The sequence below is a fragment of the Pseudomonas sp. GW822-FHT02G04 genome, from assembly GCF_058802085.1.
In genome coordinates this window covers 1-56087 of record NZ_JBXANU010000003.1, presented here as the reverse complement: position 1 = coordinate 56087, position 56087 = coordinate 1, and the positions used below count along the sequence as shown (strand labels likewise).

The window sequence follows — 56087 nt, the reverse complement described above, 5'->3', positions numbered from 1 at the left end:
TGCTGGAGCAGGTGGCCGAGTTGAGCAAGCAGCCAGTTACGGTGGTCACGCCGGACCTGACAGGCACGTTGAGCGCCGTCCAGGCTTACCTTGAGCGACGCAACGTCAACGCCGAGGACTCAGTGAAACCTCTGGCCAAACCTGCCGCGAGCACTGCGCAGGAGGCCACACCATGAAGCGTCTCTATGTGATCGTGTTCGTGGTCATTGCTGCCGCCGCCGCGTTGGGGCTGGCGATTGCCGAGCATTCCGGCTACGTGCTGATCGCCTACAAGAGCTTCCGTTACGAATCGAGCTTGTGGGCAACCCTGGCCTTGGTGACCGTGCTGTGGCTGGTGTTCTGGGGCATCAAGGCGCTGGTCGAACTGGTGACGACTTCCGGTGGGGTGGTCAACCCATGGTCGCGGCGCAATCGCAGTCGACGGGTGCAAGTGGCGATCGAGCACGGTCAGCTGGATTTGGCCGAGGGCCGCTGGGCCAGTGCGCAGCGTCACCTGTATCGCGCGGCAGAAGCCGAGCGTCAGCCGCTGCTCTACTACCTGGGTGCTGCCCGCGCCGCGAACGAACAAGGTCTCTACCAAGAAAGCGATAACTTGCTGGAGCGCGCTTTGGAGCGACAGCCCCAGGCCGAGCTGGCGATTGCCTTGAGTCATGCCCAATTGCAGACCGACCGCGGCGACACCGACGGCGCCCTGGTCACCCTGCAAGCCATGCACGAGCGTCATCCTCATAACGTCCAGACCCTGCGCCAGTTGCAACGCCTGCATCAGCAGCGGGGCGACTGGTCGGCAGTGATTCGCTTGCTGCCGGAGTTACGCAAGGACAAGGTGCTGCCGCCGGCCGAGCTGGCTGAACTGGAGCAACGCGCCTGGGGTGAGAATCTTTCGTTGGCGGCGCACCGGGAAGAGGACGGAACGGTCGGTTTGCAGTCGCTCGCTCGTGCCTGGCAGCAGCTCACCGCCGCTCAGCGGCAGGAACCGCAACTGGTGCTGGCCTATACCGAGCAACTGCGGCAACTGGGAGCTCAGGTCGAGGCGGAAGAGGTTCTGCGTACGGCTCTCAAGCGCAAATACGACAGTCATCTGGCACGCCTGTACGGTCTGGTTCGCGGTAGCGATCCGGCCCGGCAGCTGCACACCGCTGAAGGGTGGCTCAAGGATCATCCGGCCGACCCGAGCCTGTTGCTGACGTTGGGCCGTTTGTGTCTGCAAAGCAGCCTGTGGGGCAAGGCCCGGGACTATCTGGAAAACAGTCTGCGTATACAGCGTAATCCTGAAGCCTGCGCCGAACTGGCGCGGTTGCTGGCGCAATTGGGTGACACCGAACGCAGTAATCAGCTGTTCCAGGAGGGCTTGGGCCTGCTGGACGAGCGCTTGCTGTCGGCTCCGCTGCCGGTGCCGGCTCATGCTTGATGCCGGCCTGTAGCCGCTGCCGAAGGCTGCGTTCGGCTCGGGCCGCGTTCGGACGAAGCTGTCGTAAAATCAGGCGCCGCAGTCGGATCAGGTGAGTCGTGTTAAACCGATTACGACTGCTGCGCAGCCGAATGCAGGCTTCGCCAGTTGCTACAGGGGGAGTCGTTCGTCAGGGCGATCCAATCGCTCCAAATCCGTCACTGTTTTTGCGTTGTAGTCCTTAGCTGGCAAAGTCCTACATTGGACTACATCTTATCCTCTCGACTCTGTCGGGAATTCCCTACACTTCTGGTGAAGTGTCCGTGATGGCCTGCCTTGAAAGGCTGCTGCGCTTTCCTCTACCGTAACCGCTTGTCTCTACAGTTACGGAAAAGCCATGTCTTTGGCCTGCTCACGCTCCTTGTTTTTCATGGTTTTCATTGCAGGTGCCCTGGCCTTGGGCGTTTCCTATTACCTGGAATATGCGGTCGGCCTCAAGCCTTGCGGGTTGTGCCTGTTGCAGCGGGTTTGCCTGGCGCTGCTCACGGGTGTCTGCCTGACGGCTTCGGTGCAGGGGGCTGGTCGTTTCGGATCATTCCTGTATTGGCTGCTGGGTCTGCTATGCAGTGTGGCGGGTACCGTCACGGCGTGGCGGCAGGTTGTGTTGCAGAGCGATCCGGTGCATCAGCTCTCGGCATGCTCGCCCAACCTGACTGATCTGTTTGCCAGTACACCCTGGTTGTGTGCCGTGCAACGGTTGTTCAAGGGAACCGCCGACTGCGCGGAAATTTCCTGGACGCTGTTCGACCTGAGCATCCCGGAATGGAGCCTGTTGTTCTTCGTTGCGATGATGATTCTGGGCGGGTATCAGTTGCTGCGCCTTGTCTGGATCGCGTGTCAGCGACCGCTCAGCGACGAGTCGTCGCACCGGGTACTGGCGGGCGATTAAACACTTGTATGAACTTTATCTCCTGCGTACCTTGAAGCCATAGGCGCGCGGGCATAATCTGGCCCGCACGTATCATTGGAATTATGTTGCTCGTTGCTGTTCTGCCTGACCCAGACCGGATGTGCCGAGTCTAGCGGCAGGCATGGGACGGCATCACCCAATAGGGAAGAGAGATCGCCATGTTAGATAGTTGTCAGAATGCTCAGGAACGCTGGGGTGGGGTTCATAAGCTCATTGACCGCTGGCTACAAGAGCGTGAAGAGTTGGTAAAGGCGTTCCACGACTTGCGAAATGCCAAACCGGCTTTCGCCGACAAGTCCTTGAACGGTCGGTTCTGCGAGATTCTTGTCGATTACGTTTCTGCCTGGCACTTCGAAGTGAGTGAGCATCTGGTCAATGAGGCCAAGGCCTTTGGCGACGATGGCGGCCTTGAACTGGTGAAGCAGATCAATCCGCGTATCGACGTGAGCACCGAGATGGCGCTGTCGTTCAATGATCATTGTCACAAGGGTGACTGCAACGACACCGAGCGTTTCGCCGAAGCGCTGGAAAAGCTGGGCAGCCAACTGCGTGAACGTTTCGAACTGGAAGATTGCCTGATCGAAGTGCTGCATACTGCCCACAAGGAAGAGAGTTCGGTTCAGGCCTGAACCCTTCCCGGCGAGAAATCCCCTCCCAGCAAGAAACCAAAAAGCGGTGCGCAATGCGCACCGTTTTTCGTTTTCGGCATTCAGCTTGTAGCACCACGCAATTCGACTTCGAATACCAGCGGCGTGAACGGCGCGATCAAGTCGCCGGCACCGTCGGCGCCATAGGCTTGCGCCGATGGAATTACCAGGCGCCATTTCGCGCCGACCGGCATGTCTTGCAATGCACTGCGCCAGCCCGCGATCACACTATCAAGATTGAACCACTGCGGTTGACTGTTCTGGTCAAACACTGTGCCGTCAGGCAAGCGTCCGATATACAGCACCTGGACCTTGCCGTTCGGACCAGCCTTGGCGCCAGTGCCCGGCGCCAGCTCCGTCAGCAATATTCCATCCGCCAATTCGCGAACCCCGGGTTTGGCTTTTTCTTCGGTGAGAAAACGCCGCTCCTTTTCGAGGGCGACTTCGCTTTGCGCAACGGCGGGTTGCTCGGCGACCTGGGCTTCGTGCTCGGCAAGAATCTGTTCGATCCGCTCGTCTTTCAGCGCCAGCGGCTTACCTTGGTAGGCTTGCTGCAAACCTTCGAGCAGTGCCTGAAGTTGCAGATCCGGAACCTCCTGGCGCAAGCGTTCGCCAAGGCTCGCACCCAGGCTGTAAGCGAGATCGTGAGCGTCATTCGTGGTGGTTTTTTCGGCGGCCTGGACCACGGAAAAAAGCATGCACAGCGATAAAAAAAGGTAGCGCGTCATGGGCACTCTCCGACCTGAGATGCGCAGGATTATGCCAGTGTGAATGCACTCGAAGGTGAACTGGTTTTGCGTCAGCGCAGAACATTTTTACTTCGTTGCAACGCAACGCTTTCGATACTGTCAACATGCCCTAGCGGCGGTTGCAGCAGAGGTCTAGTATGAGCCGCATTCACGTCAGCCAGGAGGTAAACCATGTCGGCCACCAAGAAGCCAGTAAATACTCCGTTGCACTTACTCCAACAACTCTCGGGCAGCCTGCTCGAGCATTTGGAAAACGCTTGTTCCCAAGCCTTGGCTGATGCTGAAAAACTGCTCGCCAAACTGGAGAAGCAGCGCGGAAAAGCGCAGGAAAAACTGCACAAATCCCGCACCAAATTGCAGGACGCCGCGGCGGCCGGCAAAGCCAAGGCACAAGCCAAGGCCAAAGATGCGGTGAAAGAACTTGAGGACCTGCTCGACGCCCTCAAGAATCGCCAATCCGAAACTCGCAGCTATATCCTGCAACTCAAACGCGACGCTCAAGAAAGCCTGAAACTGGCCCAGGGCGTCGGTCGTGTCCAAGAGGCTGTCGGCAAGGCGTTGTCCCTGCGTTCGGCCAAGCCAGCGGCGGCACCTGCGAAGAAAGCCGCTGCCAAACCGGCTGCTGCAAAAGCACCGGCCAAGCCTGCTGCCAAGGCTCCGGTAAAAGCCGCAGCAAAACCAGCCGCAAAACCTGCGGCGAAAAAACCAGTCGCTGCCAGCGCTGCGAAACCTGCGGCTAAACCAGCAGCTAAAACGGCAGCTGCCAAACCTGCCGCCAAGCCAGCCGCTGCCAAAACAGCTGCCGCTAAACCTGCCGCAAAAACCACGGCTGCCAAACCCACCGCGGCGAAAACTGCAGCTGCAAAACCAGCGGTTAAACCTGCTGCAAAACCAGCAGCCAAAACTGCTGCCGCGAAACCTGCTGCCAAGCCAGCCGCCAAACCTGTCGCGGCTAAAACCGCTGCAGCCAAGCCTGCTGCAAAACCGGCGGCGAAACCTGCTGCAAAAGCTGCAGCCAAACCCGCCGCGAAACCTGCTGCTGCGAAACCTGCCGTCGCTGCCAAGCCAGCCACTGCAGCGAAACCAGCTGCAGCGAAACCAGCAGCCAAACCTGCCGCTGCCAAACCGGCTGCAAAACCTGCCGCCAAGCCAGCAGCAAAACCGGCTGTGAAAAAGCCAGTCGTTGCTGCGAAGCCGACTGCCGCACCTGTTGCCAAGCCAGCAACCCCGGCCCCGGCTGCATCGGCTTCGCCGGCTCCGGTAGCCACTACCTCGACAGCTTCGCCTACGCCAACGCCAGCCGCATCGTCGAGCACCAGCACTACCCCAACCAGCGCTTCCTAAGTGCCGGTTACCGCGACGCGCAGCTGATGCAGCGCGTCGCGGCTCAGGTTGGCGGCGCCTGCTGCCACACCTTCCAGCCAAGCCGTTAGATCGGTCGCTCCACACTGCGGCCAACTCTGCGCCAAACGCTCCAGTCGCAGCAACAAATGCCTTTCGGCTTCCATCTCCAGTGTCTTCACTTGTTCGCGTAAATCATCCAGGCCGGCATCCTCGCTGGCGGCAGCTTTCCATTGCTGGCGCAAGACGCGCAACGGCTGCACGACATCCGCGTCCCAAGGCCCGGCTACATCGCGTAGCAGCTGCAAGCGTTGTTCGTTGCAGATAACGCCACGCTGTCCCAGCCACAACCCACAGAGCAGCAGGCACACGTTCACCCCCGTCGACTGCAATTGCAGGCAGGCGCCTTCAACGCCGGGGCGGGCGTAGGTGTCGAGGGAAAAGCTCCACAGGTCAGAGGACATAGTGCTACTCGCGCCAGTTGCGAGCGAAGCTGGTAGACTCCGCCGCCATTATGATTCGACTTCAGAACCTGACTTTACAGCGTGGCCCGCAACGTCTGCTAGAAGACGCCGAGCTGACTCTGCACGCCGGCCACAAAGCCGGCCTCATCGGTGCCAACGGCGCCGGCAAATCGAGCCTGTTCGCCTTGCTTCGGGGCGAACTGCATCCGGACTCGGGTGACTGCTTCCTGCCGGCCGACTGGCGCATCGCCCACATGCGCCAGGAGGTCGACACCCTCGAACGCCTGGCGGTCGACTACGTGCTCGATGGCGACCTGCGCCTGCGCCAGGTGCAACGCGACCTGGCGGCGGCCGAAGCGGCCCATGACGGTGCCGCTCAGGCCCGCCTGCACTCGGAACTCGACAGCGCCGACGGTTACACCGCCGATGCCCGGGCCCGCAAGCTGCTGGCCGGTCTTGGGTTCACCAATGAGCAAATGGACCGGCAAGTAGGAGATTTCTCCGGTGGCTGGCGGATGCGTCTGAATCTGGCGCAGGCTTTGATGTGCCCCTCGGACCTGTTGCTGCTCGACGAGCCGACCAACCACTTGGACCTCGACGCCATCATCTGGCTCGAAGAATGGCTCAAGAGCTATCCCGGCACTCTGTTGCTGATTTCCCACGACCGGGACTTCCTCGATGCCGTGGTCGATCACGTAGCCCACGTCGACCAACGCAAGATCACGCTGTATCGCGGTGGTTACACAGCGTTTGAACGCGCCCGCGCGGAGCGTCTGGCCCAGCAACAGCAGGCGTACGAGAAGCAGCAGGCGCAACGTGCGCACATGGAAAGCTACATCGCCCGCTTCAAGGCCCAGGCCACCAAGGCCCGTCAGGCCCAGAGCCGGATCAAGGCGCTGGAGCGGATGGAAGAGCTGTCCGCTGCGCACGTCGATTCGCCGTTCGATTTCGTCTTCCGCGAATCGCAGAAAATTTCCAGTCCGCTGATCGATCTATCGGACGCTCGCCTGGGTTACGGCGAAAAAACCGTGCTGGAGAAGGTCAAGCTGCAACTGACCCCTGGCGCGCGGATCGGTTTGCTCGGCCCCAACGGTGCCGGTAAATCGACCCTGATCAAAAACCTCTCCGGTGAGCTTGAGCCGTTGGCGGGCCGACTGACCCGGGGCGAGAACACCGTGGTCGGCTACTTCGCCCAGCATCAACTGGATTCCCTCGATTCCAAGGCCAGCCCGTTGCTGCACTTGCAGCGCCTGGCGCCAACCGAACGTGAGCAGACCCTGCGTGACTTCCTCGGTGGTTTCGACTTCCGGGGTGCGCGCATCGATGAACCGGTGTTGAATTTCTCCGGTGGCGAAAAAGCGCGACTGGCTCTGGCACTGATCGCCTGGGGCCGGCCGAACCTGTTGTTGCTCGACGAACCGACCAACCACCTGGATCTGGAAATGCGCCTGGCGCTGACCATGGCCTTGCAGGAATTCAGTGGCGCGGTTCTGGTGGTCTCCCACGATCGTCATTTGCTCAAAAGCACCACCGACAATTTCTATCTGGTGGCAGATGGCAAGGTCGAGGAGTTCGACGGCGATCTGGAAGACTACACCCGCTGGCTGGTGGAGTACCGTCAGCGCAACGCGCCGGTCAGCAACACCCCGGTCAACCCGGACAAGACCGACAAGAAAGCCCAGCGCCAGGCCGCTGCGGCATTGCGTCAGCAACTGGCACCGCACAAGCGCGAGGCCGACAAGCTCGAAGCCGAGTTGGGCAAGCTGCACGAGAAACTGGCGAAGATCGACGCCAGCCTCGGCGACAGCGATATTTACGAGCCGGCGCGCAAGAACGAATTGCGTGATCTGCTGGCCGAACAGGCCAGGCTGAAGGTGCGTGAAGCCGAACTGGAAGAAGCCTGGATGGAAGCACTCGAACTGCTCGAAAGCATGCAGGCGGAGCTGGAGGCGCTGTCTTGATGGAGGCCTTCAAGCTGCCGTTGCCGGCAATGTGGGTCGAGCCGATCTGGCTGGTCGTGCAAATTCTGCTGATCCTGCTGGCGGGTTATGTAGCCCAGCGCGTCGTCGCTAAAGGCCTGACTCGTTTGGGCGAGCGCTACCCGTTCCCGCCGCAGTTCTTGATGCCGCTGCGCGGTGGTTTGCGTTGGCTGATCATGGGCAGCGCGCTGATCTTCGTGCTGGAACGTCTTGGGGTGTCGGCCACGGTGCTCTGGACCGCGTTGTCCGGTTTCGTGGCGGTGGCTGCCGTGGCGTTTTTCGCCATGTGGAGCGTGCTGTCCAACCTGTTGTGCGCGATCCTGATCTTCACCGTCGGCCCATTCCGAATCGGCGATGTGGTCGAGTTGGTGGACACCACCGACAAGCCCGGCGTCAAAGGCCGGGTGGTGGCGATCAATCTGCTCTACACCACGCTGATCGAAGCCGAAGAGCTCGGTACGGGCAGCGCCATGGTGCAAGTACCCAACAGCCTGTTCTTCCAGCGCTCGGTTCGACGCTGGCGCGGCACGGATGTGTTCCCTTCGAACGGGTTCGAAAAACAGGCTCGATAGGGCCCTGCCGCCATAAAAGCTGGTCGGCAGTCGCTCTGTCCTGCAAAAAATCGGTAGTCATTGGCCCAAAGGCGCATTAGCTTAGACCTTTGTCACGAGTCTGAGTCGAGGTGTGCGATGCTGCTTCAAACATGGCTGGCGTTTTTTGCCGCCTGCTGGGTGATCAGTCTTTCCCCCGGTGCCGGCGCCATTGCGTCGATGTCCAGCGGTCTGCGCTACGGTTTCTGGCGCGGTTACTGGAACGCCCTGGGCCTGCAACTGGGCCTGGCGTTGCAGATTGCGATTGTCGCTGCCGGTGTCGGTGCGATCCTCGCGACCTCCGCCACTGCCTTTTATGTGATCAAATGGTTCGGCGTGGCCTACCTGGTCTACCTCGCGGTCAAGCAATGGCGCGCGCTGCCCAATGTGATGAACGACGACGCTGCCATTCGGCAGATCGGCAAGCCGATGGCGCTGATGTTCCGCGGCTTTCTGGTGAACGTCAGCAACCCCAAGGCCTTGGTGTTCATGCTCGCGGTGCTGCCGCAATTCATCGATCCCCACGCACCGCTGGTGGCCCAATACCTGATCCTCGGCGTGACCATGATCTGTGTCGACCTGATTGTCATGGCCGGCTACACCGGGCTGGCGGCCAAGGTCCTGCGTTTGTTGCGCACGCCCAAGCAGCAGAAACGCATGAACCGCACCTTTGCCGGGCTGTTCATCGGTGCGGCGGCATTCATGGCGACTTTGCGCAAAGCAGCGACATAAAGCTTCAGGCACAAAAAAGGCGACCTATCGAGGGTCGCCTTTTTCATTTGTGGCGAGGGGCTTTTGTGGCGAGGGAGCTTGCTCCCGCTCGGCTGCGCAGCAGTCGTAAAACCGGCTGATGCGGTTTGAATGGTTTGGGGGCCGCTGCGCGGCCCAACGGGAGCAAGTTCCCTCGCCACAGATGACCAGCCTTGGATCAGCGCAGAATCACCGGTGCCGTATCCCGCGGCAGGTTATTACGCAGTGGCGCCTGGCCTGGCTGCTCATAACCGCCACCACCGAGCTGTTGGCTCAGTTGCGAAGCCACGTCTTCACCCAACGCCTTGGACACGTCACGCACCACCCGTGGGCGGTTCAGGGAAACCCGGATGTCCCGGCCATTCACCAGTTTGGTGTCCTGACCTTCGCCCATCGCCGTGAAGGCCGAGGTGATCTCGAAGGTCTTGGTGTTGATCAGGCTGAAGTCCGCCACCAGCGTCAGCCCCAGCACCGCCGAATAGCTGTCGGTGTTGGCCAGCTCGTTCATGTCACGGGTGAAGTCGATGTCTGACACAGTGCCGAACAGCACATAGTCGGCACCCTTGAAGCTACCGGCCTTGATGCGCTTGATCACGTCATACACGTCGCCTTTGGACGATGCTGTGTAAGGCGTGCCCTGCACCAGCTGGAACATGCCGGTGCGCAGGATCTCGCCCTTGATGTCGCCGGTGAATTTGCGCAACTCGCCTTGCTCGATGTAGCTGCTGGTTGCTTCGATCTCGTTGTAGCTCGAAGAACCGCTGGCGCTGTAGTCACTCTCGCGGTGATTGCTCTGCGCCGAAACGATGTGGATGTACTGTTCCACACGCTCCTGGTACGCCAGATCGGTTACCGCGACTTTCGGGGCCGCTTGCACGCTGAACGCGCAAGCCAGAGCCATCATGCCAATCCATGCGCGCATCAATTAACGCTCCGTGGTTTTGCGAATCTCTTTTTCGTCCATCCACTCGGCCAGACCGCTTTCAACGTCGATCAATTGCAGGCTGAATTTGTAGAAGACGTCCTTGTAGTCGCTGCTGCGCTTGACGATCGAGCTGATCGAACCTTCAAGACGGTACTGGGCGGCGATCATGTTGCCGGTCTTGGCCACGGTGCTCTTCTTGTACAGGCCGCTCTGGTTTTGCAACTTGAGCTGGTCGACCTGGCTCTGCATCGCGGTGTTGTCGCTGGCGAAACGGGCGACGCCGGACTTCATCAGCTGGGTCTTGATGCTGGTGGTGATTTCGCGGGTATCGATGTACTCGCTGGTCTTGTTCTTCACGTCGTAGACCTGAACCACCGGACGGCCTTGCAGAATGCCGGACTGGGCCAGGGAGCGGGTCATGGATTCGGCGATCATCTGCAGGTCGGTGGAACCGAACTCGTTGGTCACGGTTTCCACCGCTTTGGTGTCACCGTAGCTGATGTTTTTGCTGCCCAGCGTCGGCGAAGTGTTGGCGCAACCGCTGGCCAGGAGGGCGATGACGGCGATGAACGAAAAGCGTGCAAACATGGGAATGCTCTCTAGAACTGAACGAATAGGGTGTCGGGCTTAAGGCGTTTTGATTTCGAGACGGAAATCCACGGCTTTGGCGGTTGGCGCAATAGCCTGAATGAAACTGGTCTGCTCGCCGTACATCATCTGGCTTTTCCAGGTTTCTTCTTCGGCAACCGGGAAGCCTTCAGGGCCGAGCCAGGCAAAACGGTAGTAGAAGGTCTTGTTGTTGTAGCTGGTGTTGCTCAGCTGTGCGTTGACCGTCATGAAGCCGTTTTCCCGCGCCACGCGCATGGCGCCGACCACGATGTTCTTGAGCTTGCCCATGGCCACGACCTTGCTGGCAGCGCTGCCTGGCTCCGGTGGCGGCGGGGTGGCGCAGCCGGCCAGCAAGGCCAGGGCGAGGACAGTGAGGAATTTGAAGCGCATGCAAAGACTCCGTTCTTAAGGTTGTTTGAGGCTGGCCACGGCGGTCGGGTTGGCAGTCGGGATCACATGAGCGGCCAAGCCGCTGGCGAACACCTGATTGCCCACGGCGCGCAGGCTGATGACCTGATAGCGCTGATCCACAGTGACCTTGATCACCGAGCCGCCCACGGCGCTCGGCAGGGAGACTTGGTGCTCGCCTTTCTTCAAGCGCAGACGCACCACTTGAGTGTTGTCCGGCAGGGTACGCCACGTACGGGTATCGGCACCTTCGAGCACAGCTGAAGAGATACCGACCGCCAGACCCGCCAATGGGTTGGTTTCGTTGATCTTCTTCTGCGCCACGCCTTTGGTCACGGCACGGACGGTGGTGCGCAGGATGATGCCCGGCATGTCATCACGCAGCGCGCGGCGGGACATGGCGGTGGTGCTGTTGAGTTGCGTCAGGTTCAGTTGCTGACCGTCTACGCCAATCTGGGTGAAGGGAGCAGTCGAGGTGTCCGGTTTGATGATCGGGAACGACAGCGGTGTGATCACCAACTGGTTGCTGATCGGCAATGGCAACGGAATACGAATCGAGTCGCGGGACGGCGCCAGGCCGCTTTGCACGACGATCAGGATGTCGCTGTCCTCGTCCTTGGCGGGCTTGTCCAGATTCACCAGCGCCTGTTCCAGCAACGGCGTGTTCGGGCGCAGCTCGGCGGCCTTGCGATAACCCGGCGCAGCCAGGTCTTTCTCGCCCAGGGCTTCATAGACGAAACCGGCCAGGTAATGGCTGAACGCACTCTGGTAGCTGTTTTTCAGGCTGACCACTTCCGGCGCGTCGAGGCTGGCCACCGGATACCCCTGAAGATCCTTGTATTGGGTTTTGACGCCTTCTTTCCCGGCCTGCTCTTCGCTCTTGAGGTATTCCTTGTCGCGCAGGTCGGCGATCACCGCTTCACGTTCGTGAGTTTTCTTGATCGCGGTGCGCGCGCCGTCGAAGTCATTCACCGCCAGCAAGTTGAGGGCCATCTGCGTGGTAAGCATGACTTTTTCGTAGTCGTAGCCTTCGTAGCGACGGATTTTGTCATTGATCAGGAAGCTGCCGAACTGAGCCAGGTACTTTTCGGTGTCGAGCTTGACCGAGTCTTCCCACTTGCCCACCACCTGATCGGCGCTGCTCCAGGCGTTCTGGCTGCCGGACAAGTCGCCCTTGGCGCGCAGCAGTTCACCCTTCTCGAAGTAATAGAGCAGGTCTTTGTCGGCGCCGGTGTTGTTCTTTTCCAGCAGGGTCAAGGCGGCGTCGACGTTGCCGGCAGCCAGTTGCTGGTTGGTTTGTGCCAGTTCGGAATCGTAGTTGCGAAAAGCCGAACAGCCGGAGAGCAAGGTGACAGCGCTGAGCGCGATCGAGGTAAGGGCGCGGGAGGCCATAGGGGGTACTTCTTCCCTGAGTGTAAGCAGCCGCGCGTGCTGGTCGGGCTGTTGGGACCCATCGGCAGGGAGACTGGCGTCCTGCCAATTCCTCATAAAAAGAGGAGCTTAAATGCCGTATCGAAATAACGACGGCGGGCATTATAAACAGGGATGCTGGCTATGTAATGGCTTTTTAATTGTATGTTTTCACAATGTGCCATTATTTATTTCTGGCCTGATACCACACTGCTTTCAGGCGCAACGGCAGGTTCGAAAGCCACTCCGTTGCTGTAAATCCGCTCTCCCAGCGCTCGCAGGGTTATGACCTGATGGTTCTGCTCGATGCGGACTTTCAGTGGCGCGGCGCCCGGCGCGTTGGGCAGGCTGATCAGGTGCTCGCCTTTTTTCAGGCGCAGGCGCGCCACCAGGGTGATGTTGGGCAAGGTACGCCAGGTTCGGGTGTCCGCGTGCTCAAAGCCATCGTGCTGCGTCACGTACGAGGCTTTGCTCGGGTCGCGTCGGTTGTCCGTAGCCTGAACAGAAGCGGCCAGGTAGGCACGATGGGCGGTGCGCTGAATGATGCCCGGCATATCGTCGCGCAACGTGCGTAAAGACATGTCGGTGATGCTGTTAACCAGGACCAGTTGCTGTTTGCGACCGTCGATCGTCATCTGCGTGAACGCCGGGGTCGACGTGTCGGGAACCATCACCGGAAACGACACATTGGCGACGATCACCTGATTGTCTTCCAGGCGCACCGGGTAGGGGACACGAACCGAACTGCGCGCTGGCGCCAGGCCACTTTGCACGATGATCAGCACATCACTTTCATTGGCCTTGGTGACCGGTTTGTCGAGTTCGCGCAATGCCTGTTCGAAGAAGGGCAGGTCGGGTCGCAACTCGATGGCCTGGCGATAACCCGGGGCAGCAAGATCACGCTCACCCAGCGCTTCATACGTAAACCCGGCCAGGTAGTGACTGAATGCACTCTGATAGCCGTTTTTCAGCGCGATCACGGCGGGCGCATCGAGGGTCATCACGGGGTAGCCCTGGAGATCCTTGTAGTGCACGCGAACGCCCTGGGCCTTGGCTTCTTCTTCAAGTCGCTCGTATTCCTTTTCCCGCTGACGGGCAATCAGTGCTTCACGTTCGTGGGTTTTCTTGATGTCGGTGCGAGCACCGTCGAAGTCATTCACGGCCAACTGGTTCAGGGCCATTTGCGTAGTCAGCATGACTTTTTCGTAGTCGTAGCCATCGTAGCGCCGCAGTTTGTCGTTGATGATGCTGCCCCAATGATCGCCCATCGCGGACAAGAGCTGTGTGCCGGCAGACTCGACGGTGTCCTGGCGCTGGATCACCATTTGCTCTGCACTGCGCCAGGTAACCTGGCTTTGCGGCAGCGCACCACCGGCACTCAGGACTGCACCTTTTTCGAAGTAGTAGAGCAGGTCCCGTTCTTCTGACGGATTGTGCAGCTCCAGCAGTTGGAGAGCACCCTGCGGATTTCCCGCTTTCAACTGGGCGGTTGTTTGCTCCAGTTCCAGGTCGTAGTTGCGGTAAGCGGCGCAACCAGTCAGTTGCAGGGCGAGACTCAGCAGCGAGAACAACAGGCAGGAGCGCATGGACGATGGTTCTTCCCTTATCGGATACCGAGAGGAGATGGCAATTTGCCGCCGAATGTACACGCCGTTGCGCGGGAAATACCAACAAAGCTTGAGCGAAACTCATTGGAAGTGAACAATGTGTTACTTCGTATTTCCATTTGAGATTTATTCATGACTGGCTCCTCTCGTTTTCTGGCGTGGCTCGTGCTGCCGATGATCGCGTTCTGCAGCTTCAATGCGCTGGCCGAAACCGCAGAGGGTGCGCCCAAGGCCCTGCATTTGCTCGATTACATTGCCGCCGATTACCCGGCGGCGGTCGAGGGAGGCAAGGTTATTGATGAGGCTGAGTATCTTGAACAGCAGACGTTTCTGGGTGAGCTGCAAGGGTTGATCGCCGATTTGCCGGCCAAACCCGAACGTGCCGAACTGGAGCAGGGCGTCAACGGCCTGCGCACCGCGATCGCCGCTCGCAAGGACGGCGCGGACGTCACCCGTCAGGCGCGGCAACTGGGGGCAAAACTGGCGGTGACCTATGAAGTCAGCCAGGCTCCGGTCATTACCCCGGACCCGACCCGCGGCGCGCCGCTGTATGCCCAGCAATGCTCGGTGTGCCATGGCGATACGGGCATCGGTGACGGCCCGGCAGGTGTCGGTATGACGCCACCGCCGACCAATCTGCGCGATACCGCGCGTCTGGACCGCCTGAGCCTCTATGCGCTCTACAACACGTTGGGCATGGGTGTCGAAGGCACCGACATGCCGGCCTTCGCCGATCAGCTGGATGATCGCCAGCGTTGGGACCTGGCGACCTACATTGCCAGCTTCAGCGCCGGTCCTGCTGCGGCAAAATCCGAAAAAACCTACAACATCGCCGACCTGGCACGTCAGACGCCAGCCGAAGTGCAGGCCGTCGAAGGTCCGCAAGCGGCCGCGACCTTCCGCGCGCAACGAGCGCAACCGCCGCAGGTCAAGCGTGGCCCGGGGCAATTGCTTGAATACACGGCGGCCACACTGGACAAGAGTATCGCCGCCTACCGCGCCGGGCAGCACGATCAGGCCTATGACCTGTCGGTTGCGGCGTACCTGGAAGGCTTCGAACTGGTCGAAAGCTCTCTGGACAACGTCGACGCCAACGTGCGCAAAGACACTGAAAAGTCCCTGATGGCTTACCGTCAGTCGTTGCAGGACGGCTTGCCGGTGGCCCAGGTCGAGCAACGTCTGGAAGTGGCCAAGGCCAAGCTGAAAGAATCCGCTGGCCTGCTCGGTAGCGATGGCTTGAGCTGGTCGCTGAGCTACATCTCCGGTCTGTTGATTCTGTTGCGAGAAGGTCTGGAAGCCATTCTGGTGCTCGCGGCGGTCCTCGCGTTTCTGCGCAATACCGGCCAGCAATCGGCGGTGCGCAGCGTCAACATCGGTTGGGGCCTGGCGCTGTTGGCCGGGCTGGCGACCTGGGCGGTGGCGGCGTATGTGATTGACGTCAGCGGGGCCCAGCGTGAGCTGCTGGAAGGGGCCACTGCGCTGTTTGCCAGTGTCATGGTGCTCTGGCTCGGTGTGTGGATGCACGACCGTCGCCACGCAGCGGCCTGGCAGGATTACATCAAGAGCAGCCTGGTGAGCGGCGGTGGGCGTTTCGGGTTTGCGATCCTGGCGTTCTTCTCGGTGTACCGCGAACTGTTCGAAGTGATCCTGTTTTACGAAACCCTGTGGTTGCAGGCGGGGCCTGCAGGGCATAACGCCGTAATGGCTGGCGGCGCGACGGCGCTGGTTATGCTGGTCGGTCTGGCCTGGGTGATTCTGCGCGGCTCGGCAAAACTGCCGCTGGCACTGTTCTTCGGCATCAATGCCGGTTTGCTGTGCGCGTTGTCGGTGGTGTTTGCCGGCCATGGCGTGAAGGCGTTGCAGGAAGCCGGGGTCTTCGGCACGCGGCCGGTACCGTTCTTTGACTTCGACTGGCTGGGGATCCACGCTGATGCGTATTCGCTGAGTGCCCAGGCTGTGGCGATCATTGCAATCATCGTGTTGTACAGTCGCAGCCGGATGGCCGAGAAGCGGCAGTTGCCGGCTTCTTAAAAGCATTCGCTGCGCTCATATTCGCGGGCAAGCCTCGCTCCTACAGGTGTTGTGCATATTTCTATGCCACGCTGAACTGTAGGAGCGAGGCTTGCCCGCGAAGCTTTTTAGAAGAGGTCAAAACAATGCGCGTGTGGATCGATGCCGACGCCTGCCCTCGGGCAGCCAAGGATCTGGTGGTGAAGTTCGCCCTCAAGCGCCAGTTCGAAGTGGTGCTGGTGGCCGGTCAGCCGCAGATCAAGCCGGGCCTCGCTCTGGTGAAACTGATCGTGGTACCCAGCGGCCCGGATGCCGCCGACGATTACCTGGTGGAACACGCGGTGCCGGGGGAGTTGGTGATTTGCAGCGATGTGCCGCTGGCGGATCGGCTGGTGAAGAACGGCGTTGCGGCGCTGGATCCGCGGGGCAAGGAGTTCGATGCGCAGAACATGGGCGATCGGCTGGCGGTACGTAACCTGTTTACCGACCTGCGCGAGCAGGGGCAGATGAGCGGCGGCCCGGCGCCGTTCGGCGATCGCGAGAAACAGGCGTTCGCCAATGCGCTGGACCGGATACTGACCCGGTTGTCGCGTAGGTAATGATCGCGTTCCCACGCTCTGCGTGGGAATGCAGCCCGGGACGCTCTGCGTCCCAAAGCGGACGCAGAGCGTCCATTGAGGCATTCCCACGCGGAGCGTGGGAACGATCAGGTCTCAAGCGTCGTTTTCGTGGGTCAGTTCCAGTACGCGGTCGACCAGTTTGTTGATGCCGGAAGCGGCCTCGCTGATTGATTGCGCGAGCATGTACGCCGGCGTGCTCACCAGCTTGCGCGCCTTGTCTTCAACGATGTCGGTCACTGCGCATTCGGCATGGGTGGCGCCCATCTTGTTCATCGCGGCGGCGGTATCGGCATCGTTGCCGATGGTGCAGGTCACGCCCGGACCGTAGATCTTTGCCGCCAGAGCCGGCGAGATGCAGATCAGCCCCACCGGTTTGCCAGCCTCGGCAAACGCTTCGGTCAACGCCAGGACATCAGGTTGAACGCTGCATCCAACGCCTTCGACGGCAAAGTTCGACAGGTTCTTGGCCGCCCCGAAACCGCCGGGCACGATCAGCGCATCGAAATCTTCGACGTCCGCTTCACGGATATCCTTGATGTTGCCCCGGGCGATACGCGCCGATTCCACCAGCACGTTGCGCGACTCGGGCATTTCTTCGCCAGTCAGGTGGTTGATCACATGCAATTGCGCGATGTCGGGTGCGAAGCACTGCACCTGGGCGCCACGCTGGTCCAGCCGCAGCAGGGTGATCACGCTTTCGTGGATCTCGGCGCCGTCGTACACGCCACAGCCGGAAAGGATCACTGCAATTTTTTTGCTCATGGGCTTTTCTCCAGATTCATGGCGTTAAATGTCCACTAATTTGTCACTCGTTGCCATAGGGTTAATTCGCGGCTACACCTAATCTCTGCTGAACGATTCCGATCAGGTCGCGTCATGAACTTCATTCTGTATGCGGTGCCGTTTTTCTTTGTGCTGATTGCGGTCGAGTTGCTGGCCGACCGTTGGCGCGGGGTGAGCAATTACCGCGTGGCAGACGCGATCAACAGCCTCAGCACCGGCGTATTGTCGACCACCACGGGCCTGTTGACCAAAGGCGTCGGCCTGGTGACTTATGCCTTTGCCCTGGAACATCTGGCCTTGATCGAGCTGTCGGCCGACAGTGTCTGGGTCTGGGTGTTTGCTTTCGTCTTCTACGACTTCTGCTACTACTGGCTGCACCGCATGGGTCACGAGCGCAACATCCTCTGGGCCGCGCATTCGGTGCATCACCAGAGCGAGGACTACAACCTCTCCACGGCCTTGCGCCAGACCAGCACCGGGTTTCTGCTGAGCTGGATTTTCTACCTGCCCATGGCCGTGCTCGGCGTGCCGCTGCTGGTGTTCGTCAGCGTTGCGGCGTTGAACCTGCTGTACCAGTTCTGGGTGCATACCCGGCATATTCCCAAGCTTGGCTGGTTCGAGTGGTTCTTCGTCACGCCGTCCAATCATCGGGCTCACCATGCGCAGAACGCTCTCTACATGGATCGCAACTACGGCGGGGTGTTCATTATTTGGGACCGTCTATTCGGCTCGTTCCAGGAGGAGGACGACAACGAACCAGTGATTTTCGGCGTGACCACGCCGCTGGCGAGCTGGAATCCGCTGTGGGCGAACGTGCAGTTCTACGCGCAGTTGTGGGATGACGCCCGGCGCGCCGAGCGCTGGTGGGACAAGCTGCGGATCTGGTTCATGCGCACCGGTTGGCGGCCGGCGGATGTGGCGGCCAAATACCCGATGAACAAGCCGGACTTGGCTCAGTTCCGCAAATTCGAGGTGCCGCTGGACGGACGTCAGCAGTGGTATGTGGCGCTGCAGTTCTGCGTCTACATCGCCTTGGGCAGTTACTTGATGAATTTGGAGCAGAGCCTGCCGAGCGCAGCCCTGGTGTTGGGTTGGGGCGCCGTGGCGTTGGGGTTGTTCGTGTTGGGCGCAGCCCTGGAGAATCGCCCGCAGGCACTGAAACTGGAGCTGTTGCGGCTGGCGTCGAACCTGCCGTTGGTATGGTTGGCACCGATGGTCGGGCTATGGCCGGGCAGCGCAGTGGGCTGGGTGGTACTGCTCAGTTACAGCCTGCTCAGCGGCATCGGTCTCTACTGTTGTAGAAACCGTGTCACTCGATGGGCGTCGTAGGTTCGCTCGACTTGGCCTGTTCGGCTTTCAGCGCCTGCTCGTCGGCGTAGACCTTCTTCGCCAGACGGGCATTCTTGAAGCGTCGCCGCAGCCACAGGAAAAAGCCCAGTACCAGCAGGGCGCCCAGCACCCACAGCTCGTATTTCTTGACGCTGCCCAGCATGCCTTCGAGCACTGCGCCAAAGTGATACGCAGCCGCTGCCAGCGCCGCGGCCCAGATGGCCGCGCCAATCCCGTTGAGCAGCAGATAGCGTCCCGGCGGATAGCCCGACAGACCGATTGCCACCGGCATCACCGTGCGCAAGCCATAGACAAAGCGGAAGCTCAGCACCCAGATATCCGGGTGCTTGCGGATATGTTCCAGCGCCCGATCGCCCATCAGTTGCCAGCGCGGTTTGCGTGCCAGCAATTTGCGCCCGTGCTTGCGCCCCAGGAAGTACCACAGCTGATCGCCGGCATAACTGCCGAAGAACGCCACGACCACCACCAGATTGATGTCCATGTATCCGCGGAACGCGAGGAAGCCTGCGAGTACCAGAATGGTTTCGCCTTCGAAAAACGTGCCGAGGAATAGGGCAAAGTAGCCGAAGTCATGTAGGAATTGTTGGAGCATTGTCTGGGTGCTGGCGAAATGAACGCGCAGCCTAACCCTTCGTGCACATTCATGAAAGTGTCCAAATGTGTCTCGACGTGAACATTCCCTACAAGGACAATGGAATGCGACTACCTGTCACAGGGGTGCACATATCTGTAATACGTTGGTCATAATGGCCGCTTATAACTGTCACGCTCGCCCGCCAGCGCGGGCTCAGGAGTCTGCCGTGAGCTTTACCCCCGCCAACCGTTTGTTTCCTGCAACCCGCCTGCGTCGCAACCGTCGTGATGATTTTTCGCGTCGACTGGTTCGTGAAAATGTACTGACCGTCGATGACCTGATCCTGCCGGTGTTCGTGCTGGACGGTGAAAACCGTCGCGAAGCAGTGGCGTCAATGCCGGGTGTCGAACGCCTGACTATCGATCTGTTGCTTGAAGAGGCTGCCAAATGGGTCGAGCTGGGAATTCCGGCGCTGGCACTGTTCCCGGTGACGCCACCGGAACTCAAGTCACTGGATGCCGCCGAAGCCTGGAACCCCAACGGCATCGCCCAGCGCGCCACCCGTGCTCTGCGTGCGCAGTTCCCGGAGCTGGGTGTGATCACCGACGTCGCCCTGGACCCGTTCACCACCCACGGTCAGGACGGCATCCTCGACGAAGAAGGCTACGTGCAGAACGACATTACCGTCGACGCACTGGTTAAACAGGCTTTGTCCCACGCCGAAGCCGGCGCTCAAGTGGTGGCTCCGTCAGACATGATGGACGGGCGCATTCAGGCGATCCGCGAAGCGCTGGAGCTGGCTGGGCACGTCAATGTGCGGATCATGGCCTACTCGGCCAAGTACGCCAGTGCCTACTACGGCCCGTTCCGTGATGCGGTGGGTTCGGCGTTGAACCTGGGCAAGGCCAACAAGGCCTCCTATCAGATGGACCCGGCCAACAGCAACGAAGCCCTGCACGAAGTGGCGGCGGACTTGTCAGAAGGCGCAGACATGGTCATGGTCAAGCCAGGCATGCCGTATCTGGATATCCTTTATCGGGTCAAGGAAGCGTTCAAAGTGCCGACCTTTGTGTATCAGGTCAGCGGTGAATACGCCATGCACATGGCGGCGATCCAGAATGGCTGGTTGAGCGAAGGGGTTATCCTCGAATCCCTGACCGCTTTTAAACGTGCAGGCGCTGATGGCATCCTGACTTACTTTGCCGTCCGTGCTGCTCAATTGTTACGAGAGCAAAAATAGCCCTCCCAGGAACATTCGATGAATACCGAAGGACTCACTGAAGTTGCCGTAAAAGACGCTCAACCTGTGGTGGAGCAAATCGCTGAAACTCCGCCGGAGCTGGAGCCCGCTCCACCCGCGGTGGTGGCCGAGCCCGTTGTGGCGGCGCCAGCGATTGCCATTCCCGGTCTGGATGACAGCAGCCTGTACATCCATCGCGAGCTCTCGCAACTGCAGTTCAATATCCGCGTGCTGGAACAGGCGCTGGATGAGTCCTACCCATTGCTGGAGCGGCTGAAGTTTCTGCTGATCTTCTCCAGCAACCTGGACGAGTTCTTCGAGATTCGTGTGGCCGGCCTGAAGAAGCAGATCACCTTCGCCCGTGAGCAGGCCGGTGCCGATGGCTTGCAACCGCACCAGGCCCTGGCCCGCATCAGCGAATTGGTGCATGGTCACGTCGACCGCCAATACGCGATCCTCAATGACATTCTGTTGCCGGAGCTGGAAAAACATCAGGTCCGCTTCATCCGTCGTCGTTACTGGACGACCAAACTCAAGACTTGGGTCCGCCGTTATTTCCGTGACGAGATCGCGCCGATCATCACCCCGATCGGCCTCGACCCGACGCACCCGTTCCCGTTGCTGGTGAACAAGAGCCTGAACTTCATCGTCGAGCTCGAAGGCATCGACGCCTTCGGTCGCGATTCCGGCCTGGCGATCATCCCGGCGCCGCGTCTGCTGCCGCGGGTTATCAAGGTACCGGAAGAAGTCGGCGGCCCAGGCGACAACTATGTGTTCCTGTCGTCGATGATCCACGCGCACGCCGATGACCTGTTCCAGGGCATGAAGGTCAAGGGCTGCTACCAGTTCCGCCTGACCCGGAACGCCGACCTCGCGGTCGACACCGAAGATGTAGAAGACCTGGCCCGCGCCCTGCGCGGCGAGTTGTTCTCCCGTCGCTACGGTGATGCGGTGCGGCTGGAAGTGGCCGACACCTGCCCGAAACACCTGTCCGATTACCTGCTCAAGCAGTTCAACCTGCAGGAGACCGAGCTGTATCAGGTCAACGGTCCGGTCAACCTGACGCGGCTGTTCAGCATCACCGGCCTGGACAGTCATCCGGAGCTGCAATACACCCCGTTCACCCCGCAGATCCCGAAACTGCTGCAGAACAGCGAGAACATTTTCAGCGTGATCAGCAAGCAGGACATCCTGCTGCTGCACCCGTTCGAGTCGTTCACCCCGGTGGTCGATTTGCTGCGTCAGGCGGCCAAGGATCCGCACGTGTTGGCGGTTCGCCAGACGTTGTATCGCAGCGGCGCCAACTCGGAGATCGTCGATGCGCTGGTGGATGCGGCGCGTAACGGCAAGGAAGTGACGGCGGTGATCGAATTGCGCGCGCGGTTCGACGAAGAATCCAACCTGCAACTGGCCAGCCGTCTGCAAGCGGCCGGTGCAGTGGTGATTTACGGTGTGGTCGGTTTCAAGACGCACGCCAAGATGATGCTGATTCTGCGTCGCGAAGCCGGCGAGATTGTCCGCTACGCCCACTTGGGCACCGGCAACTACCACGCGGCCAACGCCCGTCTGTACACCGACTACAGCCTGCTGACCTCCGACGATGCCTTGTGCGAAGACGTCGGCAAACTGTTCAGCCAGTTGATCGGCATGGGTAAAACCCTGCGCATGAAGAAGCTGTTGCACGCGCCGTTCACGTTGAAGAAGGGCATGCTCGACATGATTGCCCGGGAGACGCAATTCGCCCTCGACGGCAAACCGGCGCACATTATCGCCAAGTTCAACTCGCTGACCGATCCGAAGGTCATCCGCGCGTTGTACAAGGCCAGCCAGTCCGGGGTACGCATCGATTTGGTGGTGCGCGGCATGTGCTGCCTGCGGCCGGGTATCGCCGGGGTATCGCATAACATCCATGTGCGCTCGATCATCGGTCGTTTCCTGGAACACACCCGGGTCTTCTACTTCCTCAATGGCGGTGAAGAGCAGATGTTCCTGTCCAGTGCCGACTGGATGGAGCGCAACCTCGACAAGCGCGTCGAGACTTGCTTCCCGGTCGAGGGCAAGAAGCTGATTTTGCGGGTCAAGAAAGAGCTGGAGCTTTATCTCACCGATAACACCCACAGCTGGAGCCTGCAGTCGGACGGTCGCTACATCCGCAATACACCGACCGGCAACCAGAACCCGCGCAGTGCCCAGGCTACCTTGCTGGAGCGGTTGGGCAGCCCGATTCTGGCGGTTCGTTAACGCAAACCTTGGGCGATAAAAAATGGCGATCCATGTGGATCGCCATTTTTTTTACCTCGCCCGAGCGATGAGCGATGAGCGATGAATGACTGTGGCGAGGGAGCTTGCTCCCGCTGGACTGCGTAGCAGTCCTTCTTTTGGGGCCGCTGCGAGGCCGAACGGGAGCAAGCTCCCTCACCACAGGCTTAGCGAACGTTCAGCACGAAGCTGACGCGGGTCAGCCATTCTGCTTCCAGGGCGAAGTCGGCCTGGGTCAACTGGTTGTCATCCAGCCAATGTTCCGGGAATAACACATCCAGGCTGTCGCCGTTGGCGTGCAGCACGACCTGTGGCATTTCCTGGGTGCCACGGATGTGGTGGAACAGAATCGCAAAGCGCAGCAGCACGCACAGGCGAATCAGCTTGATGCCGTCGTCGCCAAAATCGGCAAACCTGTCCTTGGGAATATTGCGACGGTGGCCACGCACCAGTAGCGCGAGCATCAGTTGGTCTTCGCGGGAGAACCCGGCCAGGTCCGAATGCTCGATCAGGTACGAGCCGTGTTTGTGATACTGATAGTGGGCGATGTCCAGGCCCACTTCATGGACCTTGGCTGCCCAGCTCAGCAGTTCGCGCCACACGCCGTCATCCAGCTCCCAGTCCGCGGCCACTTGATCGAAGGCATGCAGCGCCTTGCGTTCGACCCGCGCGGCTTGCTCCAGATCAACGTGGTAACGCTCCATGAGCGAGCTGAGCGTGCGCTCACGGACATCTTCGTGATGATGACGGCCCAGCAGGTCATAGAGCACGCCTTCGCGCAGGGCGCCTTCGCAGTGGTCCATGCGTTGCAGTTCGAGGGCGTCGAAGATTGCTTCGAGAATCGCCAGCCCGGCGGGAAAGATCGCCCGGCGGTCGGGCTTGATGCCTTCGAAGTCGATTTTCTCGACATCACCGAGTTTGATCAGCTTGCGCTTGAGCCAGGCCAAGCCTTCGGCGTTCACCTCGCCAGTGCCATGTCCGCCGGCCTTCAGCGCCAGGCCAATGGCGCGAATGGTGCCCGAGGAGCCGATGGCTTCATCCCAGGTCAGGCGATGCAGGGCGTGTTCGATGCTCATGATCTCCAGCCGCGCCGCGGTGTACGCCTGGGCGTAGCGGGCCGGGGTGATCTTGCCGTCCTTGAAATAGCGTTGGGTGTAGCTGACGCAACCCATTTGCAGGCTTTCGCGCAGCAATGGCTCGAATCTCTGCCCGATGATGAATTCGGTACTGCCGCCGCCGATGTCGGCCACCAGGCGCTTGCCCGGGGTGTCGGCGAGGGTGTGGGAGACGCCGAGGTAAATCAGGCGGGCTTCTTCACGGCCGGAGATGACTTCTACCGGATGGCCGAGGATTTCTTCGGCGCGGTGGATGAATTCAGCGCGGTTACGGGCTTCGCGCAGGGCGTTGGTGCCGACGATCCGCACGGTGCCGGGCGGCATACCGCTGATCAGTTGGGCGAAACGCTTCAGGCAATCGAGCCCGCGCTGCATGGATTCTTCGCTGAGTTGACGCTCTTCGTCGATGCCGGCGGCCAGCTGAACCTTCTCCCCGAGACGCTCGAGAATCCGGATTTCGCCGTTCTGGGCCTTGGCCACGACCATGTGAAAGCTGTTGGAGCCTAGGTCGATAGCGGCGATCAGGGACAGATTCTTGACTTGGGATAGCGGCATGGTCAGGGGGTCTCGGTCGATAACCTCGACATCCTGCCACGATCAAACGCTCGCGCCAACGCGTACGGTTTAATGCCTTGATCCAGCGCATGGGCGACGTGGGTTCCTGTGGCGAGGGAGCTTGCTCCCGCTGGGCAGCGCAGCGGCCCCAAAACCATTCAACGCAGTGCTTCAGGAAAAGCCGGTCAGCAGGTTTTACGACTGCTGCGCAGCCTAGCGGGAGCAAGCCCCCTCGCCACAGAGGTTCAGCCCGCCGCCTCCACGGTCCCAATGAAGTTCGCCAGCTCCGCCGTCTGCGGGTTGGCAAACAACACCTTCGGATCTCCCACCTCATGCACCTTGCCTTGGTGCATGAACACCAACTTGTCGCCCACCTCCCGGGCAAAGCGCATCTCATGGGTGACCATGATCAAGGTCATGCCTTCCCTGGCCAGTTGCCGGACCACGCTCAACACCTCATTCACCAGCTCCGGGTCCAGGGCCGAGGTGATTTCGTCGCACAGCAAGACTTTCGGCGACATGGCCAGCGCCCGGGCGATCGCCACCCGCTGTTGCTGGCCGCCAGAGAGTCGATCCGGGAAGGCGTCGAATTTCTCGCCCAGCCCGACCCGTTCCAGCATCTGTCGCGCCAGTTCGGCGGCTTTGGCTTTCGGCACTTTCTGCACCACTTGTGGCGCAAGCATGACGTTTTCGCCGACGGTCAGGTGCGGGAACAGGTTGAACTGCTGGAACACCATCCCGACTTTCTGTCGAAGGCTGCGCAGGTCGGCGCGGGCGGCGTCGAGGTATTCGCCGTCGACTTCGATCACGCCGTCGTTGATCGACTCCAGACCATTGAGGGTGCGCAGCAAGGTGGATTTGCCCGAGCCGCTGCGGCCGATGATCGCCACCACCTGGCCTTCCTCGATACTCAGATCGATGCCTTTGAGTACATGGTGGTCGCCGTAATATTTATGCAGGGCGGAAATTCTAAGCAGAGGCATGCAGTCTCCTTTCCAGATAGCGCGCACTGAGGGACAAGGGGTAGCAGAGCAGGAAGTAACCGAGGGCGACGAGGCCGTAGACCATGAACGGTTCGAAGGTCGCGTTGGCGAGCATGCCGCCAGTCTTGGTCAGTTCGGTAAAGCCGATGATCGAGGTGACGGCGGTGCCCTTGACCACTTGCACCGAGAAGCCCACGGTCGGCGCCACGGCGATGCGCAGTGCTTGCGGCAGGATCACGTAACGCAATTGCTCCAGCGGGTTGAGCGCCAGGCTCGACGAGGCTTCCCACTGGCCGTTGGGGATCGAGTCGACGCAACCGCGCCAGATCTCCGCCAGGTAGGCGCTGGTGAACAGCGTCAAGGCAATCGCCGCCGCCATCCACGGTGAAATTTCCACACCGGCCAAGGCCACACCGAAGAACACCAGAAACAGCTGCATCAATAGCGGCGTGCCCTGGAACAATTCGATGTAGGTGCGGGCGAAGCTGTTTGGCAGGGATTTTTTTGAAATCCGCATCACCATGATCAGCAAACCGATCAGCCCACCGCCGATAAACGCCACCAGCGACAACGCCAGAGTCCATTGCAGGCCGGTGAGCAGGTTGCGCAGGATGTCCCAGAAAGTGAAATCGCTCATTGGCTGCTCCTTACCAGATAGCGCCGGCCTATCCAGTTCAGCAACTGGCGGATCAGCAGCGCCATGCACAGGTAGATCAGCGTGGTCAGGGCATAGGTTTCAAAGGCGCGGAAGTTGCGCGATTGAATGAAGTTGGCGGCGAAGCTCAGCTCTTCGGTAGCGATCTGCGAACAGACCGCCGAGCCGAGCATGACGATGATGATCTGGCTGCTCAGGGCTGGCCAGACCTTGCCCAGTGCCGGCAGCAGAACCACGTGGCGGAAGGCTTCGAAACGCGACATTGCCAGGGCGGCCGCGGCTTCCAGTTGCCCGCGGGGGATCGCTTGAATGCCGGCGCGGATGATCTCGGTCGAATAGGCACCCAGGTTGATCACCATCGCCAGCACCGCCGCCTGCCATTCGGAAATCTGCAGGCCCAGCGACGGCAAACCGAAGAAGATGAAAAACAACTGCACCAGAAAAGGTGTGTTGCGGATCAACTCGACGTAGACCCCGAAAATGCCGGCGAATGGGCGGATGTTCCACGCCCGCACCAACGCGCCGACGATGCCCAGAGCGACCCCGAACACTGCGCCAACGGCCGTCAGTTCAAGGGTGAACAGCGCACCGCGCAGCAGCAGGTCGGTGTTTTCTACCACCGGCAAGAAATCGAACTGATAAGCCATAAGTCGTCTCCCGCGCGAACGATCAGAGATCGGCCGGCAGCGGTTCTTTCAGCCAGGTTTGCGAGTTCTTCTCCAGCGCACCGTCAGCCTTGGCGGTGGTGAGAATCTGGTTGACCTTGTCCAGCAACGCCGGCTCGTTCTTGTTCACGCCGACGTACACCGGCGAGTCCTTGAGCTTCACTTTCAGGGCCGGTACGCGTTTCGGGCTTTTCTCGCTGATGGCCACCATCACCACGTTGCCGCTGGCGATCAGGTCGACTTGCCCGGCAAGGTAGGCGGCGATGGTCGAGTTGTTGTCTTCGAAGCGTTTGATGGTCACGCCTTCGGGGGCGACTTTGGTCAGCTCGATGTCTTCGATGGCGCCACGGGTGACGCTGATGGTCTTGCCCTTGAGATCATCCAGGCCCTTGATAGCGGCGTCTGGCGGGCCGAACACGGCGAGGTAGAACGGTGCGTAGGCGCGGGAGAAATCGATGACTTTCTCGCGCTCGGGGTTCTTGCCGAGGCTGGAAATCACCAGGTCGACCTTGCCGGTGGTCAGGAACGGGATGCGGTTGGTGCTGTTGACCGGGGTCAGTTCGAGTTTGACCTTGAGTTGGTCGGCCAGCAGCTTGGCGGTGTCGATGTCGAGGCCGCGGGGTTTCATGTCCGGGCCAACCGAACCGAACGGCGGGAAGTCCTGGGGCACGGCGACTTTGAGGGTGCCGCGTTTGACCACATCCTCCAGACCGTCGGCGTGGGCGGGAGCCTGGCTCAGCATCAGGCTGGCAAACAGGGCTGCGAGGAGGGCGCTGTAACGCTGGGTCATGGCAAATCTCCGGATCGGCGGGAAGTGATTTCTGCGGATCGACAGAGCATGGGCCATGCCAAGATTCGATTTCAGGGGGTGCAGGCCACGGTTTTGCTGGTGTCGCTCGGTCTTACTGGTCTGAACAGTTGGATGGCATTTCGCACCCTGATGGCGCACCCGTGAAAATTCTCGAACCCCCATGGGGCACGACTTGCCGGACGTCGCGAATAGCTTTACAACTAGCCGCTCATTGGCCTGGTTCGTCTGAAGAAACCATGAACTCGATCTCCCGCGCAGTACCTGAAGTGGCGCTGCAAGCCATCCGCAAACTGATCACCGAGCAAGGTTTCGGGCCGGGGGATGCCTTGCCCTCGCAACGGGACCTGGCGGTGCAATTGGGGGTCAGCCGGGCGTCGTTGCGCGAGGCGTTGTCGTCCCTGAGTGCGCTGGGCGTGATCAGCATCCAGCCAGGCAAGGGCGTGTTCGTGCAGTCTCCGGTCGATCTGCCCCGGGGCGATGCGGTGCCGGGCTGGCCATTCGCGGCCCAGGCATCGCCGCTGGATATCTTCCAGTTGCGTTATGCGCTGGAGGGTTTTGCCTCAGGTTTGGCGGCCGTGACCCTGAGCACCGAGGATCTCGATGCCCTGGAAGACAACGTCGCTGCCATGCGCAACGAACTGCGTGCCGCCAACTTCGATGCGGCGGCGCGACTGGACTTTGAGTTTCACCGGCGCATCCTCCTGGCCAGCGGCAATCAGGCGATGCTGAGCATCCTGACGGCCAGCGCCGACATCTTTCTGGAGAGCCAGAAGCTACCGTTCATCCGGGCCGAACGGGCCATGGAAACCTGGCAGGAACACCGTAAAATTCTCCGTGCGCTGGCCCGGCGAGCCTCCGGTGCCGCGCAGAAGGCCATGCAGGAGCATGTGCGCAACGCCGCCCTGCGCACCGGAATTGCCTTCGTCGCTCCCGCCACCTCGTGACTTGAGCTATACCCAAATTCATGCGGCACCATAGCGAGACTCAATCATCTGCGGCTTCCTGAACGGGGGAAGGGCAGCTATGATGGGCCACGTTTTTTTGCTTACAACCTGGAGACTTCCATGAGCAGCGATCTTATCAAACACGTTAGCGACGCTAGCTTCGAGGCCGACGTACTCAAGGCCGAAGGCGCTGTACTGGTCGACTACTGGGCTGAGTGGTGCGGCCCTTGCAAAATGATCGCTCCTGTCCTGGACGAAATTGCCGAGACCTACAAAGGCAAGCTGACCGTTGCCAAACTGAACATCGACGAGAACCAGGAAACCCCGGCCAAGCATGGCGTGCGTGGTATCCCGACGCTGATGCTGTTCAAGAACGGCAACGTCGAAGCCACCAAGGTCGGCGCGCTGTCGAAGTCGCAACTGGCCGCTTTCCTCGACGCCAACATCTAAGCGTTGTTATAAAGCGTCATGAAAAGGCCCCGCATTACGCGGGGCCTTTTCGTTATTGAGGGCTAGACGCTCCGAAACTCAGGTGGTACATTCGGCCCCGCACTGGTTTCTCCACTGCCCCCTGCTAGCCGTCGCCGACGCACTCCTTTTCGAATAAGTACGCGATCCTGTCGCCTTCTCTGCGGCGCGGCCTCATTAAGCCAAAAGCTTAATTTCCCCCCTCCATAAATGATTACGTCATTCCTATATGAATCTGACTGAACTCAAGCAAAAGCCGATTACCGAACTGCTCGAATTGGCCGAACAGATGGGCATAGAAAATATGGCCCGTTCGCGCAAGCAGGACGTGATTTTCTCCCTGCTCAAAAAGCACGCTAAAAGCGGCGAGGAAATCTCCGGTGATGGCGTGCTGGAGATTCTCCAGGACGGCTTCGGCTTCCTGCGCTCCGCTGACGCTTCCTATCTCGCCGGCCCGGACGATATCTACGTCTCGCCGAGCCAGATCCGCCGCTTCAACTTGCGCACCGGCGACACCATCGTTGGCAAGATCCGTCCTCCAAAGGAAGGCGAGCGGTATTTCGCGCTGCTCAAGGTCGACACGATCAACTACGATCGTCCCGAGAACGCGAAAAACAAGATTCTCTTCGAGAACCTGACCCCGCTGTTCCCGACCGTGCGCATGAAGATGGAAGCCGGCAACGGTTCCACCGAAGACTTGACCGGTCGTGTCATCGACCTGTGCGCCCCGATCGGCAAAGGCCAGCGCGGCCTGATCGTTGCTCCGCCGAAAGCCGGTAAAACGATCATGCTGCAGAACATCGCGGCAAACATCGCGCGTAACAACCCTGAAGTTCATCTGATCGTGCTGCTGATCGACGAACGTCCGGAAGAAGTGACCGAAATGCAGCGCACCGTGCGCGGCGAAGTGGTTGCCTCGACGTTCGACGAGCCGCCAACCCGCCACGTGCAGGTTGCTGAAATGGTGATCGAGAAGGCCAAGCGCCTGGTCGAGCACAAGAAGGACGTGGTGATTCTGCTCGACTCCATCACCCGTCTGGCGCGTGCCTACAACACCGTGATCCCGAGCTCCGGCAAGGTGCTGACCGGTGGTGTCGATGCCCACGCCCTGGAGAAACCGAAACGTTTCTTCGGTGCTGCACGGAACATCGAAGAAGGCGGTTCGCTGACCATCATCGCTACCGCGCTGGTTGAAACCGGCTCGAAGATGGACGAAGTGATCTACGAAGAATTCAAAGGCACCGGCAACATGGAACTGCCTCTGGATCGCAAGATCGCCGAAAAGCGTGTGTTCCCGGCCATCAACATCAACCGTTCCGGTACTCGCCGCGAAGAGTTGCTGACAGCTGACGACGAACTGCAGCGTATGTGGATCCTGCGCAAACTGCTGCACCCGATGGACGAAGTCTCTGCCATCGAGTTCCTGGTCGACAAGCTGAAACAGACCAAGACCAACGACGAGTTCTTCCTGTCGATGAAACGCAAGTAAATCGAACAGGCCAAAAAGCCGGGGAAACCCGGCTTTTTGCTATCTGATTTTTGATCAACGGCAGTTCGTGGTTCTGAACTGAGGGGTTCGGCGCTAAACTGCCACCCCCGAACGCCACGGCCAAAACGAGGCTCACGCATGCAGTATCGCGACTTGCGCGACTTTATCAGCGGCCTGGAACAGCGCGGCGAACTCAAGCGCATCCAGGTTCCGGTGTCCCCAGTGCTCGAAATGACCGAGGTCTGCGACCGCACATTGCGCGCCAAAGGCCCGGCCCTGCTTTTCGAAAAGCCCACAGGTTATGACATCCCTGTGCTCGGCAACCTGTTCGGTACGCCTGAGCGCGTGGCGCTGGGCATGGGCGCAGAAGCGGTGAGCGAGTTGCGCGAAATCGGCAAGTTGCTGGCGTTCCTCAAGGAGCCCGAGCCGCCGAAGGGTTTGAAGGACGCCTGGTCCAAACTGCCGATCTTTCGCAAGATCATCTCGATGGCGCCGAAAGTCGTCAAAGACGCGGTGTGCCAGGAAGTGGTCATCGAAGGCGACGATGTCGATCTGGCGATGTTGCCGGTGCAGACCTGCTGGCCAGGCGACGTCGGCCCGCTGATCACTTGGGGTCTGACTGTCACCAAAGGTCCGAACAAGGATCGCCAGAACCTTGGCATCTACCGTCAACAGGTGATCGGTCGCAACAAGGTGATCATGCGCTGGTTGAGCCACCGTGGCGGCGCGCTGGACTACCGCGAGTGGTGTGAGAAACATCCCGGCCAGCCGTTCCCGGTGTCCGTGGCCCTGGGCGCTGACCCGGCCACCATTCTTGGCGCCGTGACGCCGGTGCCGGACAGCCTCTCCGAATACGCTTTCGCCGGTCTGCTGCGGGGCAATCGCACCGAACTGGTGAAATGCCGCGGCAACGACCTGCAAGTGCCGGCCACTGCCGAAATCATCCTCGAAGGCGTGATCCATCCGGGCGAAATGGCCGATGAAGGTCCGTACGGCGACCACACCGGCTACTACAACGAAGTCGACAGCTTCCCGGTGTTCACCGTCGAGCGCATCACCCACCGGATCAAGCCGATCTACCACAGCACCTACACCGGCCGTCCGCCTGATGAGCCGGCGATTCTCGGTGTGGCGCTGAACGAAGTGTTCGTGCCGATCCTGCAGAAGCAATTCCCGGAGATCACTGACTTCTACCTGCCGCCCGAAGGCTGCTCATACCGCATGGCCATCGTGACCATGAAGAAGTCGTATCCCGGCCACGCCAAGCGGGTAATGCTCGGTGTCTGGTCGTTTTTGCGACAGTTCATGTACACCAAGTTCGTTATCGTCACCGACGACGATATCAACGCACGGGACTGGAACGACGTGATCTGGGCCATTACCACGCGCATGGACCCCAAGCGCGACACGGTGATGATCGACAACACGCCGATCGACTACCTGGACTTCGCCTCGCCGGTCTCCGGCCTGGGTTCGAAGATGGGGCTCGATGCCACGCATAAATGGCCAGGCGAAACCACCCGCGAGTGGGGCCGGGTCATCGTCAAGGATGAAGCCGTTACCCAACGGATCGATGCCATCTGGAATCAGTTAGGAATAGATTGATGCGTGTAACCTTGCAGCCCTCCGGAGCAGTGCTTGAGATTCTGCCCGGCGAGCGGATTCTCGATGGCGCGCGGCGCCTGGGCTATGAATGCCCGCAAAGCTGTCGCAACGGCAATTGCCATGTGTGCGGCGCGTTGCTGGTGGAAGGGCGGGTCGAACAGGCTGGTGATGTGCGCGACCATGGCGAGTTCTACACTTGCATTGCAGAGCCGCTGGAAGACTGCATCGTATTGTGGGATGGCGTGCTCGCGCTGGGAGAACTGCCGGTGCGCAGCGTGTCGTGTCAGGTCATTGAATGCAGAGACGTCGGCGGCGATACCTGGCGCGTGCGTCTGCGTGCGCCTGCGGGCAAGCCACCGCGCTATCACGCTGGCCAGTACCTGATGATCGAACGTGAGAATGGCGAGAAATCCGCTTTTTCCCTGGCCTCTGCACCGCATTCCGGCCGCGACCTGGAAATTCATGTACTGGCGCGCGAAAGCAGTGCGTTGAGCCTGATCGAACAGCTCCAGCGCAACCCGATGGTGCGGATCGAGATGCCGTTCGGCGACACCCATCTGGCGGAACTGCCGAACGGTCCTCTGGTACTGATTGCTGCCGGTACTGGCATGGGTCAGATCCACAGCCTGATCGAACATTGTCGCGCCACGGGTTTCAAGCATCCGGTGCACCTGTATTGGGGCGTGCGCCGACCTGAAGACTTTTACAACGTCGAGCATTGGGATGAATGGCTGAAGCTGCCCAATCTGTTCCTGCATAAAGTCGTCAGCGATCAATGCGGCTGGCAAGGGCGCTGCGGCATGTTGCATGAGGCGGTGTGTGAAGATTTCCCTGATCTGAAAGCACTGCACGTCTACGCCAGCGGCTCTCCGGCCATGGTCTATGGCACGCTGGATGCGTTGGTTGAAGCTGGAATGGATGCCCATCAAATGCGCGCGGATGTATTCGCCTACGCGCCACGATCTTGATCCGCGAGTCTGATCGTTATAACTCTCTATATAGCCTATCGGTATTTATGAATTTATATAAATGCCGGTAGGTTATATCTCATGCCATGGCACTTAAATTGCGTTAAACGTTATGTGCCTTATTGTTACAGCGGTGCGTTCTATTAAGTAATTCTTTACTCGCGGGGAGCTGAACGCTATTCGCCATGAGCGCCATTGAATCTGCTTTTTTGAATCTGGCTTACCCTCCGCGGCTCGATCTGGGGCCGCAGCTTACGCACGAACAATTGCTCAGCTCGATGCAGTCGACCATGGCGCGCCACAAGGGTGGGCCGGTCTGGCTGTTCGCTTATGGTTCGCTGATCTGGCGGCCTGAATGCGCGGCGGTTGAGCGAGTGCGCGGCCGGGTGCATGGCTACCATCGCGGTTTGTACCTGTGGTCCCACGAGCATCGCGGCACGCCGGAAGTGCCGGGGCTGGTATTTGGTCTGGATCGCGGTGGTTCGTGCAGCGGGTTCGCCTATCGCTTGCCCGAAGAACAACTCGAAGCTTCACTTTATGCACTCTGGCAGCGCGAGATGCCATTCCCGTCCTATCGCCCACACTGGCTCAACTGCCGTCTTGAAAACGGAAACCAGGTTCAGGCATTGGGATTTGTATTGGAGCGGCACCTGCCCAGCTATGCCGGCAACTTGCCGGATCATGTGCTGAGCCAGGTGTTCGAAAGCGCTTGCGGGCGTTACGGCACCACTCGCGAGTATGTCGAGCAGACCGCGCACGCCCTGCGGAGCCACGCCATGCCAGACCGGAATCTGGAGGCACGGCTCAAGCGCTGCAAATCAAAGGCAGATCAAGCGAGCGCTTCGCGGCTCTGACTGGCGACGTTCTTGTGGCCCAGGGTAGGGGCCAGGAACGCCATTGCCAGCAGGCAGGCAACGACCAACAGAATGAAGCCGCCATCCCAGCCGAAGTAGTCCACCGTGTAGCCCATCATGGCGCTGGCCGCGACGGAACCACCCAAGTAACCGAACAGGCCGGTAAAGCCTGCGGCAGTACCCGCGGCCTTCTTCGGCACCAATTCCAGCGCCTGCAGGCCGACCAGCATCACCGGGCCGTAGATCAGGAAGCCGATGGCGAACAGCGAGATCATGTCGATCATCGGATTGCCCGGCGGATTCAGCCAATACACGATCGTCGCAACGGTCACCAACGCCATGAACACCATGCCGGTCAGGCCACGGTTGCCGCGGAAGATCTTGTCCGACATCCAGCCGCACAGCAGCGTGCCGGGAATGCCCGCCCACTCGTACAGGAAGTAAGCCCACGAAGTCTTGTCGAAGTCGAAGTGCTTGACCTCTTTGAGGTAGGTCGGCGCCCAGTCCAGAATGCCGTAGCGCAGCAGGTAGACGAAGACGTTAGCCAGTGCGATAAACCAGAGCATTTTGTTGCGCAGCACGTATTTGACGAAGATGTCCTTGGCGCTGAATTCCTCTTCGTGACTGGCGTCGTAACCTTCCGGGTAATCGTTCTTGTACTTCTCGATCGGTGGCAGGCCCGTCGATTGCGGTGTATCGCGCATCACAATGAAGGCAAACACGGCAACCAACAGCGCCACGGCAGCCGGCACGTAGAACTTGCTGTGCCAGTCGTTGAACCAGCCCATGCCGAGAATCGCCAGCGGGCCGATCAAGCCACCGCCAACGTTATGCGCGGTGTTCCAGACCGAAACCACACCGCCACGCTCTTTCTGCGACCACCAGTGCACCATGGTTCGCCCGCTCGGCGGCCAACCCATGCCTTGCGCCCAGCCGTTGATGAACAACAGGATGAACATCATGGTCACGCTGGACGTGGCCCAAGGTGCGAAACCGAAAACGAACATCACTGCGGCGGACACCACCAGGCCAAAGGGCAGGAAGTAACGCGGGTTGGAGCGGTCGGACACGATGCCCATCAGAAACTTGGACAGGCCGTAGGCGATTGCAATCGCCGACATCGCCACACCCAATTGCCCTTTTGTATAGCCTTGGGCGATCAGGTCCGGGAACGCCAGGGTGAAGTTCTTGCGCAGCAGGTAGTAACCGGCATAGCCAATGAAAATCCCGGCGAAGATCTGCCAGCGAAGGCGTCGGTAGGTGCTGTCTATTTTTTCTTCAGGCAATGGAGCCTGATGTGCGGCAGGACGAAAGAAAGCAAACATTCAAGAGCTCCAGATTTCTTGTTTTGACTGCGGATGCGAATGTTACAGTTTCGTTACCGAAAATAGCACCGGTTCGCATCGGCAAAACAGCGGAAATGTTGGAGATTGCATGTTCCTTTATGAACATGTCGCTCAGGTATAAATGAAGGACGGTGTGGGAAACGTTACCTCGCGGGTCTTCATGCCTTCATCTGTCCGGAGTAGGGCAGTTCTTTGGGAAATGTCCTTCATTCAAACGAGAAGCCGGTGCATTCAGCTCCAAGCCCTCAAGTCTTACCCTTTGTGCGGGTGTCAGGTCGGCATTTCAGTCGCAAGAGGGGAGGGGTTATGCGGTGGTTTGCGTTGATTGTTTTGTGTATGTTTTCCAGCGGTGTTCGCGCAGGGGAGGTGTTCCTGATACCAGCGGATAATCCCAAGCCTGCATATCCAAGGGCACTTTACCGGGCTGGCATCACGGGTGAGGTTCGGGTCAACTTGATCGTCCATGCCGATGGATCGGTCAGTAAGCTAGTCGTTCCAGAGGACGCTCACCCCGAGCTTGCCGAAGCCTCTCGGTCTGCGATCAGCCAATGGCGATTCCAGCCATGGGAAATCAGCGGTGATCGTCCGGCAGAAATTCAGGTAGTCGCGCCCATGGTCTTCAGGCTGGACGATACCCCGCCTATTCACGCTAACGAAAAATTGAAGAAGTTGCGGTGTTCAGACGTCAGTCGAGTAGCACAGAATTTTTCGGATTTCTCGTGGGTGGATCTGCCAGTTTTCAATTGGACACGCAGTTATCTGACCCACTCTATTTCGCCAGCGCAATTTCCGGAGGAGAAACGTCTGGCACTTATCGCCAAACTCAACAAAAGTGTTCCTTCAATTGTTCGGAGCTGTAATACGCATCCTACGAGCCTGTTTGTGCGTTTTCTGCCGCAGGATATTCGCGAGTTGCTGTAATGGAAAGTGTGGAGCGCGACCGTACGGCCGCGCTCCAGAGTTATTCGGGTTTGAAGCCTGGTTTACCGTTTGCTTTACGCCATTCTTTAATCTCTGCCAGTACCCCTTCTGGGCTATCCTCTCGCCCATTTATCGGGCGAGTAAGAACTAAACGCTGTCTGGGATGCTCGGTTACTTTTTCAAAGTGTCGCATGAGCTTACTCGAGTATTCGCTAAGCGCATCACCCGATAAGTCGTTAGTGTCCTCAAAAAACTCTCTTAAAAAAATTAAAAATTCAGCTTCTGTATAATCTTCTAACCTGTCTTTGAGGATCATGGTTGAGTACCTTTTTTGTGTAATTCTATGTGTGCCTTTGGGGTCAAGACAGTCAAGTTGTCCACATCATATACTGCTCCCCCATCTGCTATTCTTTGCTTATGGTGTATTTCAAATTTATCTCTGCCTCCGACATTGTCAATGGGTTCAGGATAAGGTGCTGCGCCACCGCGCATTTGTTTCATATCGACTTTACCAAACTGTTGGCTTAGCGATTTATCAGATGCGATTGCTTTCCAGAAATTTTCTCTGAACTGATCAAAGCTCCTGAAGTCCTGACCACGCAACTGATCTGCTATCTGAGCAGGAATGGGAGAGCCACCGATTTCTCTTGCGCTCCCAAGCCAATTCTCTCCAACGGCTTGACCCATTCCAGTCACCGTACCCGGCTCATAGCGCGGGCCCGAACGGCTGACCATGACATAAACGGGTTCGATCTGGGACTCTTCCGGAAACCACAAAATGTAGTCGTCGGAGTCGGCCTTATCATAGGTCGGATGTTCATCAATCCGACCCTCTACTTGTGTGACTCTGGCACCTGGATAAATCTTGATACCAGCTTGCTCGGAAGGTAACTCCGTCGGCCCTAAAAAATCATTGCCGGGCGCGCTATCGGGTGTCCAGGTCAGCGTTCTAGGAAGAAGCCCTTCTGTAGTAAAGGTGTAGAGATTGGTTAGTGGATCAAGCTTTACTTCTCTGGTTCTTACCCACTCTGACAGGGCTTCACTCGTCTTGGAGAGATAAAGCTGAGTGTGTTCTCCGCGAACCGAAGATACAGCTCGAAATGGCATATATATTTCGTCATGGCCGCGCAGATCTATTTGGAAATCGATATCGTCATCTAGCTGAGATAGTGGGATCGTTAACACCACAGGATTGCTTTGGAGCTCACCATTTCCAATCGAGGGTGAGTAAAATACCGATCCGATCAATGCCGCCAATGGTACTCGTCCTATTGCTGTCAGTGCTTTACTCAAAATATCAACCGCGCCACCCAAAGAAGTGGGTAGGTTTTCATATCCCGAAATCAGGCCGTCGGGAGTAATCACTAAGGCCCTTACGGATGCCGCAGTGCCATTAATGGATGGCAGGTTTATATTTTCTATTCGATGTTTTGTTCGAACCAATGCATCAATATCATATTTTATTAGCTCCAGTGAGCCCAAACGGCGGTCTCTCCTTTGTTTAGCGAAACTCCACCCAGCTGCTTGTTCTGCCTTAGTCGTCTCACGGTCAGCGGCGTATAGTTCTCGGTGTTTCTCTTTAAGCCATTGCAGTTTTTCGTCAATACCCTCAGGTAGATTCTGGGTGAGTTGGTGAAGCATCGCGTCGAACCGATCAGCGAGCTCAGTTGCGATCTGCTGCTTTCTTCGTTGTTCCGCTCTCCTTGCTTCTCCTTGCTTGGCCCGAAGTTCTGCTTTGGCCTGTTGCTCCGCAATGTCCCTGGCCCGAGCCTCTGCTTGCCGCGCCGCCTTTTGACGAGCCTGATGCTCTGCTTGTCGCGCTGCCTCTTGACGAGCCCGCGCATTCACATAAGCGGCATTGAGCTGATTTGAACGCTGCGTAAGAAGACGGATGGATTCGGTATAAAGTTTGACCGAATATCCGGCGGCGTAAGATCGTGCCCAATGTTTGTGTGTTTTCCTCGCACTGTAATCTTGACGAATGTAGCGATTGAAGGTACTTATATACTCCTGATTTGATTTGTTGTTTGGGTCGCTGCCATAAAACGAATTGGCCTCTTTCAAGCTGCTTTGCAAACGTTCTGTTCTCAGCTGAATTAACCGATTGACGATTAATTGGTCGCGCTCGATGCTGGGGGAATCGGTTGGTATGGTTGTTGCTGTACTTGTTGCGCCATTAGTAGAGAGCTCAGTCTGTATTTGTTGAGGAAGATCATTGAGTTTGGTCTCGTAGTCGTTTTTTATATCGCTGTGAAGGCTTAATGTTCTTTCGGCAACTCCCTGTGTCATTCGAAAGTCGCCTTGTATCCTCTTTAGGTGTCCGCCGCCTTCAAAGACTCGTGAGTAGCTTTGTTGTTTGTATGGATTGATTTCGGTTGCATCTATATGTAAGGTCTGGCCCGGCTGCCAGTTTTGATCGCTCATACAGTTACTCCCTGTGTCTGTATGGGGTCAAACTAATCCAAAATTTTGCAGAGAGGGCGTTACATAATTACCGCCACGCCAATTGAAAATTAATGTGTTGCTTCCGGTTTTTCAAACCTGTCAATGAAAAGGCCAGAACAACCTTGTCGGTTGTCCTGGCCTTTTTGTGCACTGCGCTGATTCAGCGAACCTGCACAACAACCTTCCCGACCGCCTTGCGCTGGCCAAGATCATTGATCGCCTGCGCCGCGTTGCTCAGCGGATACACCTGCGACACCAGCGGTTTCAACTTGCCCTCGGCGAACCAGCCAAACAACTGCTGGAAGTTTGCCGCGTTGTCCTGTGGCTGGCGTTGGGCAAACGAGCCCCAGAACACGCCGACCACTGCGGCTCCTTTGAGCAATGCCAGGTTCACTGGCAATTCAGGGATGCGTCCGCTGGCGAAACCGACCACCAATAGACGGCCGTTCCAGGCGATGGCGCGGATGGCCTGGTCGAACAGGTCGCCGCCCACCGGGTCGTAGATCACGTCGGCGCCCTGGCCGTCGGTCAGGCGTTTGATTTCGTCCTTGAGGCTGGTTTCGCTGTAGTTGATCAGCTCATCGGCGCCGGCGGCCTTGGCCACCGCGAGTTTTTCCGCACTGCTGGCGGCGGCGATCACCCGGGCGCCCATGGCTTTGCCGATTTCCACGGCGGCGAGGCCGACGCCGCCGGAAGCGCCGAGCACCAGCAAGGTTTCGCCGGGTTGCAGGTTGCCCCGTTGCTTGAGGGCGTGCATCGAAGTGCCGTAGGTCATGCTGAAGGCGGCGGCGGTGTTGAAGTCCATCGATGGCGGGATCGGCAGCACGTTGTAACCCGGGACCGCGACCTGCTCGGCGAAACTGCCCCAGCCAGTCAGGGCCATGACCCGGTCACCGACCTTGAGGTGGCTGACCTTCTCGCCCACCGCGCTGACCACGCCGGCCGCTTCGCCACCCGGTGAAAACGGGAAGGGTGGTTTGAACTGGTATTTGCCCTCGATGATCAGCGTGTCCGGGAAATTCACCCCGGCCGCGTGCACGTCCAGCAGGATTTCGTTTTTCTTCGCAACAGGGCTGGCGACGTCTTCCAGCACCAGCGATTCGGCAGGGCCGAAGGCTTTGCACAGCACGGCTTTCATCAGGGCTATTCCTTTGGGAGTGATGGCCGATAAGTGTAGGTGTGTGAGTCAACGGGTCAACGAGCATGCCCGACCCTGATAGTCAGCCATAAGCTTGTGCTTGAGCGGCGGGTCGTTATGCTAGGCCGCAAACCGGATAAGGAGCGAATTGTGAAAGCGTGGATCATGTTGATGCTGGCCCTGTCTCTGCCCGTGGCAGCGATGGCCGAAGAAGCCAAAGAAGGTGAAGCCCCGAAGGTCAACTACATCACCCTGAGCCCGCCGTTCGTGGGCAACTATGGGTTGGATGGCACGCCGAAGCTCAAGGTCTACAAGGCCGATGTGGCGCTACGGGTGACCGGTGATGAGGCGACCAAGGCGGTGAAGGCCAATGAGCCTCTGATTCGTAATCAGCTGGTGGCGTTGTTTGCGCAGCAGACCACTGAAACCATGAATAACGTCGAAGCCAAGGAAAAGCTGCGTCAGGAAGCCTTGAAGCAGACCCAGCAAGTGATGAGCGATGAAACCGGTAAGCCGGTGGTTGAGGATTTGTTGTTCAACAACCTGATCATTCAGTGAGTTCTTGCCTTGTCTGATTGATTGCCGAGATCGCAGCCTTCGGCAGCGCCTACAGAGAAGCGCATTCGACGTAGGAGCTGCCGCAGGCTGCGATCTTTTAGCGATCTTCAACGCAGAGCCATAACCGCCGCCCACTGCTCAGCCGTCACCGGCATCACCGACAGGCGCGAGCCTTTCTGTACCAATGGCATTTCGGCCAGCGCTGTTTGCTGCTTCAGATAATCGAGTTTCAATACCTTGGAAAACGTCTCGACGTGAGCGACATCGATCGCGCTCCAGGCGTTTTTCTCGGCAGTGGCCTTCGGATCGAAGTAATGACCCTCGGGTTCCAGCGCCGTTGGGTCCGGATACGCCGCCTCGACGATCTTTCCGACTCCGGCAATCCCCGGCTCAGGGCAGCTGGAGTGATAGAAGAAAAACTCGTCGCCCACTGCCATGGCCCGTAAAAAGTTGCGCGCCTGGTAGTTGCGAACCCCGTCCCAGCGCGCTCGGCCAAGCTTCTCCAGGTCTTTGATCGAGAGTTCGTCAGGCTCGGATTTCATCAGCCAATAGGCCATGGTTTTGCTCCTTGCGAGGTGAGTGGGCAAGTTGTCGGTCAATTTTATGACAAACCGACAGTCGGTTGACGCCAGCGTTTGCGTGTCGGTTCACGTTGTCGCAAAATGCCGGCCTTCTAAGCTTGACGCTGCTGCACGGCCTACAACGGAAACCGCTGCTGTCATCGTGTTGATGTGCCTTGAGGGGGGCAATCGATGAAACGCAAACCGGATTTACTCTGGATATTGGTTATTTTGTTCGGTTTGGGCGTCGTGACCACCGGCTATGCCCAAAGCCTGTGGGCCAACAAGACCGATGCTCCGGTCGAGATCACGCAGCAACAGCCGTCGGCCTTCAAGCGCTGAACCTGTCTTTTGGGCGCCGCTGATATCAGTGGCGTCTAGTCCGCGATATACCACGCCTTGTCAGTAACTGTGCCCTGCAGCGGTACATCCCAGCTCGCCTGAGCCAATCGTTGAACCTTCTGACATTCATGGGCCAGGCCCAGCAGCGTTGGTTTGCGCCAGTTTTTGCGGCGCGCCAGATACGCCAGGCTTCGGTCGTAGAAGCCGCCGCCCATCCCCAGGCGTCCGCCGACATCATCAAACCCCACCAACGGCAGCAACACCAGATCCAGCGCCCAGACCTTGCGTTGCCGGGCGAGGTTATGCCGTGGTTCGGGAATGCGGAAACGGTTGGGTTTGAGCTTTTCGCCGGGACGAATCCGCTGGAACACCATTTTGGTTCGCGGCCAGGCGCTGAGTACCGGCAGGTACGTGGCCTTGCCCCGACGTTGCGCGGCACGCATCAGCAGGCGCGGATCGATTTCACCGTCGGTGGGCAGGTACAGGGAGATGTGTTTTGCGCGGCGGAACAGCGGGTGCCGGGCCAATTGTTTATACAGCCCGCGAGCAGCCTCGCGCTGCTGACTGGGAGTCAGTGAGCGGCGGGCGTTGCGCAGCATGCGTCGAAGTTGCGGTCGGGGCAGCAGCGCAGGTTCGGTCATGGATTCAGGCTTCAGAAGTGCGAGTACTAAAAGCGTACCCGTAAACATGCCGATGCCGGTATTAAAACCGGCATCGGATTGAAATCAGGCTCCCCGGATGAACCGCTGCTGACTTAGCCCTTGAACCCGAAAGTTCAAGGTGGAAGATGCAGTAGGCTTTAAGGCTTTCCGTCTAGCGGACATGCACACCAGCCCAACGTGCAACCTCCAGGGTAGTGCGAATCGGCTCAGGGACGTGGTCAACTGGCAAGCACCCCAGGGAGTGATGCGAGTATAACTCAAGCGGCCAGGCGAATCAGCCCTTGGTGACATCCGGATCGGTCGACAGCGCCAGATCGACGCGGTCCAGCAGGTCGCGAACCTGTTCCCGGGTCGAACCGCTGACCTGCACATCCGGACGATCTTCCTTGTGCAGAAGATCGTGCGTGATGTTCAGCGCGGCCATCACGGCAATGCGGTCGGCGCCGATGACTTTGCCGCTGCTGCGGATCTCGCGCATCTTGCCGTCCAGGTAGCGGGCAGCGCTGATCAGGTTGCTGCGCTCTTCCTGGGGGCAGATGATCGAATATTCTTTGTCGAGGATCTGCACGGTAACGCTATTGCTTGAACTCATGAGTCTTGCTCCAGGGCCTTGAGGCGCGAAATCATCGATTCGACCTTACGCCGGGCGATTTCATTTTTTTCAATGAGGTGCGCGCGTTCCTCGCGCCAGGTCTTTTCCTGAGCTAGTAAGAGTGCGTTTTGACTCTTTAGTTGCTCGACTCGGGTAATCAGCAGCTCGAGTCTGGCCATCAGCGCTTGCAGGTCGGTGTCTTCCATTGTGTCCACGTGTTCGTCTGATGGGAGGTAGCTGGCGGACAGCCTTTAATAGTCTTGGCGAGTCTGTCGATGTAGGATACAAGGCCTTCATTCTAGACATAGCGCCGTCTGGCGCCTAGCTACCCATGCCCATTCAGAATTCTCCGTACCAAGCCTTCGCCACCCTGCTGAGCACCAGCGGCCATCCCGTCTCGCCTGCCGAGCTACACGGCCTGCTGCTCGGCCGCAGTTGCGCCGGTGCCGGTTTCGATGCCGACAGCTGGCTGGCAGACGCCGCCGAGCTGCTCGAAGGCGAGCCGCAAGACAACGTTCGCAACGCCTTGATCGGCCTGCAGGAAATGGTCAAGGGCGAGCTTACCAGCGACGACATGACCGTTGTTCTGCTGCTGCCGAGCGACGACGCGCCGCTCACCGAGCGCGCGGCCGCGCTGGGCCAGTGGTGCCAGGGCTTCCTCACCGGCTTCGGTCTGACCCGTCGCGAATATGCCCTCAGCGCTGAAGCGACTGAAGTGCTGCAGGATCTGGCCGCCATTTCTCAGGTGCAAGACGCCCTGGAAGAGTCCGATGACGGCGAAAGCGACTACATGGAAGTCATGGAGTACCTGCGCGTCGCACCGTTGCTGCTGTTCACTGAAACCAAGAAAACCGACGAAGCAGCCGCCAAACCGTCGTTGCATTAATCGCGAGCCAGGAAAAGCCATCTGCCCATGATTCATATCCCGAAATCGGAATACAGCCGTCGCCGCAAGGCCTTGATGGCGCAGATGGAACCCAACAGCATCGCCATCCTGCCCGCCGCCGCGGTTGCCATTCGCAACCGTGACGTCGAGCACGTTTACCGTCAGGACAGCGACTTCCAGTATCTCAGCGGCTTTCCCGAGCCTCAGGCCGTTATCGTTTTGATTCCCGGTCGCGAACATGGCGAGTACATCCTGTTCTGCCGTGAACGCAATGCCGAGCGAGAGCTGTGGGACGGCCTGCGCGCCGGCCAGGAAGGCGCGATCCGCGACTTCGGCGCCGACGACGCTTTTCCCATCACCGACATCGACGACATCCTGCCGGGCCTGATCGAAGGCCGCGACCGGGTGTATTCGGCCATGGGCAGCAACCCGGAATTCGATCGGCACCTGATGGACTGGATCAACGTGATCCGCTCCAAGGCGAATCTCGGTGCCCAGCCGCCGAACGAATTCGTTGCCCTGGATCATCTGTTGCACGACATGCGCCTGTATAAATCGGCGGCAGAAGTGAAGGTGATGCGCGAAGCCGCGCGGATTTCCGCTCAGGCCCATATCCGGGCGATGCAGGCCAGCCGTGCCGGTTTGCATGAGTTCAGCCTCGAAGCCGAACTCGATTACGAATTCCGCAAGGGCGGGGCGAAGATGCCGGCCTACGGTTCGATCGTCGCCGCCGGGCGCAACAGCTGCATCCTGCATTACCAGCAGAATGACGCGGTGCTCAAGGACGGCGATCTGGTGCTGATCGATGCTGGTTGCGAGATCGACTGCTACGCCAGCGACATCACCCGCACCTGGCCGGTCAACGGCAAGTATTCACCGGAACAGAAGGCGATCTACGAGCTGGTGCTGGCTTCCCAGGAAGCGGCGTTTGCCGAAATCGCACCGAACAAACACTGGAATCAGGCGCACGAAGCCACGGTTCGGGTCATTACCACGGGCCTTGTGAAGTTGGGTCTGTTGCAGGGCGACGTCGATGAACTGATCGCCAGCGAAGCCTACAAGGCGTTTTACATGCACCGTGCCGGCCACTGGCTGGGCATGGATGTGCATGACGTCGGCGAGTACAAGGTCGGCGGTGAATGGCGCGTGCTGGAAGTCGGCATGGCGCTGACGGTCGAGCCGGGCATCTACATTGCCCCGGACAACCAGAACGTGGCGAAGAAATGGCGCGGCATTGGCGTGCGCATCGAGGACGACGTGGTGGTCACCAAAACCGGTTGTGAAATCCTGACGAACGGCGTGCCGAAAACGGTCGCCGAGATCGAGGCCTTGATGGCCGCCGCACGGACACAAGCGGCATGAGTCGAGTCAATCTGGCAATCATCGGCGGTGGCCTGGTTGGCGCGAGCCTGGCGTTGGCGTTGCAGGCCGGGGCCAAGGCCCGTGGCTGGAAGATCGTACTGATCGAACCCTTTGCCCCCGGCGACACGTACCAACCGAGCTATGACGCTCGCTCTTCGGCGCTGTCGTTCGGCGCCCGACAGATTTATCAGCGGTTGGGCGTGTGGCAGGAAATCTCCCTCCGCGCCGAGCCGATCAAGCAAATTCATGTCTCCGACCGTGGGCGTTTTTCCACGGCGCGGCTGTCGGCGATGGAAGAGGGCGTTCCGGCACTGGGTTATGTGGTGGAAAACGCCTGGCTCGGCCAATGCCTCTGGCACAGTCTGGACAAGGACGTGATCAGCTGGCGTTGCCCGGCGGAGGTCACCGGCATGGAACCGCTGACCGACGGCTATCGCCTGACGCTCAACGATGAAACCCTGGTGGAATGCGATCTCGCGGTGTTGGCCGATGGCGGCCGTTCGGGCCTGCGTGAACAGCTGGGCATCGGCATCAAGAAACGCCCGTACAACCAGAGCGCGCTGATCGCCAACATCACCCCGAGCGAAGCGCACAACGGCATGGCCTTCGAACGCTTTACCGACGATGGCCCGATGGCCTTGCTGCCGCTGCCGGAAAACCGCTGCGCCCTGGTCTGGACCCGTCTGGGGATGGACGCGCAACGGTTGGCGGCCCTTGATGACCGCAGCTTTCTCAGCGAGTTGCAGGGCGTGTTCGGCTATCGCCTCGGCACGCTGAAACAGGTCGGCGCCCGCAATTTGTATCCGCTGTCGCTGATCGAAGCCGAGGAACAAGTCCGCCCGCATCTGGCGATCCTCGGCAACGCCGCGCACAGCCTGCATCCGATTGCCGGGCAGGGCTTCAATCTGTCCCTGCGCGATGCCCAGGCCTTGGCCGACACCTTGTTGAGTAGTGAGACTGCGCTTGGCGATTTCACCACCTTGCAGGCTTACCGTGAGCGTCAGCGGATGGATCAGAACCTGACCGTGGGTTTCTCCGATCAGGTCACCCGGTTGTTCGGCAGCACTCAGCCGCTGGTTTCCCTGGGGCGCAACATCGGCCTGCTCGGTCTCGATCTGCTGCCGCCGGCCAAGCGCTGGTTCGCCCGACAGGCCATGGGCCTGGGTACGCGTCCTGATGTTTAAGCGGGCACACCTGCACGTCGAGATTCATGACTGCGCGAGCACTTCGGTGACGCGCGTCGAGAAACCCCTTTACCTGCGGCTCAAGCCGCAAACGAGACAGGCCTAAAGCATGGAAATGCGCGCAGATCTGCTGATTGTCGGGGCCGGAATGGTCGGCAGCGCCCTGGCGCTGGCGTTACAAAACAGCGGGCTCGAAGTCCTGCTGCTGGACGGCAGCCCCCTGAGCGTCAAACCCTTCGATGGCCAGGCGCCGTTCGAGCCACGGGTAAGCGCCTTGTCGGCGGCCAGCCAGCGAATACTCGAACGCCTGGGCGTCTGGGACGGCATCGTCAACCGGCGCAGCAGCCCCTACACCGACATGCACGTCTGGGACGGCAGCGGCACCGGGCAAATCCATTTCTCGGCGACCAGCGTACATGCTGAGGCGCTCGGGCATATCGTCGAGAACCGCGTGGTTCAGGACGCCTTGCTCGACCGGCTGCACGACTGCGACCTCGGGATGCTGGCCAATGCGCGTCTGGAGCAGATGCGCCGCTCCGGTGACGACTGGCTGCTGACCCTGGCCGATGGCCGCACCTTGCGGGCACCGTTGGTGATCGCGGCGGATGGCGCCAACTCGGCGGTGCGGCGCCTGACCGGCGTTGCGACTCGCGAGTGGGATTACATGCACCACGCGATCGTCACCAGTGTGCGCAGCGCCAAACCGCATCAAATGACTGCGTGGCAGCGTTTCACCGACAACGGCCCGCTGGCGTTTCTGCCACTGGAACGGGACGGCCAGCAGGATTGGTGCTCGATCGTCTGGTCGACCACGCCGAGCGAAGCCGAACGTCTGATGGCACTGGACGACGAAGGCTTCTGCAAGGAGCTGGAGCGGGCCTTTGAAGGCTGCCTCGGCACGGTGCTCAGTGCTGACCCGCGTCTGTGCGTGCCGCTGCGTCAGCGTCATGCCAAGCGTTACGTGGCTGAAGGCCTGGCGTTGATCGGCGATGCGGCCCACACCATCCATCCGCTGGCCGGGCAGGGCGTGAACCTCGGTTTCCTCGATGCCGCGGTATTGGCCGAAGTGCTGCTGCAAGCGGCCGCGCGCGGTGAGCGGTTGGCGGATGTGAAAGTGCTCAGTCGCTACGAGCGTCGGCGCATGCCCCATAACCTGGCGTTGATGGCGGCGATGGAAGGGTTCGAGCGCTTGTTCCAGGCCGATCCGTTGCCGGTGCGCTGGTTGCGCAATGCCGGGTTGAAGATGGTCGACCAGATGCCCGAGGCCAAGGCGTTGTTCGTGCGCGAAGCGCTTGGGTTGATTGGGGATCTGCCGGCGTTGGCCAAGGCCTGATTACCCCAATAGGAGCAGCCTTCGGCAGCTCCTATTGCAACATCCGGTAACTCCTCCGCCCACTGTTCGATTGAGAAGCGAAATGTGAGTCCTTATCATTTGGCCTCACTTCACATTCGAGAGACCGCTTCCATGTTGGCACCCAAGCGTCTACTGACTGCACTGGCCCTGACCCTGATAGGCAGCACCGCCGTCCAGGCCGCCGACGAGGTGGTGGTTTACTCCTCGCGTATCGATGAGCTGATCAAACCGGTCTTCGATGCCTACACCCAGAAAACCGGCGTACAGGTGAAGTTCATCACCGACAAGGAAGCGCCGTTGATGCAGCGGATCAAGGCCGAGGGCGAAAACGCCACCGCCGACCTGTTGCTGACCGTCGATGCCGGCAACCTCTGGCAGGCCGAGCAGATGGGCATCCTCCAGCCATTCACGTCCAAGGTGATCGACGCCAACATTCCGCTGCAATACCGCGCGTCCTCCCATGCCTGGACCGGCCTGAGCCTGCGGGCGCGGACCATTGCCTACTCCACCGACCGGGTGAAACCCGGTGAGCTGACCACCTACGAGGCGCTGGCCGACAAACAGTGGGAAGGCCGCCTGTGCCTGCGCACGGCGAAGAAGGTCTACAACCAGTCCCTGACCGCCACGATGATCGAAGTCCATGGCGCCGAGAAAACCGAGAAGATCCTCAAAGGCTGGGTCAACAACCTGTCCACCGACGTGTTCTCCGACGACATCGCCGTGCTGGAGGCGATCAACGCCGGTCAGTGCGACGTCGGCATCGTCAACACTTACTACTATGGCCGCCTGCACAAACAGAAGCCGGACCTGCCGGTGAAACTGTTCTGGCCGAATCAGGGCGACCGTGGCGTGCACGTCAACCTGTCGGGTATCGGCCTGACCAAACACGCACCGCACCCGGAAGCCGCCAAGGCGTTGGTGGAGTGGATGACCACACCTGATGCGCAGAAGATTTTCGCTGACATAAACCAGGAGTTCCCGGCCAACCCTGCCGTTCCGCCTTCGGCTGAAGTCGCGAGTTGGGGCAAGTTTGTCGCCGATACCTTGCCAGTGGAAATCGCCGGCAAGCGTCAGGCTGAAGCGATCCGGATGATGGATCGGGTCGGCTGGAACTGAGTCTGTCGATATACTGCGCCACCGAATGAAGTGGAGGCGTCCCTGCCGGCCTGATCGTTCCAACGCTCTGCGTGGGAATGCATCCACCGACGCTCTGCGTAGAGGCGTGACGCAGAGCGTCACAAGAGGTGTGCCCACGCAGAGCGTGGGCACAATCATTTAAACGAGAACTTTCCTTGGCCCACCCCGCCCAACGCCGCTGGTATCCCCTGGTCTTCGCCATTGCTGCGCTGGTCCTGCTGCCCCTGAGCGTTCTGCTTCTCTCCTGGCAAACCATCGATCAGCAGATCTGGTCCCACCTGTGGGATACACAAATGCCGCGGCTGCTGGGCAATACCCTCACGCTGGTCGTGGGCGTTGGCTTCGGCGTAACGCTGCTGGGCGTCAGCCTGGCCTGGCTCACCAGCCTCTGTGAGTTCCCGGGGCGGCGGTGGCTGGACTGGGCGTTGATGCTGCCGTTCGCGATTCCTGCCTACGTGCTGGCCTTCGTCTTCGTCGGCCTGCTGGATTTCGCCGGCCCGGTGCAAACCGTGCTGCGCGAATGGTTCGGCAGTGGTCTGAGGCTGCCGCGAGTGCGTTCCACCGGCGGCGTGATTCTGGTGCTGGTGCTGGTTTTCTATCCCTACGTTTACCTGTTGGCGCGCACCGCATTCCTGGCCCAGGGCAAAGGCCTGATGGAAGCGGCGCGAGTCCTTGGGCAATCTCCGTGGCAGGCGTTCTGGCGAGTGGCGTTGCCCATGGCACGTCCGGCGATCGGCGCGGGGGTGGCGTTGGCGCTGATGGAAACCCTGGCGGATTTCGGTGCGGTGTCGGTGTTCAACTTCGATACGTTCACCACCGCTATCTACAAGACCTGGTACGGCTTTTTCAGTCTCTCCACCGCCGCGCAACTGGCCAGCCTGCTGCTGTTAGTGGTGATGGTCGTGCTGTATGGCGAGCGCCGGGCTCGGGGAGCCAACCGGGCGGGCAACGAACGGCCGCGGGTCAAGGCGCTGTATCACCTGCATGGGGTCAAGGCGCTGGCGGCGATGAGCTGGTGTGGTCTGGTGTTCGCCTGCGCCTTCGTCATTCCCGTGCTGCAACTGCTGGTGTGGTTCTGGCAACGCGGGCGCTTCGATCTGGACGAACGTTATGCCGGGTTGATCGTGCACACCCTGTATCTGGGTGGCATGGCGGCGTTGATCACTGTCAGCGTCGCTCTGTTGCTGGCCTTCGCCCGTCGATTGGCACCGACCCGGGCGATCCGTTCCGGCATCAGCCTGGCCAACCTCGGCTACGCACTGCCGGGCTCGGTGTTGGCGGTGTCGATCATGCTGGCGTTCAGTTACCTGGATCGCGAACTGGTGATTCCGCTGTCGGGCTGGCTTGGCGGCGCGGGCAAACCGCTGCTGCTGGGCAGTCTGTCGGCGTTATTGCTGGCCTATCTGGTGCGATTCATTGCTGTGGCTTATGGGCCGCTGGAAAGCAGCCTGGCGCGAATACGGCCCTCTTTGCCCGAAGCAGCACGTAGCCTTGGCGTCAGTGGGCCACGACTGTTTTTCAAAGTGTATCTGCCGCTGCTGCTGCCGGGCACGTTGAGCGCTGCGTTGCTGGTGTTTGTCGACGTGCTCAAGGAAATGCCCGCGACCCTGCTGATGCGCCCGTTCGGCTGGGACACGCTGGCGGTGCGGATCTTTGAAATGACCAGCGAAGGTGAGTGGGCCAGGGCCTCGTTGCCTGCACTGACTCTGGTTTTGGTCGGGCTGTTGCCGGTCATCGGATTAATCAGAAGATCGGCGCATCGAAACGGCTAGGTGTCAGTCCTACACCTTGCGGCTACAATGCGCGGCATTCGGTGCGGTCCGTCTTTCAGACCGGGTTGCTGAAATCGGCTGAAAGCCTTTATTTCAAGGCATTTCACCCCGTACAGCGGCTGTCCGCACCTTCGCCACGCCCGGAAGGAGAAACCCATGGGACAGCGCACGCCTCTGTATGACCTTCATCTCGCCCTCGGCGCGAAGATGGTCGATTTTGGCGGTTGGGATATGCCTCTGCATTACGGCTCGCAGGTCGAGGAACACCATCAGGTGCGCCGCGATTGCGGGGTTTTCGATGTATCCCACATGACCGTGATCGATGTCGACGGCCCCCAGGCCAAGGCCTGGCTGCAGTATTTGCTGGCCAATGACGTCGAACGCCTGCACAGCCCCGGCCGTGCCTTGTACAGCGCCATGCTCAACGAGCACGGCGGTATCGTCGACGACATGATCGTCTATCGCCTCGATGACGGCTATCGGCTGGTGGTCAACGCCTCCACCCGCAATCAGGACCTGGCCTGGATGCAGGCTCATCTCGCCGACTTCAATGCGCAGCTCAACGAGAATGTGCAGCTCAACGAGCGCTCCGAGCTGGCGATGCTGGCCATTCAAGGACCTCACGCCCGGCACAAGATTGCCGAGCTGGTGACTCAGTCCCGCGGCACGTTGATCCAGCAACTCAAACCTTTCGAAGGTCAGGCCGACGGTGACTGGTTCATCGCACGCACCGGTTACACCGGTGAGGACGGTCTGGAAATTGTGCTGCCGGCCGATCAGGCGCCGGGCTTCTTCAACGATCTGGTGGGCGCGGGCATTTCCCCGATTGGCCTGGGGGCGCGCGATACCTTGCGGGTCGAAGCCGGCATGAACCTCTACGGTCAGGATATTCATCAAGACGTTTCGCCATTGGCCTCCAATATGGCCTGGAGCATTGCCTGGGAACCGGTCACGCGCCAGTTCATCGGCCGCACCGCCCTGGAGGCCGAGCAGGCCGCTGGCGTGCAGCACAAACTGGTCGGTCTGGTCCTTGAGGAACGTGGGGTTCTGCGGGCTCATCAGGTGGTTCGCATCGCCGATGTTGGCGAAGGGGAGATCACCAGTGGTAGTTTCTCTCCTACGCTTAGCAAGTCGATTGCACTGGCGCGCGTGCCGGCGGCCACCGCCGACCGCGCTGAAGTGGAAATCCGTGGCAAGTGGTACCCGGTTCGAGTGGTCAAGCCGACCTTCGTACGCCACGGCAAAACCTTGATCTAACCTTTTTGGGCGGGCAATGACCGCCGACATTTTTCTTGAGGACACAGAACATGAGCGAAATCCCTGTCGACCTGCGTTTTGCCGAAAGTCACGAATGGGCCCGTCTAGACCATGATGGCGGCGTGAAAGTGGGTATTTCAGACCATGCTCAGGAAGCCTTGGGTGATGTGGTGTTCGTCGAACTGCCGGAAATCGGCAGAGTGTTCGCTGCCGGTGAGGCTGCGGGTGTCGTCGAGTCCGTCAAGGCCGCGTCGGATATCTACTCGCCAGTCTCCGGTACCGTCATTGCCGTCAACGAAGAGTTGGCCGACAGCCCGGAACTGGTCAACAGCGCGCCCTATGACAGCTGGTTCTTCAAGATCGAGCCAAGCGATACCTCTGAGCTGGACAAGCTGCTCGACCCGATGGCCTACAAGGCCGCCATCGGCGAGTAATGCTCGCCCCGTAGGAGCTGCCGCAGGCTGCGATCTTTTGATCCTGTTTCTAAAATCAAAAGATCGCAGCCTTCGGCAGCTCCTACAAAGGCCGTATCAAGTTCGAATCAAGGCCGCAAGACAGCTTTCACCGCGGCCACCGAACGCTCGACATCCGCTTTATCCATGGCCGTAAACATCGGCAGCGAGACGATCAGTCGTCCGACCCGCTCGGCGACCGGGAACATGCCTTCCTTGAACCCGCGTTCGCGGTAAAGACTCAGCAGGTGGATCGGCGGGTAGTGATAGCCGATACCAACGCCCAGTGCCTGCATCTGCTCCATGAAAGTGGCCCGTGCCGGTTTGCCATCCTGGCGTTCCGGGAGCACCAGTTGGAACAAATGCCAATTGCTGTTCTCGAAATCCGCCGGGGGCAGTTGAGCACCGTATTGCGCTTCGAAGTCCTCGCCAAAGCAGGCGAAGTAATGTTTGGCCAGCTCACGACGATGAGCAGTGATCGCCTCGAGGTGGGCAAATTGCCCCAGGCCAATGGCTGCCGCGACATCGGTCATGTTGAACTTGCCGCCCAGCACATCAACGTCCAGCCCATCGAAACCGCTGCGGGTGACGCCCTGCAACCGGTACTTTTCCGCCAATCGCACTTCATCGGCATTGTTCAGCACCAGGCAACCGCCCTCTGAGCAGGTGACGTTCTTGTTCGCCTGGAAACTGAAGGACACGAAATCGCCAGTCGAACCGATGCGTTGTCCGTTCCAGCTCGAACCCAATGCTTGGGCAGCATCTTCCACCACTCGCAAACCATGCTTTTTTGCAATCGCGTAAAGGCGTGTCATGTCCACGGGCAGTCCCGCGAGAAACACCGGGATGATGGCTTTGGTGCGCGGGGTGATGGCCGCTTCCAGTTGATCCAGGTCGATATTGCGGGTGACCGGGTCGATGTCGGCAAACACCGGCGTGGCGCCAACTTCCAGGATCACGTTGGCGGTGGCCACCCAGGAGATTGGCGTGGTGATCACTTCATCCCCCGGCCCGACGCCGGCAATACGCAATGCGATTTCCATGGTGCAGGTGCCGGAATTGAACGTACGCACCGGGCGCCCGCCGAAATATTCCGAGAGTTGCGCTTCAAAAGCCTGAACCTTGGGGCCGCTGGTAATCCAGCCCGAGCGCAGCACATCGCCGACAGCGGCAATCGTGGCTTCATCGATGGTGGGTTTGGAGAAAGGCAGGAAAGACAATTGGCTCATAAATATAGACACCCGATCAGCGAACGTTTGTAGGCGCCGAGGATGATGATACGGATTGTCCAATAGCGCCACGCCATCCGTGCGGATATCGACTGCTATGCTGGTTTGACCGAGTTGCATCGACGCTGAGCGCCAGTCAAGAGAGAGCCCGTCATGTCCCAGTTGCCGTCCTTGAGTCAGTTACGCGACCCCAATGCCTTCCTGCGCCGCCATCTCGGGCCCGATGCCGCCGAGCAGCAGGCGATGCTCGACAGTCTCGGCCTTGGCAGCCGCGTCGAGTTGATTGAGCAGACGGTGCCGCCGGGAATCCGCCTCAACCGACCGCTGGACCTGCCGCCCGCCCTCGACGAAGAAGCCGCGCTGGCCAAACTGCGTAGCTACGCCGAACAGAACCAGGTCTGGACCAGCCTGATCGGCATGGGTTATCACGGCACCCTCACACCGGCCGTCATCCTGCGCAACGTGCTGGAAAATCCCGGTTGGTACACCGCTTACACGCCTTATCAACCGGAGATCGCCCAAGGCCGGCTCGAAGCGTTGCTGAATTTCCAGCAGCTGACCATCGACCTGACCGGCCTGGAACTGGCCAACGCCTCGCTGCTGGATGAAGCCACGGCGGCAGCCGAGGCCATGGCGCTGGCCAAGCGTGTCGCCAAGTCCAGAAGCAATCTGTTTTTCGTCGACGAAAATTGCCACCCGCAGACGATTTCCGTGGTGCAGGCCCGGGCCGAAGGGTTCGGTTTCGACCTGGTCATCGACGCTGTGGATAACTTGAAACAGCACCAGGTGTTCGGCGCGCTGCTGCAATATCCCGGCACCCATGGCGACGTTCGCGATCTGCGTCCGCTGATTGATCATCTGCATGCCCAGCAAGCCCTGGCCTGCGTCGCCACCGATCTGCTGAGCCTGCTGTTATTGACTCCGCCGGGAGAGTTGGGCGCCGATGTGGTGTTCGGTTCATCCCAGCGCTTCGGCGTGCCCATGGGTTACGGCGGCCCGCACGCGGCGTTTTTTGCCAGTCGCGACGAATACAAACGGGCGATTCCCGGGCGGATCATCGGCGTGTCGAAAGATGCTCGCGGCAACGTGGCCCTGCGCATGGCCCTGCAAACCCGCGAGCAACATATTCGCCGGGAGAAAGCCAACTCGAACATCTGCACCGCCCAGGTGTTGTTGGCCAATATCGCCAGTTTCTATGCGGTCTACCATGGCCCGGAAGGGCTCAAGAATATTGCCCAGCGCGTCCATCGGCTGACCTGCATCCTCGCCGCCGGCCTGGAACGCCATGGCGTTACACGTGTGAACCAACACTTCTTCGACACCCTGACCCTGGAGGTCGGTGGCACTCAGACCGCGATCATCGAAAGTGCCCAGGCGGCGCAGATCAACTTGCGCATTCTCGGCCGTGGGCAGTTGGGCCTGAGCCTCGACGAAATCAGTGACGAAACCACCGTGGCGAAACTGTTCGATGTGTTTCTCGGTGTCGATCATGGGCTCAGCGTCGACGAACTGGATGCCGAGGCTCTGGTGTCCGGCATTCCTGCAGAATTGCAGCGCAGTACGCCTTATCTGCGTCATCCGGTGTTCAATGCTCATCACAGTGAAACCGAAATGCTGCGTTACTTGAAGCAGCTGGAAAACAAAGACCTGGCGCTCAATCAATCGATGATCCCGCTGGGCTCCTGCACCATGAAGCTCAATGCAACCAGCGAGATGATCCCGATCACCTGGCCGCAGTTCGCCGACCTGCACCCGTTCGTGCCGAAAGAGCAGGTGATGGGTTATTCCCTGATGATCGAGGAACTGGAACGCTGGCTCTGCGCGATCACCGGTTTCGATGCGATCTGCATGCAACCCAACTCGGGCGCTCAGGGCGAGTACGCCGGGCTACTGGCGATCCGCAAATATCACCAGAGCCGTCATCAGGGCGCACGGGATATCTGCCTGATCCCGTCTTCGGCCCACGGCACCAACCCGGCCTCGGCGCAAATGGCCGGGATGCGGGTGGTGATCGTCGAGTGCGACGAGGCGGGTAATGTCGATCTGGAAGACCTGAAAGAAAAGGCCATAGAGGCGGGGGAAAAACTTGCCTGCCTGATGGCAACTTATCCTTCGACCCATGGGGTTTACGAGGAAGGCATCAGCGAGATCTGTGAAGTTATCCACAGCCATGGCGGTCAGGTGTACATGGATGGCGCCAACCTCAACGCGCAGGTTGGATTGGCGCGGCCGGCGGACATCGGTGCCGACGTGTCGCACATGAACCTGCACAAAACGTTCTGCATTCCCCACGGCGGTGGTGGACCGGGGATGGGCCCGATCGGTGTCCGGGCGCACCTGGCGCCGTTTGTTGCCAATCACCCGGTGGTGCCGATCGATGGCCCGCTGCCGGGGAACGGCGCGGTGAGCGCAGCCCCTTGGGGCAGTGCAAGCATTCTGCCAATCAGCTGGATGTACATCGCGATGATGGGGCCGCAGCTGGCGGATGCGAGTGAGGTGGCGATCCTCGCCGCGAATTACCTGGCGCAGCATTTGTCCGGGGCGTTCCCGGTGCTCTACACCGGGCGCAACGAGCGAGTGGCCCACGAATGCATCCTCGACTTGCGGCCGCTCAAGGCGCTGACCGGGATCAGCGAAGAAGACGTTGCCAAACGGCTGATGGACTACGGTTTCCATGCGCCGACCATGTCATTCCCGGTGCCGGGGACCTTGATGGTCGAACCGACCGAGAGTGAATCGAAGGCGGAACTGGACCGTTTTATCGATGCGATGCTGAGCATTCGCGCGGAGATCAACGAGGTGCAGAACGGCAACTGGCCGGCCGAGGACAACCCGCTGAAGCGTTCGCCGCATACCCTGGCCGACATCACCGGTGTCTGGGAGCGGCCGTACAGCATCGAGCAGGCGGTGACGCCGGATGCTCACACCAAGGCCCATAAGTACTGGCCGGTGGTGAACCGTGTGGACAATGTCTACGGCGACCGCAATCTGTTTTGCGCGTGTGTGCCGGTGGATGAATACCGCTGAAATAGCTGTCCCTGTAGGAGCGAGGCTTGCCCGCGAAGAGGCCATAACATTCAACATCGCCTTCGCGGGCAAGCCT

General features: G+C 59.7%; 54 protein-coding genes and 1 other RNA gene (1 of these 55 running past the window's edge). 31 read left to right on the top strand and 24 right to left on the bottom strand.

The features are described from left to right. The 4 genes from AC1RO5_RS05070 to AC1RO5_RS05055 form a co-directional block, all read left to right on the top strand. Positions 1-176 carry the 3' end of a uroporphyrinogen-III C-methyltransferase gene (locus AC1RO5_RS05070; protein WP_493173305.1) on the top strand. It extends 979 nt beyond the left edge of the window, so only the last 176 of its 1155 coding nucleotides appear in the window; its start codon lies beyond the left edge, outside the window; the stop codon is at positions 174-176. After that, complete coding sequence (locus AC1RO5_RS05065; RefSeq protein WP_493173303.1) at positions 173-1411, top strand: heme biosynthesis protein HemY; 1239 nt, start codon at positions 173-175, stop codon at positions 1409-1411. The genes AC1RO5_RS05070 and AC1RO5_RS05065 overlap by 4 nt, the downstream gene beginning before the upstream one ends. Positions 1412-1787: 376 nt before the next feature. After that, positions 1788-2339 carry a disulfide bond formation protein B gene (locus AC1RO5_RS05060; RefSeq protein ID WP_493173301.1) on the top strand — a complete coding sequence of 184 codons (552 nt, stop codon included), beginning with the start codon at positions 1788-1790 and terminating at the stop codon, positions 2337-2339. Between the two features lie 179 nt (positions 2340-2518). Beyond that, positions 2519-2989, top strand: a complete 471-nt coding sequence (locus AC1RO5_RS05055) for an Rsd/AlgQ family anti-sigma factor (RefSeq protein ID WP_007941595.1) — start codon at positions 2519-2521, stop codon at positions 2987-2989. Positions 2990-3069: 80 nt separating this feature from the next. Here the strand turns inward: AC1RO5_RS05055 and AC1RO5_RS05050 are convergent, their stop codons facing one another. After that, complete coding sequence (locus AC1RO5_RS05050; RefSeq protein ID WP_493173299.1) at positions 3070-3735, bottom strand: FKBP-type peptidyl-prolyl cis-trans isomerase; 666 nt, start codon at positions 3733-3735, stop codon at positions 3070-3072. A gap of 192 nt (positions 3736-3927) precedes the next feature. On the opposite strand from AC1RO5_RS05050, the gene AC1RO5_RS05045 reads away from it, so the two are divergent. Then, the gene (locus AC1RO5_RS05045) at positions 3928-5100 is read left to right on the top strand and encodes an AlgP family protein (protein WP_493173297.1); all 1173 of its coding nucleotides are present in this window, start codon (positions 3928-3930) and stop codon (positions 5098-5100) included. Here the strand turns inward: AC1RO5_RS05045 and AC1RO5_RS05040 are convergent. Beyond that, entirely contained in the window at positions 5097-5561 is a 465-nt protein-coding gene (locus AC1RO5_RS05040; RefSeq protein WP_493173295.1) for a TIGR02444 family protein, read from the bottom strand. The two genes, AC1RO5_RS05045 and AC1RO5_RS05040, sit on opposite strands and share 4 nt — an antisense overlap. 50 nt (positions 5562-5611) lie before the next feature. Between AC1RO5_RS05040 and AC1RO5_RS05035 the strand changes: the two genes are divergently transcribed. The 3 genes from AC1RO5_RS05035 (at position 5612) to AC1RO5_RS05025 (ending at position 8862) form a co-directional block, all read left to right on the top strand. Next, a complete protein-coding gene (locus AC1RO5_RS05035) occupies positions 5612-7522 on the top strand; it encodes an ATP-binding cassette domain-containing protein (protein ID WP_413695726.1) in 1911 nt (636 codons plus the stop codon). Next, a complete protein-coding gene (locus AC1RO5_RS05030; protein WP_493173293.1) occupies positions 7522-8112 on the top strand; it encodes a mechanosensitive ion channel domain-containing protein in 591 nt (196 codons plus the stop codon). Before AC1RO5_RS05035 ends, AC1RO5_RS05030 begins: the two co-directional genes overlap by 1 nt. A gap of 117 nt (positions 8113-8229) precedes the next feature. Then, on the top strand, positions 8230-8862 hold the full coding sequence (locus AC1RO5_RS05025; protein ID WP_493173291.1) for a LysE family transporter: 633 nt from the start codon (positions 8230-8232) through the stop codon (positions 8860-8862). A gap of 196 nt (positions 8863-9058) precedes the next feature. On the opposite strand, the gene AC1RO5_RS05020 is transcribed toward AC1RO5_RS05025, so the two are convergent. The 5 genes from AC1RO5_RS05020 to AC1RO5_RS05000 form a co-directional block, all read right to left on the bottom strand. After that, the gene (locus tag AC1RO5_RS05020; RefSeq protein ID WP_493173289.1) at positions 9059-9802 is read right to left on the bottom strand and encodes a penicillin-binding protein activator LpoB; all 744 of its coding nucleotides are present in this window, start codon (positions 9800-9802) and stop codon (positions 9059-9061) included. A gap of 3 nt (positions 9803-9805) precedes the next feature. Further along, positions 9806-10393 carry a penicillin-binding protein activator LpoB gene (gene lpoB / locus AC1RO5_RS05015; RefSeq protein ID WP_007941608.1) on the bottom strand — a complete coding sequence of 196 codons (588 nt, stop codon included), beginning with the start codon at positions 10391-10393 and terminating at the stop codon, positions 9806-9808. A 39-nt stretch (positions 10394-10432) separates the two neighbouring features. Next, complete coding sequence (locus tag AC1RO5_RS05010; RefSeq protein ID WP_493173287.1) at positions 10433-10804, bottom strand: YcfL family putative periplasmic lipoprotein; 372 nt, start codon at positions 10802-10804, stop codon at positions 10433-10435. Positions 10805-10819: 15 nt separating this feature from the next. Continuing rightward, positions 10820-12214, bottom strand: a complete 1395-nt coding sequence (locus AC1RO5_RS05005) for a COG3014 family protein (protein ID WP_493173285.1) — start codon at positions 12212-12214, stop codon at positions 10820-10822. A gap of 206 nt (positions 12215-12420) precedes the next feature. Then, positions 12421-13818: a COG3014 family protein gene (locus AC1RO5_RS05000; protein ID WP_493173283.1), complete on the bottom strand. Its 1398-nt coding sequence runs from the start codon at positions 13816-13818 to the stop codon at positions 12421-12423. A gap of 153 nt (positions 13819-13971) precedes the next feature. Here AC1RO5_RS05000 and AC1RO5_RS04995 point away from each other — a divergent pair, with 153 nt between their 5' ends. Beyond that, positions 13972-15870, top strand: coding sequence for an FTR1 family protein (locus tag AC1RO5_RS04995; RefSeq protein ID WP_493173281.1), 1899 nt, complete (start codon positions 13972-13974; stop codon positions 15868-15870). Between the two features lie 125 nt (positions 15871-15995). Beyond that, positions 15996-16448 (top strand): YaiI/YqxD family protein, encoded by a 453-nt coding sequence (locus AC1RO5_RS04990; protein WP_007941612.1) that lies wholly within the window; start codon positions 15996-15998, stop codon positions 16446-16448. A 114-nt stretch (positions 16449-16562) separates the two neighbouring features. Here AC1RO5_RS04990 and elbB read toward each other — a convergent pair whose 3' ends face one another. After that, on the bottom strand, positions 16563-17231 hold the full coding sequence (gene elbB / locus AC1RO5_RS04985; protein WP_493173279.1) for an isoprenoid biosynthesis glyoxalase ElbB: 669 nt from the start codon (positions 17229-17231) through the stop codon (positions 16563-16565). Positions 17232-17345: 114 nt separating this feature from the next. Here elbB and AC1RO5_RS04980 point away from each other — a divergent pair, with 114 nt between their 5' ends. Further along, a complete protein-coding gene (locus AC1RO5_RS04980; protein WP_493173277.1) occupies positions 17346-18581 on the top strand; it encodes a sterol desaturase family protein in 1236 nt (411 codons plus the stop codon). On the opposite strand, the gene AC1RO5_RS04975 is transcribed toward AC1RO5_RS04980, so the two are convergent. Next, entirely contained in the window at positions 18562-19194 is a 633-nt protein-coding gene (locus tag AC1RO5_RS04975; RefSeq protein ID WP_320392946.1) for a DedA family protein, read from the bottom strand. The genes AC1RO5_RS04980 and AC1RO5_RS04975 overlap by 20 nt on opposite strands. Positions 19195-19402: 208 nt before the next feature. On the opposite strand from AC1RO5_RS04975, the gene hemB reads away from it, so the two are divergent. Beyond that, positions 19403-20416, top strand: a complete 1014-nt coding sequence (gene hemB / locus AC1RO5_RS04970; RefSeq protein WP_019580521.1) for a porphobilinogen synthase — start codon at positions 19403-19405, stop codon at positions 20414-20416. An 18-nt stretch (positions 20417-20434) separates the two neighbouring features. After that, positions 20435-22657, top strand: a complete 2223-nt coding sequence (gene ppk1 / locus AC1RO5_RS04965; RefSeq protein ID WP_007940338.1) for a polyphosphate kinase 1 — start codon at positions 20435-20437, stop codon at positions 22655-22657. A 185-nt stretch (positions 22658-22842) separates the two neighbouring features. Here the strand turns inward: ppk1 and ppx are convergent, their stop codons facing one another. From ppx to AC1RO5_RS04940, 5 genes are all read right to left on the bottom strand, one after another. Further along, complete coding sequence (ppx, locus tag AC1RO5_RS04960) at positions 22843-24345, bottom strand: exopolyphosphatase (RefSeq protein ID WP_019650140.1); 1503 nt, start codon at positions 24343-24345, stop codon at positions 22843-22845. Positions 24346-24590: 245 nt separating this feature from the next. Continuing rightward, on the bottom strand, positions 24591-25328 hold the full coding sequence (locus AC1RO5_RS04955; protein ID WP_126048225.1) for an amino acid ABC transporter ATP-binding protein: 738 nt from the start codon (positions 25326-25328) through the stop codon (positions 24591-24593). Continuing rightward, positions 25315-25965 carry an amino acid ABC transporter permease gene (locus AC1RO5_RS04950; protein WP_019650142.1) on the bottom strand — a complete coding sequence of 217 codons (651 nt, stop codon included), beginning with the start codon at positions 25963-25965 and terminating at the stop codon, positions 25315-25317. Before AC1RO5_RS04950 ends, AC1RO5_RS04955 begins: the two co-directional genes overlap by 14 nt. Beyond that, positions 25962-26630 (bottom strand): amino acid ABC transporter permease, encoded by a 669-nt coding sequence (locus AC1RO5_RS04945; RefSeq protein ID WP_493173273.1) that lies wholly within the window; start codon positions 26628-26630, stop codon positions 25962-25964. The genes AC1RO5_RS04950 and AC1RO5_RS04945 overlap by 4 nt, the downstream gene beginning before the upstream one ends. Before the next feature lie 22 nt (positions 26631-26652). Next, on the bottom strand, positions 26653-27438 hold the full coding sequence (locus AC1RO5_RS04940; protein WP_028939126.1) for a transporter substrate-binding domain-containing protein: 786 nt from the start codon (positions 27436-27438) through the stop codon (positions 26653-26655). A 257-nt stretch (positions 27439-27695) separates the two neighbouring features. Between AC1RO5_RS04940 and AC1RO5_RS04935 the strand changes: the two genes are divergently transcribed. The 6 genes from AC1RO5_RS04935 (at position 27696) to AC1RO5_RS04910 (ending at position 33787) form a co-directional block, all read left to right on the top strand. Continuing rightward, a complete protein-coding gene (locus AC1RO5_RS04935; RefSeq protein WP_253417675.1) occupies positions 27696-28403 on the top strand; it encodes a FadR/GntR family transcriptional regulator in 708 nt (235 codons plus the stop codon). 120 nt (positions 28404-28523) lie between these two features. Continuing rightward, complete coding sequence (trxA, locus tag AC1RO5_RS04930) at positions 28524-28853, top strand: thioredoxin TrxA (protein ID WP_003206727.1); 330 nt, start codon at positions 28524-28526, stop codon at positions 28851-28853. A 247-nt stretch (positions 28854-29100) separates the two neighbouring features. Beyond that, positions 29101-30360 carry a transcription termination factor Rho gene (rho, locus tag AC1RO5_RS04925; RefSeq protein WP_007899384.1) on the top strand — a complete coding sequence of 420 codons (1260 nt, stop codon included), beginning with the start codon at positions 29101-29103 and terminating at the stop codon, positions 30358-30360. 138 nt (positions 30361-30498) lie between these two features. Next, complete coding sequence (ubiD, locus tag AC1RO5_RS04920; RefSeq protein WP_019580527.1) at positions 30499-31965, top strand: 4-hydroxy-3-polyprenylbenzoate decarboxylase; 1467 nt, start codon at positions 30499-30501, stop codon at positions 31963-31965. After that, positions 31965-32933, top strand: a complete 969-nt coding sequence (locus AC1RO5_RS04915) for a CDP-6-deoxy-delta-3,4-glucoseen reductase (RefSeq protein WP_007940348.1) — start codon at positions 31965-31967, stop codon at positions 32931-32933. The genes ubiD and AC1RO5_RS04915 overlap by 1 nt, the downstream gene beginning before the upstream one ends. A gap of 185 nt (positions 32934-33118) precedes the next feature. Next, positions 33119-33787 (top strand): gamma-glutamylcyclotransferase, encoded by a 669-nt coding sequence (locus tag AC1RO5_RS04910; protein ID WP_493173270.1) that lies wholly within the window; start codon positions 33119-33121, stop codon positions 33785-33787. On the opposite strand, the gene glpT is transcribed toward AC1RO5_RS04910, so the two are convergent. Then, entirely contained in the window at positions 33763-35112 is a 1350-nt protein-coding gene (glpT, locus tag AC1RO5_RS04905) for a glycerol-3-phosphate transporter (protein ID WP_493173268.1), read from the bottom strand. The genes AC1RO5_RS04910 and glpT overlap by 25 nt on opposite strands. A 327-nt stretch (positions 35113-35439) precedes the next feature. Here glpT and AC1RO5_RS04900 point away from each other — a divergent pair, with 327 nt between their 5' ends. Beyond that, positions 35440-36054 (top strand): energy transducer TonB, encoded by a 615-nt coding sequence (locus AC1RO5_RS04900; RefSeq protein WP_493173266.1) that lies wholly within the window; start codon positions 35440-35442, stop codon positions 36052-36054. A 40-nt stretch (positions 36055-36094) separates the two neighbouring features. On the opposite strand, the gene AC1RO5_RS04895 is transcribed toward AC1RO5_RS04900, so the two are convergent. The 3 genes from AC1RO5_RS04895 to AC1RO5_RS04885 form a co-directional block, all read right to left on the bottom strand. Further along, positions 36095-36370 (bottom strand): bacteriocin immunity protein, encoded by a 276-nt coding sequence (locus AC1RO5_RS04895; protein WP_493173264.1) that lies wholly within the window; start codon positions 36368-36370, stop codon positions 36095-36097. Next, positions 36367-38478 carry a pyocin-S2/colicin E7-DNase domain-containing protein gene (locus AC1RO5_RS04890; RefSeq protein ID WP_493173262.1) on the bottom strand — a complete coding sequence of 704 codons (2112 nt, stop codon included), beginning with the start codon at positions 38476-38478 and terminating at the stop codon, positions 36367-36369. Before AC1RO5_RS04890 ends, AC1RO5_RS04895 begins: the two co-directional genes overlap by 4 nt. Positions 38479-38659: 181 nt before the next feature. Beyond that, entirely contained in the window at positions 38660-39637 is a 978-nt protein-coding gene (locus AC1RO5_RS04885; RefSeq protein WP_007899393.1) for an NADPH:quinone oxidoreductase family protein, read from the bottom strand. Between the two features lie 150 nt (positions 39638-39787). Here AC1RO5_RS04885 and AC1RO5_RS04880 point away from each other — a divergent pair, with 150 nt between their 5' ends. Then, a complete protein-coding gene (locus tag AC1RO5_RS04880) occupies positions 39788-40195 on the top strand; it encodes a flagellar basal body-associated protein FliL (protein ID WP_028939125.1) in 408 nt (135 codons plus the stop codon). Positions 40196-40302: 107 nt separating this feature from the next. Here the strand turns inward: AC1RO5_RS04880 and AC1RO5_RS04875 are convergent, their stop codons facing one another. Then, positions 40303-40752: an EVE domain-containing protein gene (locus tag AC1RO5_RS04875; protein ID WP_493173260.1), complete on the bottom strand. Its 450-nt coding sequence runs from the start codon at positions 40750-40752 to the stop codon at positions 40303-40305. Positions 40753-40947: 195 nt separating this feature from the next. Here AC1RO5_RS04875 and AC1RO5_RS04870 point away from each other — a divergent pair, with 195 nt between their 5' ends. Further along, a complete protein-coding gene (locus AC1RO5_RS04870; protein WP_493173258.1) occupies positions 40948-41097 on the top strand; it encodes a hypothetical protein in 150 nt (49 codons plus the stop codon). 35 nt (positions 41098-41132) lie between these two features. Here AC1RO5_RS04870 and AC1RO5_RS04865 read toward each other — a convergent pair whose 3' ends face one another. From AC1RO5_RS04865 to AC1RO5_RS04850, 4 genes are all read right to left on the bottom strand, one after another. Further along, a complete protein-coding gene (locus AC1RO5_RS04865) occupies positions 41133-41738 on the bottom strand; it encodes a 5-formyltetrahydrofolate cyclo-ligase (RefSeq protein WP_493173256.1) in 606 nt (201 codons plus the stop codon). 86 nt (positions 41739-41824) lie between these two features. Next, positions 41825-42003: non-coding RNA, 6S RNA (ssrS, locus tag AC1RO5_RS04860), on the bottom strand. Positions 42004-42033: 30 nt separating this feature from the next. Continuing rightward, positions 42034-42351, bottom strand: a complete 318-nt coding sequence (locus tag AC1RO5_RS04855; protein WP_477812420.1) for a cell division protein ZapA — start codon at positions 42349-42351, stop codon at positions 42034-42036. Further along, entirely contained in the window at positions 42348-42557 is a 210-nt protein-coding gene (locus AC1RO5_RS04850; RefSeq protein ID WP_007940359.1) for a TIGR02449 family protein, read from the bottom strand. The genes AC1RO5_RS04855 and AC1RO5_RS04850 overlap by 4 nt, the downstream gene beginning before the upstream one ends. Positions 42558-42682: 125 nt before the next feature. Here AC1RO5_RS04850 and AC1RO5_RS04845 point away from each other — a divergent pair, with 125 nt between their 5' ends. From AC1RO5_RS04845 to gcvH, 8 genes are all read left to right on the top strand, one after another. After that, positions 42683-43237 (top strand): YecA/YgfB family protein, encoded by a 555-nt coding sequence (locus AC1RO5_RS04845; protein ID WP_007940361.1) that lies wholly within the window; start codon positions 42683-42685, stop codon positions 43235-43237. 27 nt (positions 43238-43264) lie between these two features. Next, a complete protein-coding gene (gene pepP / locus AC1RO5_RS04840; protein ID WP_477746141.1) occupies positions 43265-44599 on the top strand; it encodes a Xaa-Pro aminopeptidase in 1335 nt (444 codons plus the stop codon). Continuing rightward, positions 44596-45783, top strand: a complete 1188-nt coding sequence (gene ubiH / locus AC1RO5_RS04835) for a 2-octaprenyl-6-methoxyphenyl hydroxylase (RefSeq protein ID WP_493173253.1) — start codon at positions 44596-44598, stop codon at positions 45781-45783. Before pepP ends, ubiH begins: the two co-directional genes overlap by 4 nt. A 115-nt stretch (positions 45784-45898) precedes the next feature. Then, positions 45899-47116 (top strand): 2-octaprenyl-3-methyl-6-methoxy-1,4-benzoquinol hydroxylase, encoded by a 1218-nt coding sequence (locus tag AC1RO5_RS04830; protein ID WP_493173829.1) that lies wholly within the window; start codon positions 45899-45901, stop codon positions 47114-47116. 132 nt (positions 47117-47248) lie between these two features. Continuing rightward, on the top strand, positions 47249-48253 hold the full coding sequence (locus AC1RO5_RS04825; RefSeq protein WP_493173251.1) for an extracellular solute-binding protein: 1005 nt from the start codon (positions 47249-47251) through the stop codon (positions 48251-48253). A gap of 176 nt (positions 48254-48429) precedes the next feature. Then, positions 48430-50046, top strand: a complete 1617-nt coding sequence (locus tag AC1RO5_RS04820) for an ABC transporter permease (RefSeq protein ID WP_493173249.1) — start codon at positions 48430-48432, stop codon at positions 50044-50046. A 156-nt stretch (positions 50047-50202) separates the two neighbouring features. Then, positions 50203-51303 carry a glycine cleavage system aminomethyltransferase GcvT gene (gene gcvT, locus AC1RO5_RS04815; protein ID WP_493173247.1) on the top strand — a complete coding sequence of 367 codons (1101 nt, stop codon included), beginning with the start codon at positions 50203-50205 and terminating at the stop codon, positions 51301-51303. A gap of 50 nt (positions 51304-51353) precedes the next feature. Then, positions 51354-51737 (top strand): glycine cleavage system protein GcvH, encoded by a 384-nt coding sequence (gene gcvH / locus AC1RO5_RS04810; protein ID WP_493173245.1) that lies wholly within the window; start codon positions 51354-51356, stop codon positions 51735-51737. Positions 51738-51844: 107 nt separating this feature from the next. Here gcvH and AC1RO5_RS04805 read toward each other — a convergent pair whose 3' ends face one another. Further along, positions 51845-52984 carry a DegT/DnrJ/EryC1/StrS family aminotransferase gene (locus AC1RO5_RS04805; RefSeq protein ID WP_493173243.1) on the bottom strand — a complete coding sequence of 380 codons (1140 nt, stop codon included), beginning with the start codon at positions 52982-52984 and terminating at the stop codon, positions 51845-51847. 153 nt (positions 52985-53137) lie between these two features. Here AC1RO5_RS04805 and gcvP point away from each other — a divergent pair, with 153 nt between their 5' ends. After that, the gene (gcvP, locus tag AC1RO5_RS04800; protein ID WP_493173241.1) at positions 53138-56011 is read left to right on the top strand and encodes an aminomethyl-transferring glycine dehydrogenase; all 2874 of its coding nucleotides are present in this window, start codon (positions 53138-53140) and stop codon (positions 56009-56011) included. Positions 56012-56087 lie beyond the last annotated feature (76 nt).

Coding starts and splice junctions, on each gene's coding strand:
- AC1RO5_RS04865 (WP_493173256.1), bottom strand. CDS start 41,738: ATGACCGAACCTGCGCTGCTGCCCCGACCGCAACTTCGACGCATGCTG.
- AC1RO5_RS04850 (WP_007940359.1), bottom strand. CDS start 42,557: ATGGAAGACACCGACCTGCAAGCGCTGATGGCCAGACTCGAGCTGCTG.
- AC1RO5_RS05020 (WP_493173289.1), bottom strand. CDS start 9,802: ATGCGCGCATGGATTGGCATGATGGCTCTGGCTTGCGCGTTCAGCGTG.
- AC1RO5_RS04995 (WP_493173281.1), top strand. CDS start 13,972: ATGACTGGCTCCTCTCGTTTTCTGGCGTGGCTCGTGCTGCCGATGATC.
- AC1RO5_RS04855 (WP_477812420.1), bottom strand. CDS start 42,351: ATGAGTTCAAGCAATAGCGTTACCGTGCAGATCCTCGACAAAGAATAT.
- AC1RO5_RS05050 (WP_493173299.1), bottom strand. CDS start 3,735: ATGACGCGCTACCTTTTTTTATCGCTGTGCATGCTTTTTTCCGTGGTC.
- trxA (WP_003206727.1), top strand. CDS start 28,524: ATGAGCAGCGATCTTATCAAACACGTTAGCGACGCTAGCTTCGAGGCC.
- ubiD (WP_019580527.1), top strand. CDS start 30,499: ATGCAGTATCGCGACTTGCGCGACTTTATCAGCGGCCTGGAACAGCGC.
- AC1RO5_RS05000 (WP_493173283.1), bottom strand. CDS start 13,818: ATGCGCTCCTGCCTGTTGTTCTCGCTGCTGAGTCTCGCCCTGCAACTG.
- AC1RO5_RS04845 (WP_007940361.1), top strand. CDS start 42,683: ATGCCCATTCAGAATTCTCCGTACCAAGCCTTCGCCACCCTGCTGAGC.
- gcvP (WP_493173241.1), top strand. CDS start 53,138: ATGTCCCAGTTGCCGTCCTTGAGTCAGTTACGCGACCCCAATGCCTTC.
- gcvT (WP_493173247.1), top strand. CDS start 50,203: ATGGGACAGCGCACGCCTCTGTATGACCTTCATCTCGCCCTCGGCGCG.
- AC1RO5_RS04885 (WP_007899393.1), bottom strand. CDS start 39,637: ATGAAAGCCGTGCTGTGCAAAGCCTTCGGCCCTGCCGAATCGCTGGTG.
- AC1RO5_RS04910 (WP_493173270.1), top strand. CDS start 33,119: ATGAGCGCCATTGAATCTGCTTTTTTGAATCTGGCTTACCCTCCGCGG.
- AC1RO5_RS05055 (WP_007941595.1), top strand. CDS start 2,519: ATGTTAGATAGTTGTCAGAATGCTCAGGAACGCTGGGGTGGGGTTCAT.
- AC1RO5_RS04950 (WP_019650142.1), bottom strand. CDS start 25,965: ATGAGCGATTTCACTTTCTGGGACATCCTGCGCAACCTGCTCACCGGC.
- AC1RO5_RS04825 (WP_493173251.1), top strand. CDS start 47,249: ATGTTGGCACCCAAGCGTCTACTGACTGCACTGGCCCTGACCCTGATA.
- AC1RO5_RS05045 (WP_493173297.1), top strand. CDS start 3,928: ATGTCGGCCACCAAGAAGCCAGTAAATACTCCGTTGCACTTACTCCAA.
- AC1RO5_RS04975 (WP_320392946.1), bottom strand. CDS start 19,194: ATGCTCCAACAATTCCTACATGACTTCGGCTACTTTGCCCTATTCCTC.
- ubiH (WP_493173253.1), top strand. CDS start 44,596: ATGAGTCGAGTCAATCTGGCAATCATCGGCGGTGGCCTGGTTGGCGCG.
- AC1RO5_RS04900 (WP_493173266.1), top strand. CDS start 35,440: ATGCGGTGGTTTGCGTTGATTGTTTTGTGTATGTTTTCCAGCGGTGTT.
- gcvH (WP_493173245.1), top strand. CDS start 51,354: ATGAGCGAAATCCCTGTCGACCTGCGTTTTGCCGAAAGTCACGAATGG.
- glpT (WP_493173268.1), bottom strand. CDS start 35,112: ATGTTTGCTTTCTTTCGTCCTGCCGCACATCAGGCTCCATTGCCTGAA.
- AC1RO5_RS04955 (WP_126048225.1), bottom strand. CDS start 25,328: ATGCCTCTGCTTAGAATTTCCGCCCTGCATAAATATTACGGCGACCAC.
- AC1RO5_RS05030 (WP_493173293.1), top strand. CDS start 7,522: ATGGAGGCCTTCAAGCTGCCGTTGCCGGCAATGTGGGTCGAGCCGATC.
- elbB (WP_493173279.1), bottom strand. CDS start 17,231: ATGAGCAAAAAAATTGCAGTGATCCTTTCCGGCTGTGGCGTGTACGAC.
- lpoB (WP_007941608.1), bottom strand. CDS start 10,393: ATGTTTGCACGCTTTTCGTTCATCGCCGTCATCGCCCTCCTGGCCAGC.
- AC1RO5_RS04895 (WP_493173264.1), bottom strand. CDS start 36,370: ATGATCCTCAAAGACAGGTTAGAAGATTATACAGAAGCTGAATTTTTA.
- AC1RO5_RS04915 (WP_007940348.1), top strand. CDS start 31,965: ATGCGTGTAACCTTGCAGCCCTCCGGAGCAGTGCTTGAGATTCTGCCC.
- ppx (WP_019650140.1), bottom strand. CDS start 24,345: ATGCCGCTATCCCAAGTCAAGAATCTGTCCCTGATCGCCGCTATCGAC.
- AC1RO5_RS04830 (WP_493173829.1), top strand. CDS start 45,899: ATGCGCGCAGATCTGCTGATTGTCGGGGCCGGAATGGTCGGCAGCGCC.
- AC1RO5_RS04940 (WP_028939126.1), bottom strand. CDS start 27,438: ATGACCCAGCGTTACAGCGCCCTCCTCGCAGCCCTGTTTGCCAGCCTG.
- AC1RO5_RS05025 (WP_493173291.1), top strand. CDS start 8,230: ATGCTGCTTCAAACATGGCTGGCGTTTTTTGCCGCCTGCTGGGTGATC.
- AC1RO5_RS05005 (WP_493173285.1), bottom strand. CDS start 12,214: ATGGCCTCCCGCGCCCTTACCTCGATCGCGCTCAGCGCTGTCACCTTG.
- ppk1 (WP_007940338.1), top strand. CDS start 20,435: ATGAATACCGAAGGACTCACTGAAGTTGCCGTAAAAGACGCTCAACCT.
- AC1RO5_RS04875 (WP_493173260.1), bottom strand. CDS start 40,752: ATGGCCTATTGGCTGATGAAATCCGAGCCTGACGAACTCTCGATCAAA.
- AC1RO5_RS05065 (WP_493173303.1), top strand. CDS start 173: ATGAAGCGTCTCTATGTGATCGTGTTCGTGGTCATTGCTGCCGCCGCC.
- AC1RO5_RS04935 (WP_253417675.1), top strand. CDS start 27,696: ATGAACTCGATCTCCCGCGCAGTACCTGAAGTGGCGCTGCAAGCCATC.
- AC1RO5_RS04890 (WP_493173262.1), bottom strand. CDS start 38,478: ATGAGCGATCAAAACTGGCAGCCGGGCCAGACCTTACATATAGATGCA.
- pepP (WP_477746141.1), top strand. CDS start 43,265: ATGATTCATATCCCGAAATCGGAATACAGCCGTCGCCGCAAGGCCTTG.
- AC1RO5_RS04870 (WP_493173258.1), top strand. CDS start 40,948: ATGAAACGCAAACCGGATTTACTCTGGATATTGGTTATTTTGTTCGGT.
- AC1RO5_RS05040 (WP_493173295.1), bottom strand. CDS start 5,561: ATGTCCTCTGACCTGTGGAGCTTTTCCCTCGACACCTACGCCCGCCCC.
- rho (WP_007899384.1), top strand. CDS start 29,101: ATGAATCTGACTGAACTCAAGCAAAAGCCGATTACCGAACTGCTCGAA.
- AC1RO5_RS04990 (WP_007941612.1), top strand. CDS start 15,996: ATGCGCGTGTGGATCGATGCCGACGCCTGCCCTCGGGCAGCCAAGGAT.
- AC1RO5_RS04805 (WP_493173243.1), bottom strand. CDS start 52,984: ATGAGCCAATTGTCTTTCCTGCCTTTCTCCAAACCCACCATCGATGAA.
- AC1RO5_RS05010 (WP_493173287.1), bottom strand. CDS start 10,804: ATGCGCTTCAAATTCCTCACTGTCCTCGCCCTGGCCTTGCTGGCCGGC.
- AC1RO5_RS05035 (WP_413695726.1), top strand. CDS start 5,612: ATGATTCGACTTCAGAACCTGACTTTACAGCGTGGCCCGCAACGTCTG.
- AC1RO5_RS04980 (WP_493173277.1), top strand. CDS start 17,346: ATGAACTTCATTCTGTATGCGGTGCCGTTTTTCTTTGTGCTGATTGCG.
- AC1RO5_RS04945 (WP_493173273.1), bottom strand. CDS start 26,630: ATGGCTTATCAGTTCGATTTCTTGCCGGTGGTAGAAAACACCGACCTG.
- AC1RO5_RS05060 (WP_493173301.1), top strand. CDS start 1,788: ATGTCTTTGGCCTGCTCACGCTCCTTGTTTTTCATGGTTTTCATTGCA.